Genomic DNA, 57381 nt, shown 5'->3' with positions numbered 1-57381 from the left:
GCAAGGATCGCGACGAACGCTTTCGGCAGCGCGAAGAACACCGTGACGATCGTGCCCGCGAAGAGGCCGCCGATCAGGTAGATCGCGCCGTTCGCGAGCCCCGCGACATAACGCCGGTCCGGATCCTCGTGCGCATCCTTGCCCGTGCACAACGCCGCGGTGATCGCCGCGACGACGATCGTGATTCCGCCGAAGCACGCGACGACGAGCGACATCACGCTGGTCGCCGTGATGATGGGCCGCGCATTCGTGTGATAACCGGACACGCGCAGGATCGTCATCCCCGGCAGGAACTGGCCGGTGAGGCTGACGACGACGAGCGGCAGCGCGAGGCTGAGCGTCGTGCCGAGGGTCCATTCGGGCGCGATGAAGATCGGCCGCGCGATGCTCGGCGATACGTTGCCGAGATGCGTCATCCCGAGCAGCGTCGCGAGCGCGGCGCCCGTCAGCAGCACGAGCACGATGCTGTAGCGCGGCAGCAGGCGCTTGAAGATCACGTAGGCCGCGATCATCCCGAACGCGAGCGCGGGCTGCTCGGACGCGGCGGCGAACGCATGCGTGCCGAACGGCAGCAGGATGCCGGCCATCATCCCGCACGCGATGCCGCGCGGAATGTGGCGCACGAGTCGGTCGAAATAACCGGTGACGCCGATCAGCAGGATGATCAGCGCGGCCGTGATGTACGTGCCGACGGCCTGGTTGAGCGTCAGTTGCGGAAACAGGCCGACGAGCAGCGCGGTGCCGGGCGCCGACCACGCGGTGATCACCGGCACCTTCAGCTTCCAGCTCGCGAACAGGCCCGACACGCCCGCGCCGATCGAGATCGCCCAGACCCACGACGACACCATCGCGTTGGACGCGTGAGCCGCCTGCGCGGCCTGGAAGAAGATCGCGAGCGGGCCCGCGTAGGAAATCAATACCGCGAGAAAACCCGCGGTGATCGCGGAAACGGACCAGTCGTTGCCGATCGCGCGGATCGCGCCGGGCGGGGTGTTCGGTTGCATCGTCGTCGGGGAATGCGGCGCGCGGCCGGGAGGCAGAGCCGGGGCGAATGATTGTTGGAAGCCCCGGATGAGCCGCCATTCTGGACATTGCCGGCGCAATTGGCAATTCTCCGGCGATGTCGGCTTTTCGTAAGAAATCGACGACAAGACGGGCAGGTCGACGACGAAGCGCGAGCCTGTCGAACGCTACGTGCTGATCTGCAGCACCTGGTCGACCACCGCCACTTTCACCCCGCTCCCCGTCGACAGCGACGCCGTGCCCTGGTCGAACGGATGCACGGGCGTATCGGTCGGCGTCCACGCATGGCGCGTCAGCAGTTCGCGATAGCCGCCGCGGATCACGAAGCCGCCGTTTTTTTCGGCATACGCGTCGCGCCGCATCCGGTACGCGCGCGGCAGGTCGTACCACGGCAGCTTCGGCAGGTCGTGATGGACGAGGTGGTAGTTGTTGTTCAGGTACAGCAGCCGCATCGCGAAACCGGCTTCGTTGATCGCGATGCGCGCTTTCGGGCGCCGCGCGGCGCGGTGCTCGTACAGCGAGCGGATCATCGCGAGCGACAGCGCGGGCCACGTGACCGCCAGCAGGTAGTACCACCATGGCACGCCGATCGCCCATTGCAGCCACGTGAGCAGCGCGACCACGCATGTCACGTGCGTCGCCCACATCGGCACATAACGGAAGTCGCCGCGCCGGAACGCGGCGAACGCGTCGGCGAACATCGCGGCGATGGCGAGCGGCGGCCCGACGACGATCCGTCCGGCAAAGGTCTTGCGCGCCACGGTCGCCACGCGGCGCCAGCGCGGCAGCCGCGCCCAGCGTTCGCGCGATACGTAGTTCGTTTCGGGATCGACGCCCGGCACGGTCAGGTCTTCGTCGCGATGATGGTCGAGATGGGTGTCGCGATACAGCGCGTACGGATACCAGACCGTCAGCGGCGGATAACCGAGCAGCTTGTTCACGAACGCGGAGCGCGTCGGATGGCCGTGCAGCAACTCGTGCTGCAGCGACAGGTGCCACGCGCCGAGCAGGATCAGCAGCGGCGTTGCGGTCATCAGCGACAGGCACTCGGCGCGCACGAGCAGCAGCACGGCGAGCCAGCCGCCGTAGATCGCGACGATCAGCAGCCAGGTCGGCCATTCGGTGCGGGCGGTGAAGCGGGCGTCGAGCGCGGCAATCGCGTGCGCGTGGTCGACGTCGAAGTATTCGGCCATGGTGCGGTGACGGAAGAGCGGGCCGGACGCGGTGCGCCGGCCGGGACAACAACGAGCGAAAACGGAAAACGGCGGCGAGCGCCGGTCAGTCGGGCGCGGGCCGCGCGGCGGCCGGCGCGAATGCGCGCCCGGCCTGGCCGAGCACGTCGTAGACCGCGACCGCGAGCAACGCGACGACGATCCCGCCCTGCAGCACGAACGCGGTATTCGACGTCTGCAGGCCCGCGATGATCACGTCGCCGAGCCCTTTCGCGGCGACCGTCGAACCGATCGTCGCGGTGCCGAGATTGATCACGACCGCGAGCCGGATGCCGTTCAGGATCACCGGGAACGCGAGCGGCAGCTCGACCGCGAACAGTTGCTGGCGCGCGCTCATGCCCATCCCGCGTGCGGCGTCGAGCGTCGCGGCGGGAATGTCGCGCAGCCCCGCGATGGTGCTCTCGAACACGGGCAGCAGCCCGTACAGCACGAGCGCGATCAGCACGGGCTTCACGCCGAAGCCGACGGCCGGCACCGCGAGCGCGAGCACCGCGACGGGCGGGAAGGTCTGGCCGATGTTGACGATGCTGCGCGCGATCGGCAGGAAGTCGGCGCCTGCCGGCCGCGTGACGAACACGCCGGCCGCCAGTGCCACGAGCGCACCGACCGCACTGGAAACCGCGACGATCGCGAGATGCGCCAGCGTCAGGTCGAGCAGGCTCGCACGGTCGTAAAGCGCCGGCGCGCCGTTGTCGGCGAACGGCGCGAACAGCGGCGCAAGCCATGCGCCGCGGAACAGCAGCACGATCAGCGCGGCCAGTACGGCGGCGCGTGCGGCGCCGGAAGCGAATGCGGCGGGCCTCATCGCGGCTGCCTCGCACGCGCGACGATCGCGGGCAGCGAGATCCGGCCGTGCACGCGGCCGTCCGCGCCGGCAACCGGCAGCGCATCGACGCCGCGCCACAGCAGCTCGGCGATCGCGTCGCGCAGCGACGCGGAACCGGGCAGCGGCGTGCCGTCGGCCTTACCGGGTTCGACCGCTTCGTCGACGCGGGTCAGCGCAAGCAGCCTGAGCGGCCGGTCGTCGCCGGCGACGAGCTGTTCGACGAAGCCGGGCGCGGGCCGCGCCAGGATATCGGCGGGCGGCGCGGCCTGCAGCACGCGTCCGCGATCCATCACGACGATCGTGTCACCGAGCTTCAACGCCTCCTCCATGTCGTGCGTGACGATCACGACCGTGATGCCGAGGCGGCGCTGCAGCGCGAGCAGGTCGTCCTGCGCCTTGCTCCGGATGATCGGGTCGAGCGCACCGAACGGCTCGTCCATCAGCAGGATGCGGGGCTCGGCCGCGAGCGCGCGCGCGACGCCGACGCGCTGCTGCTGGCCGCCCGACAGTTCGTGCGGCAGCTTGTCCGCGTGCACGGCCGGATCGAGTTCGAACAGCGCGAGCAGCTCGCGCACGCGCGCGTCGATCCGATCGGCGGGCCAGCCGAGCAGGCGCGGCACGGTCGAGATGTTGCGGGCGACGCTCCAGTGCGGAAACAGCCCGTGCCCCTGGATCGCATAGCCGATGCCGCGGCGAAACTGCTCGGGCGCGACGGTTGCGGTATCGACGCCGTCGACGCGGATCGTGCCGCTCGTCGGCGCGATCAACCGGTTGATCATCCGCAGCAGCGTCGACTTGCCGCTGCCCGACGCGCCGACGAGCGCGGCGATCGTGCCGCGGCGAATCGACAGCGTGACGTTGTCGACGGCAATCTGTTCGCCGAAGCGGCGGCTCACGTGTTCGATCTCGATCATGCCCGGCGTCCTTTCGCGAGTGCGGTGGCGGCGTCGAACACGACGGCGGCGGCGAGCGCCAGCGCGATCGTCGGGATCGCGCCGAGCAGCACGAGGTCGGTCGCCGACTGTCCGATGCCCTGGAAGATGAAGGTGCCGAAGCCGCCGCCGCCGATCAGCGCGGCGACCGCGGCGAGGCCGATGTTCTGCACGAGCACGATGCGCACGCCGCTCAGGATCACCGGCAGCGCCAGCGGCAGCTCGATCTGGAGCAGCCGCTGCGCGCGCGTCATGCCCATCGCGGCGGCGGCCTCGACCGCATGCGGCGGAATCTGCCGCAGTCCGACCACGACGCTCGACGCGATCGGCAGCAGCGAATACAGGAACAGCGCGAGCGCGGCGGGCGCGGCGCCGATGCCGCGGATGCCGAGCGCGGCCGCGAGCGGCACGTGCGCGGCGAGCAGCCCGAGCGGCACCATCAGCAGCCCGTACATCGCGATGCTCGGAATCGTCTGCACGATATTGAGCGCAGGCAGCAGCACGCCGCGCAGCGCGGCCGAGCGCGCGCATGCGACGCCGAGCGGCACGCCGGCCGCGATCGCCGCGGCAACCGAGCCGCCGACCAGCGCCGTGTGTCGACTGGCCTCCTGCCAGAACGTGTCGGCGCGCGCCGTGTATTCCTGCATGACGGAGAGACCGTCCCACCAGCCGGCGTGCAGCAGCGCGGCGAGCACGGTGCATGCGGCGGCCAGCGCGGCGAGGCGTCTGACCGGACCGAGCGCGAGCCGCGCGGACGCATCGACCACCAGCGCGGCGTACGCGAAGAACAGCAGCCATGCGCCGGTGGCCGGCGACACGCGCGCGAGCGGATTGTCGTCGGTGACGAGATGGGCCGGCACATGGCCGACGAGCGCGCCGAGGCCGAGCAGCAGCACCGCGCCCGCCGCGAAACGCGGTGCCGGGCGACTGCGCAGCAGCGCGAACAGCGCGCTTGCCGCGCCGGCCGCGTACAGCGTCACGGCTTGCCAGTGCGGGAAGATCTCCGCGAGCGCGAGATCGTGTCCGGCGACGATCCGGTTCGCGCGGAACGTGACGAACGGCGCGAACGCGAGCGCCGCCGCGATCGTGCCGGCGATCAGCACGCCGACGCGGTCGACGCGCGCCGTGCGCACGCGGGCGGCATCGGCGGTCGAACCGGCTTGCGCACGACCGGGGGCCGCTGCGTGCGCGCCGGCGATCATTTGACGAAACCCTTCGACTTCAGATAACCGGCGGCGACGGCCGACGCGGGTTCGCCGTTCAGCTGAATACGGCTGTTGAGCGTCTGCAGCGTCTTCAGGTCGAGGCTCGCAAACACCGGCTTCAGGTAGTCGGCGATCTGCGGATGCGCTTTCAGCACCGCTTCGCGGATCACCGGCGCCGGCGCATAGACGGGCTGTACGTGCTTCGCGTCGTCGAGCACGACGAGGCCGGACGAGGCGATGCCGCCGTCGGTGCCGTAGACCATCGCGGCGTTCACGCCATCGGTCTGGTTCGCCGCGGCCTTGATCGTCGCGGCCGTGTCGCCGCCGGACAGCACGAGCAGCTGATCCTGCTTCAGCTTGAAGCCGTACGCCTTCTCGAACGACGGCAGCGCGGACGCGCTGTTCACGAACTCGGCCGACGCCGCGAGCTTCACCTTGCCGCCGTTGCCGGCCCATTTGCCGAAGTCGTCGAAGGTCTTCAGCCCGTTCGCCTTCGCGACGGTGCCGAGCACGGCGACGCCCCACGTGTTGTTGGCCGGCGCGGGCGTGAGCCAGACGAGATGGTTCGCCGCGTAGTCGAGCTGCTTCGCGGTGTCATAGCCTTTTGCCGCGTCCTTCCACACCGGATCGTCGGCCTTGTTGAAGAAGAATGCGGCGTTGCCCGTGTATTCCGGATAGATGTCGATCTCGCCGGTCGTCAGCGCCTTGCGCACGATCGGCGTGGTGCCGAGCCCGATCTTGTCGGTGACGGCGATGCCGTGCGACTTCAGCACCTGGGAAATCAGGTTGCCGAGCAGGTTGCCTTCGGTGTCGATCTTCGACGAGACCGTGATCGACGGCGCGGCGCAGACGGCGGCGGAAGCGGTGGCGGCGACGGCGGCGATGCCGAGGCGGCGGATCGAGCGGATGAATGTCATGGGGGACCGGGGCTCCAGCGTGTTGTCGAGGCTTGCCGAATGCCGCGTCGCGTGGCGTGTCGTGCGCGCGGGCTTCGGGCGCCCGTCGCGTGGGTGACGCGACGGATGCAACCTGCGAAACGGCCGACCCGGTGTGCCGGCCGTTTTGCGACGTGCGGGCGAACCGCAGGCGGCTCGCGACGATTCGGAAGGAAAGCGAACTGTACCGAGCCGATGCCGGACGGCCAATCAATCGATTCGCATTTGCTTATCGCGATGGCTCACAAGCCCGCCGGGCGGTGTCTGACGGGGCGTGACCCGGAAAATTCTGGAATCGAATTCTCGATTCGTTCGTTGGCGCGCGCCGGTCGCGTCGATATAGTCCCGCATTCCCCGCAGACGGTTCGCATGTCTGAACAAATAAAACGGAACATCCCGATGAAGAAACTCCTGTTCGCGCTGCCGCTCGCCGCGGCCGCTACCGCCCACGCGCAAAGCAGCGTCACGCTGTACGGCATCGTCGAGGATGGCGTCGACTACGTATCGAACGTGCAAGGCAAGCATCTCGTGCAGCTCGCATCGGGCGTCACCGCCGGCAGCCGCTGGGGCGTGCGCGGCACCGAGGATCTCGGCGGGGGCCTGAGCGCGATCTTCCGGCTCGAAAGCGGCTTCGACATCAACTCCGGCCGCCTCGGCAGCGGGCTCGCGTTTTCGCGCAATGCCTACGTCGGCCTGAACGACACGAAGCTCGGCACGCTCACGCTCGGCCGCCAGTGGGATTCGATCGTCGACTACGTCGAGCCGTTCACGCTGAACGGCAACATCGGCGGTTACTACTTCGCGCACCCGAACGACATGGACAACACCGACAACGGCTTCCCGATCTCGAACGCGGTCAAGTACCGCAGCCCGACGATCGCAGGCTTCACGTTCGGCGGCCTCTATGCGTTCGGCGGGCAGCCGGGGCGCTTCTCCGACAACGCGACGTTCAGCGTCGGTGCGAACTACGCGGCGGGGCCGATCGGCGTCGGCATCGGTTATCTGCGGATCAACAACCCGGGCGTGTCGACGCAGGGTTATCAAAACTATCCGGGCTTCACGAACGCGATCTACGGCAACTACCTCGATGCGGCGCGCGCGCAGAAAGTGTTCGGCGTCGGCGCGTCGTACCAGGTCGTGCAGTGGCTGAAGCTGCTGGCCGATTTCACGAACACGAACTTCCAGCAGGGCAGCGCGGGGCACGACGCGACGTTCCAGAACTACGAGCTGTCGACGCTCATCACGCCGACGCCGGCGGTGACGGTCGGCGCGGGCTACACGTACACGACGGGCCGCGACCACGCGACGAACGCGGAGCCGAAGTATCACCAGTTCAACCTGAGCGTCGAATATGCGCTGTCCAAGCGCACGAGCGTGTATGTGATGGGCGCGTTCCAGAAGGCGGCGGGCGATGCGCCGGTCGCGCAGATCGCGGGTTTCAATCCGTCGAGCAACCAGAAGCAGGCAGTCGGTCGTGCCGGCATTCGCCACCTGTTCTGAGCCCAGACCGTAGAATGCGCGCATGAGCTCATGGATCGCCGGACTGCCGATGTACAACGTGACGCCGCGCCACGCCGCGCTGTGGCATGCGCTGCTGCGCGACGCGCTCGACACGTTCGCGAACGCGGGCGGGCCGGCCGGCGTCGAACTGCTCGACGAACCGTTCGGCGACCTGCACGCGCTGTGGCGGCGCGACGATCTGCTGCTGTCGCAGACGTGCGGTTATCCGTACCGGATGCTCGGCCTGCGCGATACCGTGCGATTGATCGCGACACCGGTTTTCAACGCGGACGGCTGCCACGGCGCGCGCTACAGCAGCGTGCTGGTCGTGTCGGCGCGCGTGCATGCGGGTGGTGCGACGACGCTTGCCGCCTGTCGCGGGCTGCGGGCCGCATTCAACGGCGAGGATTCGCACAGCGGGATGAACGCGTTACGGCATGCGGTCGCGCCGCATGCGCACGACGGCCGTTTCTTCGGATCGGTCACGGCGTTCGGCTCGCACCTGAACGTGCTGCGTGCGCTGGCTGCCGGCGATGCCGATTGCGCGGCGATCGACTGCGTGACGTTCGCGTATGTGAAGGACGCGTTGCCCGAGCTGCTGCACGATATCCGGATCATCGGAATGACGGCATCCGCGCCGGGGTTACCGTTGATCGCGTCGCGTGCGCTGGAGGAACCGCAGGTGGCCGCGTTGCGGGACGCGCTCGATCGCGCGGTGTCGGTGGATGCGGAGCGTGCGCGCGTGCTGCGGCTGAAGGGATTCGAGCGGCTCGCGCCCGATGCCTATGACGCGATCGAACGATTCGCGCGGGATGCGGCCGCGCACGGGTATCCGGCGCTGGCCTGATAGGCGGGCGGCGTGCCGGTGGCCCGGCGTCGCGCCGCCCGAGTCGTTTTACTCTTCGTCCATCAACCGGACCTTGACCCGCTTGCCCTTGATCTTCCCCGCATTGAGCTTGCGCAGCGCGTCGTGCGCGACGCCGCGCTCGATCGCGACATAGGTCGAGAACTCGGTCACGTTGATCTTGCCGATCTGCTTGCCGTCGAACCCTGCATCGCCGGTCAGCGCGCCGAGCACGTCGCCCGGACGGATCTTGTCCTTGCGTCCGCCGAGGATCTGCAGCGTTTCCATCGGCGGCAGCAGCGTGTCGTCGCCGGCCGGCTTCAGCTCGGCGAGCGGATGCCATTCGACGTCGCGCTTCTGCGCATGCTCGATCGCGCCGACGCGGCCCATCTCGTCCATGCTCGCGAGGCTCAGCGCCCAGCCGTCCTGATCGGCGCGGCCCGTGCGGCCGATGCGGTGCACGTGCACTTCCGGGTCCGGCGTCACGTCGACGTTGATCACCGCTTCGAGTTGCGCGATGTCGAGCCCGCGCGCGGCGACGTCGGTCGCCACCAGCACCGAGCAGCTGCGGTTCGCGAACTGGATCAGCACCTGGTCGCGTTCGCGCTGGTCGAGCTCGCCGTGCAGCGCGAGCGCGTGGAATCCCTGCGCATGCAGCACGTCGAGCAGGTCGCGGCACTGCTGCTTGGTGTTGCAGAACGCGATCGTGCTGACCGGCCGGTAGTGGTTCAGCAACTGGCCGACCGCATGCAGCCGCTCGTTCTCGGTCACTTCATAGAAGCGCTGGCGGATCTTGCTGTTGTCGTGACGCTCTTCGAGCTTCACTTCCTTCGGGTTGCGCAGGAACTGCTGGCTCAGCTTCACGATGCCGTCCGGATAGGTCGCGGAAAACAGCAGCGTCTGGCGCGTCGTCGGGCACATCCGCGCGACCTTCGCGATGTCGTCGAAGAAGCCCATGTCGAGCATCCGGTCGGCTTCGTCGAGCACCAGCGTGTTCAGCGCGTCGAGCTTCAGGTTGCCGCGATCGAGGTGATCCATGATGCGGCCCGGCGTGCCGACGACGATGTGCGCGCCGTGCTCGAGGCTCTGCGCCTGCGGGCGCATCGGTGTGCCGCCGCACAGCGTCAACACCTTCACGTTCTCCTCGGCGCGCGCGAGGCGGCGCACTTCCTGCGCGACCTGGTCGGCGAGTTCGCGCGTCGGGCACAGGATCATCGCCTGCACGTCGAAGCTGCGCGCGTCGAGGCGCGACAGCAGCGCGAGCGAGAATGCTGCGGTCTTGCCGCTGCCCGTCTTCGCCTGCGCGATCAGGTCCTGGCCGGCCAGCGCGATCGGCAGGCTCGCAGCCTGGATCGGCGTCATGTCGACGTAACCGAGCTGCGCGAGGTTGGCGAGCGTCGCGGGCGTCAGCGGCAGCGCGCTGAAGGGCGTGGCGGTCGGTTGGGTCATTCGAGGTCTCCGAGGTAAGGCTTGCCTTCCATCTGTTCGTAGACGACGGTGCCGTCGTCGCCCTCGAAGCGTTCGAGATAGTTGCGCGCGCCGCACAGCGGGCAGCGGAACAGCAGCCCCTGGCCCTCGTCCTTGATGACGACGTCGGACGTTTCCCACTGCGTGCCGCAGCTTTGGTTTCTGCAGGTAAACACGGTCTTTCTCCAGCTGAATTCGGTTGGTGGCGCGCCCGGGCGGGCGCGGCAACGGTGTGCGGCGCTCGCGCGGCTCGGGCGCGGGCCGCACCGTGCGTCGGTGCGGATGGTGGATCGGGCGGCGACACGGGGTCGCGCGTGCCGCAATTCTAGCGGAAGCGGGCGACCGGCTGGGCGACCGGCCGGGCAACCCGCCCGTCCGCATCATGAAAAACGGCCGCCCCGGAGGGCGGCCGTGTCGTGCGGCGCGGTTGCTGCGATGCTTACAGCGCCATGTCGGCCGATGCCTTCGCCGGGCGGGCCGGCGCGGTGCCGGTCGCCTGCGACGGCACGCTGACGTCGATCTTCGGCGGCGGCGAGAGCTGCAGCACGTCGCTGGTGTAGGTCCATTCCTCGACGACCTTCGCCGGGCTGTCGTTCAGCTTCGTGCCGTAGCTCGGCACGATCTGGCGGATCTTCTGCTGCCACTCGGGCGTCGCGACCTTGTCCTTGAATACCTTCTTCATCAGGTTCAGCATGATCGGCGCGGCCGTCGATGCGCCCGGCGACGCGCCGAGCAGGCCCGCGATGCTGCCGTCCTGCGAGCTGACGATCTCGGTGCCGAGCTTCAGCACGCCGCCCTTCACCGGGTCGCGCTTGATGATCTGCACGCGCTGGCCAGCCTGCCACAGGCGCCAGTCTTCCTTCTTCGCGTTCGGGAAGTATTCCTTCAGCGCGTTGAAGCGGTCGTCGTCAGACAGCATCAGCTGGCCGGCGAGGTACTGGACCAGCGGGAATTCGTCGACGCCCACGCGCATCATCGGTGCGACGTTGTGCGTGTTGGTGCTCTTGAGCAGGTCGAAATACGAGCCGTTCTTCAGGAACTTGGTCGAGAACGTCGCGAACGGTCCGAACAGGATGATCTTCTTGCCGTCGATGATCCGCGTGTCGAGGTGCGGCACCGACATCGGCGGCGAGCCGACCGACGCCTTGCCGTATGCCTTCGCGAGGTGCTGCTTCACGACGTCGGGGTTGTCGGTCACGAGGAACGAGCCGCCGACCGGGAACGCGCCGTAGTCCTTCGCCTCGGGGATGCCCGACGCCTGCAGCAGGTGCAGCGCGCCGCCGCCCGCGCCGATGAACACGAACTTCGCGTCGACCGATTGCGGCGGTTCATCCGAATGCAGCTTGACCCACGACACGTGCCACGTGCCGTCGGCGTTGCGCGTGATCTCGCGCACTTCGCTCGACAGCGACAGCGTGAAGTTCGGCTGGGTCTTCAGGTAGCCGACGAACTGGCGCGTGATCTCGCCGAAGTTCACGTCGGTGCCGATCGGCGTCCAGGTGGCGGCGACCTTCTGCTTGCGGTCGCGGCCTTCCATCATCAGCGGCACCCACTGCTTGATCTGGTCGTAGTCTTCCGAATACTGCATGCCGCGGAACAGCGGGCTCGCCTGCAGCGCTTCGTAGCGCTTCTTCAGGAAGCGGACGTTGTCGTCGCCCCACACGAAGCTCATGTGCGGCGTCGAGTTGATGAACGAATGCGGGTTCTTCAGCACCCCCTGCTTGACCTGCCACGCCCAGAACTGGCGCGAGATCTGGAACGACTCGTTGATCTCGATGGCCTTCGAGATGTCGATCTTGCCGTCCGCCTTCTCCGGCGTGTAGTTCAGTTCGGCGAGCGCCGAGTGGCCGGTGCCCGCGTTGTTCCAGCCGTTCGAGCTTTCCAGCGCGACGCCGTCGAGGCGCTCGACCATCGTCATCGACCAGTCAGGCTGAAGCTCGTGCAGCCAGACGCCGAGCGTAGAGCTCATGATGCCGCCGCCCACCAGCAGGACATCGACCTTCTTCGTATCGGCGGCATGCGCGGACGACGCGGCGACGCACAGCGCGAGCGCCGACAGTATTACCCGTAACGTTTTGATCACAGCAGATCCCTTTTTCAACTTGGATGCATCGGTTTGCCATGCCGCCCGTCGAGCGTTGCGATCGCGGCCGATACGCGGATCCGGAGATCCGGATCGCGAATCCGGAATTCCGGATCGACGCTGCTCGCCGTTGCATTTGCGCACGCAAAACCGTTGCGAAGGAGACCTTCGGATCGGCTCGCGACCGGCGCGCAATGGCCGGCGTCACGGGGCGCGTTTTGCGCCGAGGCCCTCGCGGCAAGCCTGAGCGGTTGGGGTTTCAGGCTGCGTCGAAAGGGGCCGCACGCGACGTTGTCGGCGGGGGCGGGGTGGCAAGGGGCGCGTAATATAACCGAACTCGGTTAACGTGTCGCACGCGAAAAATGTCCTTGTTTTTGTGGGGTTTTTCTCGTGTCCGGGTTTCCGGAATCGGGGTGCGCCGCGCCGGAAATCCGGCGGGAATTCGACGATGCGGCGCGCGCGACGGACGCGCCGCGTGCCGAGGGGAAAGGTCGGAATGTCGCATCGCGCGATGCGCCGATGCGATGCGCGAGCGATCGCGCAACGCGTCGCGCCGGCATGTCATTGCGTCGCGGCATCGCGCCGCGATTCGCTTACTTCGCCGCTGCGTTCCGGCAGAACTGCTCGTACGCCTGCGCCGAATTCGCGAAGCCCTTTTGCTTGGCGAGTTCCCACGGGCGTTCGCATTGCTGCGTCTGTTCGCACCATGCGTAGCCGGCCGAGCCGATGCAGCCGTGCGCATCGCGGTCGCCGCCGACCATCGGCGGTGCGGCCGGCGCCGACGAATCGGCCGGCGCGGACGATGGCGCCGCACAGGCGCTCAACGCGAACGCGCAAGCCAGCGCGGCGACAAGCGAGGCGGAGGAAGTGATTCGCTTCATCAGGTAGTGCTCCATGGGATAAGGATTGGGAACGGAATGACGGGCTGGCCCGTTCATCCTGCCGCTCACGCGTCCGGCATCGGCACGCGCGACGAGAACTTCACCTCGCGCAACGCGAGGCTCGACTGGATCGACGACACGCCGGCCTGCTTCCTCAGCACGCGCTCGACGAAATCCGCATATGCGTCGAGATCGGCCGCGACGACCTGCAGGATGTAGTCGGCCGCACCGGTGATCTTGTGGCACGACAGCACCTCGTCGTGGCGCCGCATCACGTCCTCGAAATGATCCGAATCCTGGCCCGAGTGCATGTTGAACGTCACCTGCACGAACGCGAACACGTTCATCCCGAGCGCGCGCCGGTCGAGGTTCGCCTGGTAGCCGGTGATCACGTGTTCGTCCTCGAGCCGCTTGCGGCGGCGCCAGCACGGCGTGACGCTCAACGACAGCTTTTCGCCGAGCGTCGCGTTCGACAGCGCGCCGTCTTCCTGCAGCAGGCGGAGCATCGCGCGGTCGACGCCGTCCAGTTCAACCGAAGCGCGATTTTTGCTCATATCCGTGATTCCGTAGACAGTTTTCTCAAAATTGTACGAAACGAAGAAGCGAAAAGCAAAGTTATTGCCGGTCGGCGTCAATAGACTGTTGCCACCCCCTCACTGCCATCACAGCAACGGTCAACCATGCTCACGGTCTACAGCAGCGATCACCACCTGCATCGCGGCGTCGAACTGAAGGACGGCGCGATCACCGAGTCGTTCGAAAACCCCCTTCGCGCCGAAACGGTGCTCGCGCAGGTCCGCGCGGCCGGCCTCGGCGACGTGATCGCGCCGCGCGCGTTCGACCGCGCGAGCTATGCCGGCGCGCACAGCGCGCGCTACGTCGATTTCCTCGCCGGCGCATGGGACGAATGGACCGCGACCGGCCGCACCTGCCAGGCGCTGCCGCTCGTATGGCCGGTGCGCGCGATGCCGGCGGCCGCGACGCTGCCCGGCTTCATCGACGGCAAGCTCGGCTTCTTCGCGATGGACGCCGGCGCGCCGATCAACGCGGGCACCTGGGACGCGGTGAGCGCGAGTGCGAACTCGGCGCTGACCGGCGCTGACCTGCTGTCGAACGGCGGCGCGCGCGCGGCCTTCGCGCTGTGCCGCCCGCCCGGCCACCATGCCGGCCGCGAGTACATGGGCGGTTACTGCTATCTGAACAACGCGGCGATCGCGGCGCAGCACGGCATCGCGAGCGGTGCCGCGCGCGTCGCGGTGCTCGACGTCGATTTCCATCACGGCAACGGTACGCAGGACATCTTCTACGAGCGCCCGGACGTGTTGTTCGCGTCGATTCACGGCGAGCCGGCCGTGTCGTATCCGTACTTCTCCGGTTATGTGGACGAACGCGGCACGGGCGCGGGCGAAGGCTTCAACCTGAACCTGCCGCTGCCGAAGGGCACGCAGTGGGACACCTATGCAACCGCGCTCGGCCATGCGGCGGCCGCGATCGTTGCGCATGCACCCGACCTGCTCGTCGTGTCGCTCGGCGTCGACACGTTCGAGCACGACCCGATCAGCCATTTCCGGCTGCGCTCGCCCGACTACCTGCGCATCGGCGAGGCGCTCGCGCGCCTGAACCTGCCGACGCTGTTCGTGATGGAAGGCGGCTACATGGTCGAGGAGATCGGCATCAACGCGGTGAACGTGCTGCTGGGATTCGAAGGGCGCGCATAAGCGCGTGGCACGGCCTTCAACGAACGACGTATCCGAACCCGAACGAAGAGCGACAACGAAGGAGACAAGCATGAATCGACATCACAAGACGGCACTCGCCGCCGCGGCCGCGCTGACCTGCGCACTGTCCACGTTCCCCGTGCACGCGGACGAAGTCGTGCGCATCGGTCACGTCGCGCCGCTGACCGGCGCGATCGCGCATCTCGGCAAGGACAGCGAGAACGGCGCGCGGCTCGCTGTTGAAGAAATCAACGCGAAGGGGCTCGTGATCGGCGGCAAGAAGATCACGCTGCAGCTCGACGCGCAGGACGACGCGGGCGATCCGCGCACCGCGACGCAGGTTGCGCAGCGGCTCGTCGACGACAAGGTCGTCGGTGTGGTCGGCCATCACAACTCGGGCACGTCGATCCCGGCGTCGCGCGTTTATCGCGACGGCGGCGTCGTGCAGATCTCGCAGGCCGCGACCAACCCGACGTACACGCAGCAGGGTTTCAAGACGACCTATCGCGTCGTCGCGACCGACGCGCAGCAGGGGCCGGCGCTCGCGATGTATGCGGCGAAGAACATGGGTATCAAGACGGTCGCCGTGGTCGACGATTCGACCGCGTACGGGCAGGGCCTCGCGACCGAGTTCGAGAAGGCGGCGAAATCGGCCGGGATGAAGGTCGTGTCGCGCGACGCGACCAACGACAAGGCGATCGACTTCCGCGCGATCCTCACGAAGATCAAGGGCGAGAACCCGGACGCGATCATGTACGGCGGGATGGATGCGACGGGCGGCCCGCTCGCGAAGCAGGCGCGGCAGCTCGGCATGCGCGCGAAGATCCTCGCCGGCGACGGCGTGTGCTCGACCGACCTGCCGAAGCTCGCGGGCCCGGCGTCGGACAACGTCGTGTGTTCCGAAGCCGGCATCGCGCTCGAGAAGATGCCGGGCGGCGCGGCGTTCGCGAAGCGCTACGAAGCGCGTTACCACCAGCCGATGCAGGTGTATGCGCCGTTCTCGTACGACGCCGTGTACATCATCGTCGACGCGATGAAGCGCGCGAACTCGACGGACCCGGCGAAGGTGCTGGCCGCGATGCCGGCCACCGACTATCGCGGCGTGATCGGCGAAACCAGCTTCACGCCGCAGGGCGACCTGAAGCACGGCGCGATCTCGGTGTTCACGTACAAGAGCGGCAAAAAGGCGCTGCTGGATATCGTGAAGATGTGATGCTGGAGCGGGCCTGGCAGCAGGCGTTTGCCCGCCCGCGCGTGCTTTGGTTCCGTCGCGGGACCGGGCTGGCGGCCCGGTCGATGCATACGGCCGTTACAGCGCCCGTGTGCGTGCGCTGTCCGCGCCGCGCGCAGTGTCGTGCACGATGTGCAGCTCGCGCGTGCGGATCGGCAGTGCGCAGTTCGCATCGGCGAGCGTCTTGCGCACCTGACGCGCGAGGCGCCAGCGCATCGCCCAGAACTTGTCGGTATGCGTCCAGACGCGCATGTTCGCAACCAACGTGCTGTCGTCGAAGCGCATCACCATCACGTCCGGCGCCGGATCCTGCAGCACGTCGGGATCGGCGATGGCCAGCGCACGCAGCGCACCGAGCGCGCGATCGATGTCGTCGTGCACGGACACTTCCACTTCGAGATCGAGACGGCGCGTCGGATTGCGCGTGTAGTTGCGGATCGAACTGCCCCACAGCGCGCTGTTCGGCACGTACTCGCAGATACCGTCCGGCTTCGTCAGCCGTGTCATGAACAGGCCGACTTCGTCGACGGTGCCCGCGACGCCGGTGCCGCCGTCGATATAGTCACCGACCTTGAACGGCCGCAGCAGCAGGAGCATGATGCCGGCCGCGATGTTCTGCATCGTGCCCTGCAGCGCGAACCCGATCGCGAGGCCGGCCGCGCCGAGCACCGCGACGATGCTCGCCGTTTCGATGCCGAGCTGCGACAGCGCGCCGACGCTCGCGACGATGCGGATGCCCCATACGGCGACGTCGCAGAGAATCGGCCGCAGCGTGTCGTCGACACGCTCCTTGTTCGAGAGCAGCCGGTTCAGCCAGTTGCCGATGCGTTTGGACAGCCACCAGCCCGCGACGAGCAGCGCCAGGCCCGCGCACAGCCTGATGGAAAGGGTGGACAGCGCGTTCCACAGGAACGTCCAGCGTTCCGGATGAAGTTGATCGAGAAACATGCGGGATTCCGGTTGAGTGACACGTTGCGCGATACACGAGGGTCCCGCCGCATTCGGGCAGGCACGGGTTCGCGCGCAGGGAGCGTTCGACTGCAAACGTCATGCGATGGTTCGCGCGAATGCATGCATGGGGTCGGAGTGCCATGCTGTCGAACGGCGCGATCCGCATTTCGTTCGAGTACTAAGCGCGGGCTCAGAAAAATAAGATTGGTCCTATTTAGCCGTTTCAGGCACACCGATACACTCGCTTTCAAGTTGCCGGATCGCGATGCTCGTTCCTCCGCGATACCCGGTCCGTTCCCGATTTTTCATTGATAGATAGCGAGTGACGACGTCATGCGGTTAGACCTGCGTTTCCGTCTCGCACGCGAACAAGGTCAAACCGCCCGACGCGGCGTCACGTGCTTGCCGATTCGCCGCGCGCTGCTGTGCGCTGCCATCGCGACGGGCGGCGTGGCCGGCGCACACGGTGCGGCAGCGCAAGCTGCACACGATGCTGTGCCCTTCGCTTACGCGGCGGCGGAAACGACCGACCTTGTCGACGTGCCTTTTTTCAGTCCCGAGCGGACGACGTGGGGCGGCTTGCGTGCATCGGCGGCCGCGTCGCTCGATGTCATATACGCATCGCATGCGTCGAACCCGACGACGGGTACCGATCGCAATGACCCCGTTGCGCGCTTCGGCGCATGCGTGGCCTATCGCGTGCTGTGCGACGCGGCGCGCGACGCGGTCGAACGCGGATATGCGTCGCGGTTCGATTACGGTCTTTCTTCGCCGTTGCCTGAGATGGGTACGCAAGCGGCATTCGAGCCGCGTGCGGTCGATCTGGCTTCCGCCGAACCGTTCATGCTCGCGGAGCCGGATCGCGGCACACGCGCCGTCGCAATTACCGGCACCCTGCAAGCGTCGCTGGCGCGCGCCGAATTGCCGGCCGGTGTCGCGGCGCAGATCACACGCATGCTCGCCGGGCGTATCGATCCGAAGCAGCGCGGCACGATCGGCGATACCTTCCGCGTCGCATACGAACCGGACGACAGCGCGACGCTGCCGCACGGCGTGCGTGTGACGGCGCTCGATATCCGCTTTCGCGGCCAGCACGTCTCGGGCGTATGGTTCGCACCCGATGCAGGTGCGCCGGGCGCGTACTACGACCTCGACGGCATGCCGCTTGCCGGTACGCGATTCGCAATGCCGGTCGCCGCGACGCGGATCAGCTCGCATTTTGGCGCGCGTGTGCATCCGGTGACCGGCGCGCGTCACGTGCATACCGGCGTCGATCTGGCTGCGCCGGCGGGCCGTGCGGTCCATGCATCGGAGCGCGGCACCGTGACGTTCATCGGCACCGAGCCGAGCGGCTACGGCAAGTATGTGGTGATTCGTCATGACGGCGGTTATGCGTCGTACTACGCGCACCTGTCGGCGTTCGAACCGACGCTGCGGACCGGCGCGCGTGTCGAGCGCGGCCAGCGTGTCGGTGCCGTCGGCAGTACGGGGACCGCGACCGGCCCGCATCTGCACTTCGAGGTCCGGCGCCATGAGCGTCTCGTCGATCCGGTCGAACTCGTGCAGGCCGCCAAAGCGGCGACGCTGAAGGGCGAGCGGCGGGTCGCGTTCAACCGTGTGGCCTTCGACGCGCGCACGCGCCTGGCGTCGGCTGCGTGGTCGACGCCGGTCGCGATGTCGGCGCCGGCAGCATCGCCCGCCGGCTGACCGAATGCCGGCCACCACGGCCGGCATCGTCGCAGGCGCGCATCAACGCGCCCGCCGGCCGCTTCGGTGGCCGGATATCGTGCGCAGCAGCATGACAGAATGGCCGGCAGCCCATGCATGATCAATTGATCGTCGAATGACGTCAGATTTTCCGGCTTGCCCGATTCGCATTCTTCAACGCTTTTGAGTCTTTCTTAAAAACCGGCAAATTCAACCGGTTTCTGCCCGGCATTCCCGCCACGCCTGTCACGCATGATTTGCCGCAACGCAACAGCGCGGCCATTCCCGTTATTTCCGAATGCGAAATTAATCCCGCGCTGATTTCCAATATCACGCGATCGGATCTTGCGATTATTTCAAGGCAGGTGATATAACCCGGTTCACGCACCGATTTGCAGCAATAACGTCACCAATAAAGGCGAGCCGAAAAATGAAAAGAAAGGCGCGGAACCTGGGTTTGGGTGGGATGGCGATCCTGACCGGCGCGATGCCGGTGGGTGCTTATGCGGCATGTTCGGCCACTGCGCCGGGCAGCGGCACGACGGTCACGTGTTCCGGCGCCAATGCGCCGTCGGTCGTGGCCGCGGCCGGCAGTACCAACGTGACGATCAACCTCGATTCGACCGTCACGGGCAGCTATGTGCTGGCGTCCACGCCGACGCCGTTTTCCGTCGATACGTCGAGTGCGATTACCAACAACGGCAACCTGTCGATGTCCGGCAACGGCACGGGCGTCGCGAACCGCGGCGCGGTGCTGCTCGGTGTGAACAACGGCAATACGCTCACCAATGCCGCAACCGGCGTGATTTCGACGTCGGGCCAGTACAACGACGGGATGGCCGCGAACGGCAACAACAACACGCTGGTCAACAACGGCACGATCACGACCACCGGCAACAACTCGTACGGGATGACGGCCGCGTGGGGGCAGAGCAATCCCGGCGCGGCGGGCAACCAGATCGTCAATACCGGCACCGTGACGACGTCCGGCAACAACGCGCGCGCGGCGTCGCTGCTCGGCGGCAACGGCACGATCACCAACAGCGGCACGCTGACGTCGAACGGCCGCGATGCGCCGGCCGTCTACATGCAGGGCAACAACGACACGCTCGTCAACAGCGGCACGATCCAGACCACGGGCACGGCGACGAGCGGCGGCAGCGTCGACGCGGTCGTGTCGAACACGCTCGGCAGTTCGTTTACCGCGACGATCACGAACCAGGCCGGCGGCAGGATCATCAGCAACAACGGCATCGGCGTGCGCTCGACCAACGGCGCGACGACGATCACCAACGCGGGGCTGATCCAGGGCGGTGGCGGCACCGCGATCCAGGGCGGCAACGGCAACGTGACGCTGATCCTGCAGACGGGCTCGCAGATCGTCGGCACCGCGAACGGCGGCGCGGGCACCAATACCGTGACGCTGCAGGGCACGGGCACCGCGTCGAACGCGTTCACGAACTTCCAGAGCCTGACGATGGCCGGCACGAACTGGACATGGGCCGGCACCGGCACGTTCTCGACCGCGCTGGTGCAGAGCGGCACGCTGAATCTCACCGGCACGCTCGGCACGACGACGGCGTCCGTCGTCGCGACCGTCAACGCGGGCGCGACGCTGCAGGCGAATGCGTCGAACCTGCCGCTGTCCGTCACCGACAACGGCCTCGTGCGTTTCCAGCAGGACAGTGCCGGCACGTACACGGGCACGATCGGCGGCGCGGGCGCGGTGGAGAAAACCGGCGCAGGCACGCTGACGGTCGCGCCTTCTGCCGCCGGCGGCAACACGTATTCGGGCGGCACGACGATCACGCAGGGCACGCTGTCGGTCGCGGCCGACAACGCGCTCGGCGCATCGTCAGGAAGCCTGACCTTCAACGGCGGCACGCTGCAGCTCGGCAGCGCATTCAATCTCGCGTCGGGCCGCGCGGTGTCGATCACGTCGAACAACGGCACGATCGATACGCAGGGCTTCAACTCGACGTTGACGCAGGGCATCACGGGTGCCGGCTCGCTGACGAAGCTCGGCAGCGGCACGCTGACGTTGAACGGCGCGAGCAGTTATGCGGGCGGTACGAACGTCAATGCGGGCACCGTGATCGTCGGCGACGGCACGAGCGCGTCGGCGGCGCTGGGCGGCGGCGGGCCGGTGACGGTGGCATCGGGCGCGACGCTCGGCGGCTACGGCAGCGTCACGGGCAACGTAACCAACAACGGCACGCTCTCGGTCGCGAACGCGCTGGCGAGCCTCGCGAGCGGCGCGACCGGCAATTTCCAGATCAACGGCAACCTGACGAACGCGGGGCTCGTGCAGCTCGGCGGCAGCGGCGTGGGCAACACGCTGACGGTGGCCGGCCACTACGTCGGCCAGAACGCGACGATCGCATTGAACACGACGCTCGCCGGCGACGGCGCGCCGTCGGACAAGCTGATCGTCAGCGGCGGCACGGCGAGCGGCTCGAGTACGCTGAAGGTGACGAACGTCGGCGGTGCGGGCGCGCAGACGACCGGCGACGGCATCCAGGTCGTGCAGGCGACCAACGGCGCGACGTCGAGCGCGGGCGCGTTCACGCTGTCGGGCGGCACGGTCAGCGCCGGCGCGTATTCGTACTTCCTCGCGAAAGGCGGCGCGGCGACCGGCACGGGCGATAGCTGGTACCTGCGCAATATGGTGCCGCCGAAGCCGGAGCCGCCGGTCGTCGAACCGGGACAGCCGACACCGCCGCCCGTGACGCCGGTCACGCCGGCCGAAGGCACGCCCGAATCGATCGTCGAAGCCGTCACCGATGCAGGCACCGGCGGCAATCCGGAACCGATCTACCGCCCCGAAGTGCCGCTGTACGCCGAAGCACCGGCCGTCGCGCGCCAGCTCGGGTTGCTGCAGATCGACACGTTCCACGACCGGCAGGGCGAACAGGGGCTGCTGAGCGAGAACGGCCCGATGCCCGCGTCGTGGGCGCGCGTGTGGGGCGGCAACAGCAACATCAAGCAGAAGGGCGACGTGACGCCGTCGTTCGACGGCACCGTGTGGGGGATGCAGGTCGGTCAGGATCTTTATGCCGACAACAGCCCGAGCGGCCATCGCAACCACTACGGCTTCTTCCTCGGTTTCTCGCGCGCGGTCGGCGACGTGAACGGCTTCGCGCTCGCGCAGCCCGATCTGGGTGTCGGCACGTTGCAGGTCAATGCGTACAACCTCGGCGGCTACTGGACGCATATCGGCCCGGGCGGCTGGTACACGGACGCCGTGCTGATGGGCAGCGCGCTGACCGTGCGCACGCATTCGAACGACAACGTGAACGGCTCGACGAACGGCAACGCGTTCACGGGTTCGGTCGAGGCGGGGTTGCCGATCGCGCTCGGCTACGGGCTGACGCTCGAACCGCAGGCGCAGCTCGTGTGGCAATGGCTGTCGCTCGATCGTTTCAACGACGGCGTGTCGAGCATCGCATGGAACAACGGCAATACCTTCCTCGGCCGGATCGGCGCGCGGCTGCAATACGCGTTCGATGCGAACGGCGTGAGCTGGAAGCCGTACCTGCGCGTGAACGTGCTGCGCTCGTTCGGTACCGACGACAAGACGACGTTCGGCGGCGCGACGACGATCGGCACGCAGGTCGGGCAGACGGCCGGGCAGGTCGGCGCGGGGCTCGTTGCGCAGCTGACGAAGCGCGGCAGCGTGTATGCAACGGTCAGCTACCTGACGAATCTCGGCGGTGAGCATCAGCGCACGATTACCGGGAATGCGGGCGTGCGCTGGGCGTGGTGATTTCGATGAGAGCGATGCATTGATCGATCGGCCGTGGCGAGCGACGTCGCGGCCGATCGGCGCTGGTCATGCGCTCACGTGCTCACGTGCTCACGCGGATTGTTCGACAGGCAACCAGATTTCAAGCACGCCGGTACCCGTCACCGGATCGTAGTCCTCGCTGTAGCGTTCGAACTCGGGCGCGTCCACCGCCTTGAATCCCGACGTCGGCAGCCAGCCGTTCCAGATGCTGTAGAAGGTCTGGTGTAGCGTCGAGATGTGCCCGCTGTGTTCGAAGACCGCATAACGTTGCGGTTCGAGCTCGACGCAGCGAAACGGCGCGGGCAACCGGTCGCGATGCTTGACCTCCACGCCGGCGATGTATTCGAAGCTGCCATCCGCATCCGGGTTGCAGCACACGCCATACGTTTCGCCGCCGACCTGCCCGGGGATGTGGTCGATGTACGGGATAAAGGCTTGCCAGAGCGCCGGAATCCCTTCGTTGGTTTCGAAGGTATAGCGGCTGCTCATGCCTGCGATCAGCTGCTTTTCGGTGACTTCGAAGCGTGATGGTGTCACGGCGATGATTTTCAGTTCTTTCATGCGAAACGGCTCCACAAGAGACAACCCGTCGAGAGTGCGCCGTGCCCGCACCGCTTCCGGCGTGATGCCGAAGAGATCGCGGAAGGCGCGCGTAAACGCCTCATGGGAGCCATATCCGGCATCGAGTGCCACGGGAAGGATGTCCGGCGTGCCTTGCGCCAAGGTTCGCGCAGCACGCGTCAGCCGTCTCGACCGGACATAGCGCATCACCGGCCAACCGGTATTCATCGAGAACAGGCGTGAAAAGCCGAAGCGCGTCATGTCGCAATCGGCCGAAATCCTGTCGAGTGTCAGTTCCCTGTCCAGTTCGGTTTCGATGAACCAGAGTGCTTTTCCAACCGGATCCATAGCGTGCCAATGAGAGTGTCGGGCGGACTATATGGTATCGGCGGCTGGGGCATTTGATCGTTCTTGCGGTGCGTGATGTGGCGCAACGGGGGCGCTGAAGCAAATCGCCACGCCGGGCGGCGTGGCGAGAGGTGGCGGGATTGTGCTGCTTAGCCGAGCGGCCAGTTCAGGATCGCGATGCCGTCGTTGTAGTCGCCGTCCGCGCCATCTTCAGACCCGACCAGCCCGAAGTAGGTCTTCTTGAAGATGTCGACCTGACGCGAGCCGATCTTCGACGGCTTGCCGTTCGCCGTCACGACCACGCGCACCTTCCCCTTGCCGGAGTTCACGATCTGCGTGTTCAGGTTTGCGTCCTGCGTGCCGGCGCCCTGGAACGTCGCGGCCGGTTTCGGATTGTCGTCGACGAAGACCTCGATCGTCTGTTGCGCGGACGAGTTGACGAGCGCCGTCACGCCGAACGCGATGTTCGGCGGCAGGTTGAAGAGGCCGTCGCGTTCGCCGCCGCCGCTTGTCGCAGGGTCGGGCTGCGCGGGTTGCGGCTGCGCCGTCGCCTTGGCGAAGTACGTGACTACGGCGCCGATGCCGAACTTCGCGGCGGCGCCGGGCAGCACGCCGGGCGCGCCGGCCCAGGTCACCGTGCAGGCGTCGACCTTCCCTGTTGCATCGGTCTTGACCTTGTTCATCCAGCTGCTGATGTCGAAGCTGTACGGCACCGTCGAGAGATGCACGAACACGTCGTATTGCGGCAGTTTTTCCACGAGTTGCGCGGTCATGAACTGGCGCATCCGGTCGAGCACGGCCTGGTCGCCGCCGGCCTGCACGACGAGCGCGTCGTTGCCGGCGAGTTGCAGAAGCGCGTACAGATCGTCATGGGTAAAGGGTTGTGTCATGTCGTCCTCGTCGTAATGGGATGTCTCGCGTGACGCGGCCGGTGAATCGGATTCGCCGTGCCGCGCGCGGAGCAAAGCGTGGGGCAGCCGTGACTGCCCGAACGAATCGCAATGGGTGGTCGGCCCGTCGCCATTGCGGTATCGATAACGGCGCGCAATGCATGCCGCGCCGTGACGCTGTGCTGGCGTCTGCCGCGGCTCAGCCCAGCGGCCAGTTCAGGAACACGATGCCGTCGTTGTAGTCGTCGTCCGTGCCGTCTTCCGATCCGACGATCCCGAAGTACGACTTCTTGAAGATGTCGACCTGACGCGAGCCGAGCCGCGACGGCTTGCCGTTCACCGTCACGATCACGCGCACGCGTCCCTTGCCCGAGTCGAGCACCTTCGTGCCGAGGTTCTCGTCGTGCGAGCCGGCGCCCTTGAACGTGGCGGCTGGTTTCGGGTTGTCGTCGATGTAGATGTCGATCGTCTGCTCGTTCGCCGCGTTCGCGAGCGCGGTGACGCCGAACTTGATGTTGGCCGGGAGGTTGAACGTGCCGTCGCGCTCGCCGCCGCCACCGCCGATGTTGCCGGCGCCGCCGGCTCCGGTGCTGCCGCCGCTGCCGGTTTCTGCGCCCTGATTACCGCCGCCCTGCGACGACGATTGCGCGGCCGTGTCACCGATCGCGGAAAGGCTCGCGAACGAATCGATATGCATCGTGCTGCCGCGCACGCTTTTCCACTGGCCTTTCACGAACGTGTGGCCGTCGGCGACGTCGATCGCGACGACGAGCGTGAACGGGATGCGGCTGGGATTCTCCGGCACCTTGGAGAAGTAGGAGAACGCGCCGTCCGCGACGATCCCCTTGTTGGTCGTAATGACGAAGTAGATGCCGGGGAAATTGTTGCCGGTGGCGTACGGCGTCGGTACGTTGAGCGTGACCAGCAGCTTGCCGTCGCGAATGTTTTCTTTCGCGAGGTCGAGATACAGGCCGGGGATGTCGACGTAAGTCTCGGACGTCACGACGGGCGCACTGGTGATCGAAGCCGAAAGGATGGGCATCGTGGTCTCCTGAAGGCGAAACGGGTTTCGATTGGGATGCTTCGCGATGTGATGCGGAACCGCCGGGCGGCCTTGCTGGCGGCTGCCCGGCGGTCGTCAGTCAATCGATGACGCGGTGACTTAGCCGATCGGCCACTGAAGCACGACGATGCCGTCGTTGTAGTCGCTGTCGTGACCATCTTCCGACACGACGATCCCGAAATTGACCGTGTACGGCGAGCCGTCCGACTTCTTGCCGTTGATCGGCGCGAGGCGCGCGTCGGTGGCCGACGGCTTGCCGTTCACCGTGACTTCGAAACGGATCTTGCCGTTGCCGGAATTCAGCGTGGCTTCGCGGGTGCCGTCGCGCGTCGTCAGCTTGTAATACGCGGCGGGTTCCTTGCTGTCGCCGACAAACAGCTTGATGTGCTGTTGTTCGGCGGCATTCGCGAAGAAAATCGCGCGGAAATCGGTATTCGGCGGAATCGAGAATTCACCGGCGCGATTGGATGACGTTTGAGAATCAGCCATGCTTCCTCCTGAAGAACAGTGGTAGGGCGTCTCGCCGCGTTGCGCAAACGATTTTTGTTTGAAACGCGGTTCGACAAGCATGTCGAAAAATAAATAAAAAAATATTCTCTTGGTAATGGTTATTGTTCAGTAAACAGAAAATCAACGTTAATCGATTTAATGAAATGTGGTTAATGGGTGGTATTTCGATATATTCGCGAAACTATATCGATTCGTGTATCGGTTTGATGAACGATGCGTGGTTGCGCAGGAGGATCGGGAGAGGCAGGGGCAATCGGGCTTCGGAGCGAGCGCTCGGTGTTCGCATATGGCAGCGTGTTGTTTCAACATCAGCATCTCTGTCATGGCCGCGCCCACCGGCCACCACCGAACGCCCACGCCGAAGCCCGATCGCAAAGGGAGGGCGTGCGGCGACCGGCGAAGATTGTTGACCGACTCACTCCGAACATGAATAGGACTTCACCGGCGCCGCACCCGTGAAGCATATCGACGGGGCAGGCCGCCGCCAATCGGACTGGACTGATTCTGCAGGCACCACCGCCGTGCGATGGGCCCCCGTCCGACGAGCAACCCGTTGACAGCCCCGGCCACCCTGTGATTTGATTCCGGCCATGCAAGCCGCCCAGCCCCTCTTCTCGCTACGACTACTAGCCCGTTTCTCCGGGCTGGGTCTGCGGCTGCGCGCTTTCCATCTGCTTCTTTCCTGAAGCGCCAGATTTCCCCCGTATCACCGACCTGGCCCCGGTTGTCGACCGGCGCCTGAGTTCGTCTTTTTTCCGCATCGCTCCGCTCCGTCCCGGTCGCTCAACCGTCAAGGCTGTCGTTCGCCGTACCGCTTTGCCGTTGTGCCGCTTTTTGCCGTTTCAACGCTGCGCGCGCAGCCGGCCTCCATGGCCGATGGCCGCCGCGCCGCGGTTTCCCGACAAACCGACCGAGGACCGAACATCATGATGCTGAAGAACCCCGCGACGAAGTACCGACCGTTTACGCCCGTCAACCTGCCGAACCGCACGTGGCCGACGCGCACCATCACGCACGCGCCGATCTGGATGAGCACCGACCTGCGCGACGGCAACCAGGCGCTGTTCGAGCCGATGGACGCGACGCGCAAGATGCGGATGTTCAAGACGCTGGTCGCGATCGGTTTCAAGGAAATCGAGGTGGCATTCCCGTCGGCGTCCGAAACCGACTTCAACTTCGTGCGCGAACTGATCGAAGGCGGCCACATCCCCGACGACGTGACGATCGAGGTGCTGACGCAGGCGCGCGACGACCTGATCGAGCGCACCTTCGAATCGCTGCGCGGCGCGAAGCGCGCGATCGTGCACCTGTACAACGCGACCGCGCCGGAATTCCGCAAGATCGTGTTCGGGCTCGACCGTGACGGCGTGAAGCAGCTCGCGGTGAACGCCGCGCGCACGATCAAGCGCTGTGCCGATGCCGCGACCGACACGCAGTTCACGCTGCAATACAGCCCCGAAACCTTCACGGCCACCGAGCTCGACTTCGCGAAGGAAGTCTGCGATGCCGTCTTCGACGTATGGCAGCCGACGCCCGAGCGCAAGGCGATCGTGAACCTGCCGGCCACCGTCGAAGTCGGCACGCCGAACTTCTACGCAGACCAGATCGAATGGATGCACCGCAACCTCGCTCGCCGCGATGCACTGATCCTGTCCGTGCATCCGCACAACGACCGCGGCACCGCGGTCGCGGCAGCCGAGCTGGCGGTGATGGCCGGCGCCGACCGCATCGAGGGCTGCCTGTTCGGCAACGGTGAGCGTACCGGCAACGTCGATCTCGTCACGCTCGCGCTGAACCTGTACACGCAGGGCGTCGATCCGGGCCTCGATTTCTCGCAGATCAACGAGGTCGCGCGCACGTCCGAGGAGTGCACGCAGTTGCCGATCCATCCGCGTCATCCGTACGTCGGCGACCTCGTGTTCACCGCGTTCTCCGGCTCGCACCAGGACGCGATCAAGAAGGGCTTCGCGGTACAGAAACCCGACGCCGTGTGGGAAATGCCGTATCTGCCGATCGATCCGAGCGACCTCGGCCGCACGTACGATTCGATCATTCGCGTGAACAGTCAGTCGGGCAAGGGCGGCATCGCGTACCTGCTCGAACAGGGTTATGGCGTCGCGCTGCCGCGTCGCCTGCAGGTCGACTTCAGTGCGGCCGTGCAGCGCCTGACCGACGACAGCGGGCACGAGGTGACGAGCGCGCAGATCTGGTCGCTGTTCCAGCAGGAATACGTCGAGGGCGACGCACCGCTGCACTATGTCGGCCATGAGCTGTCGGAACGCGACGGCCGCGAGACGATCGTGCTGACCGCCGACGTGCATGGCGAGCGCCGCGTGCTGCGCGGCGAAGGCAACGGCCCGCTCGATGCGCTGATGCATGCGCTGCGCACGCCGCTGCGGATCCAGCACTACGAGGAGCGCGCGTTGTCGCAGGGCGCCGATGCGAAGGCAATCGCGATCGCGGAGCTGGCCGGTTCGGGCGTGCGCGGCAGCGCGTTCGGCGTGGGCATCGACGCGAACCTGACGACCGCGTCGATCCGCGCGGTGATCAGCGGCATCAACCGCGCGTATGTGCGCGCGGACGAAGCGGCGCAGGCGACGTTCTTTGCCGCGCAGCCGGCGGTGAAGGCCGTCGCGTAAGCAGGGCGGTGATGACTACGCCGGCGTCGCCCGGCGTAGTCGCTGTGCCCCGACGAGGGGAAAGAACCGATCCGCTGGATCGCCGATGCGGTGGACAGTGCCGCACAGAAGTCGGGTTTCGATTTTCCGGTGCAGCAACTCCGGTTCACGGCGGATCCGGGCTGGATCAAGCTTCAGCGCGTGTCGGGGCGCGTGATGGTGTTGTCGCGGCCTTGAGCCGTGTGTCAGGCTTTCCCCGCTCGGCCAGGTCAGATTGAACGGGTGTGGCGCCGAAGCCGCTTCGCCTGTTGCCGCCACACCTTCCTTTCTGTCCGCTTCGCGGGCCGTCAGCAGGCCACCATGATGCCTGCCGGGCGCGAGCCACTCGCAGGCCGCACCACGATCTCCACACGCTGGCCAAACGAGACCGGCGCCCGTATCAGCAGATCCCGCGAAACCTTGCGGAGTCCGTCGCGCTACTCGGTGGTGACGACCGGCCGGGCCATCTCCGCAAGCGCAGCCGCATCGCCGGTCGTTTCGATGCCAGCGAGCTTGTAGACGTTCTCGCGGGACGCAATAAGGCAGCGAGTAACGCTGACGATTCCATTGATGGCCAACGTGCGTATTGCTCGGCGCACTTGAATGGTCGTCAGGCCGAGCGGTTGTCTCAGTTTCTTGACAGTCCACTCACCCCCGTCCGACATCAGGGTAATAATGCGCGCTCCCACCGGAAGCGTTTCGTCAATCTTCAGCATCGCAGTACCTCCTCTCATCTGCTATCGGCTCGGCTGCAGACCCACGCGCCTGTCCAAAAATGCACGGATGGGTCGAAGTGATGGTCCTGACGATGTCCGTCGAGGCGATGCCCGATTGGATCGGCAGCAGGTCACAGCTGCGTGATCTCCACGCGGGCAGTACCTGTTCTCTGGATACCGAGCGCTGATGCGGCGGCGTACGACAGGTCGATGATTCGATGAAAGTTGAACGGGCCACGATCGTTAATACGGACGATGACGGATTTTCCGGTGCTGGCCAGTGTGACGCGGACATACGAACCCAGAGGCAACGTTCTATGTGCTGCCGTCATGGCCTTCATGTTGAGCCGCTCACCGCTTGCAGTGCGATGCCCGATGAATGCCTTTCCATACCATGACGCAATCCCCTGCTGATGGAGGGCAGTCGACGCCGTGGGCTTACCTTGTTCACCGTCTGAAGGGCGACGTCCGTCGGATATCTTTTCGTACTGCGACGTAATTCCCTGTTGATGGAATGCCGGGGACACTGTCGATTTAACCGGTTGCGGCTCCGACGCGCTCGGACTCGAACCAACAATCTCGGGTTGATTCTCGCTCGATTGAGTTTTGGATAATGGGGATGTAATGGAGTGCTGATCTACCGGGACACAATGACAACCTGACAGCGTGGCTGTGGCGATGTATATGATCAGTAAAAGATTAGGATAGCGAAAATTAAAAATCATGAGTTGATGCGTAGAGGTGGAATCGATATCAGATGGCGCCAGACGCAACCGCATTGGCGTGGAAAGACCGGAGCGGATGAACGGTGAGCCGGCGGACTCGCCGTCATCATCCATGACTGCCCAGACATCGGCATCAGCAAGCGGCGCAACAGGTGCGGAAGTCGGTGCTGTTGCCGGGCTAGGTGCGCGTGAGCGGGATTGGCCCTCACCCCTCCAATGCTATTCGGAAAGTGTACGCAGTGGTATCAAGCGGGCTGAACAATTGTCAAATAGACGATCAGGCGCTAGCGCAATCGCTTGAAGGACATTGTCAGCCGAGGCGTTCAGATCGATAGCGATCAGCGTGAACGGCCGTCGCGCGTGGAAATGCGGCGGCCACCCTCGGCCACGACCGAGTATTCTGGAAGCGCATGCGTGTCCTTGTCATGCAACACGCATATCCACCGGCACACATCCCGACCTTCATGAAACGCCAAGCGCAGCTTATCAACCAATAGTTCACAAACTGTGACATTAGATCGCACGGAACTCGATATCATCGGTGGTGTGACGCTGAGATGTTGTGCTTGATCGCCAGCAGACGGGCGATGGGTGGTAATCAGCGGGCAATTTCATTCATTCAGTAAATTAGGATTACTACTAATTTGTTGGATCGTATGAGCGATGTGACTTGCGGCGATGACATTTATCGTGACAGGAGGTGCGGATCGCGACTGCGAGATGCGCTTAAATTTGTGTTCTTGAGATAGCGCTATCTTTCAACGGTGACGGCTTCCGTGAACGAAACGGTATCTGGGGTAGTTGTGGGTGTTGCCGCGGAATTTGCCGACCGCCGCCGAATCCCGGACGTTCGCTGCCAACGCGGCATCGCCGCGTTCCGACATCACCCGTCTAGGGGGCGAAGTGGTTGGACGATCTCGCCCCTGGCGACATTCGCTTGGTCGCATGAGATAGCAGGTATCTCTGCAGTCTTATCACCGCATCCACTCAGAGGGACAGCGGGCACTACAACAATGGAGACACTATGCATAACGTAGCAGGCAGCGCTCATCTGCTGATCGACGCGCTGATCGCGATCGTCGGACTGATTCTATTGATCACCCGCTTCAGGATTCACCCGTTCGTCGCGCTGACACTCGCGTCCGGATTCCTTGGCCTGATTTCCGGGATGCCGGTCGCAAAGATCGTGCAGTCCTTCCAGGATGGCTTTGGGGGCGTGCTGGGCTTCGTGGGCATCGTTCTCGGACTCGGCACCATGCTCGGCAAGATGATGGCCGAATCAGGCGGAGCAGATCGCATCGCCCGTACCCTGATCAATGCGTTCGGCAAGGAGCGGGTGCAGTGGGCCATGATGTGTGCCGCGTTTCTAGTCGGCATCCCGCTCTTTTTCGAGATTGGGTTCGTCCTGCTGATTCCGCTCGTTTTCATCGTTGCGCGACGCACCGGCGTGCCGCTGATCAAGGTCGGCATCCCGCTGCTCGCAGGTCTGTCGGTCGTCCACGGCCTCGTGCCGCCTCACCCCGGTCCCCTGCTTGCGATCGGCCTGTTCGGCGCCGACATCGGCAAGACCATCTTTTACGGGCTGATCGTCGGCTTGCCGACGGCAATCATAGCGGGTCCGCTTTACGGTTCGTTCGTCGCGAGATACGTTCAGGGCTCGGCGTCTCGAGAATTGCTTGAGCAACTTGCTAAGGAATCCGAATCGAAAAACCTGCCTGGGTTTGCGGTGACGATCTTCACCGCATTGCTGCCGGTATTGCTGATGCTGATCAAGACATTCGCAGATATCAGCCTCCATGCAGATAGCGGTTTGCGTGCCTGGATGGACATGATCGGCCATCCGATTACTGCGTTGCTGCTGGCATTGCTGGTATCTCTGTACACGTTCGGCATCGCACGTGGCTTCGATTCCAGGCAGATTCTGAAGTTCGTCGACTCCAGTCTCGGGCCCGTGGCGGCCATCATTCTGATCATCGGCGCTGGCGGCGGATTCAAACAAATGCTTGTCGCAAGCGGCGTCGGCGACGCGATTGGCCAGATGGCGGTGCAGGCACATATGTCTCCCATTCTGCTCGCATGGTTTGTTGCGGCCATGATTCGAATTGCGACGGGGTCCGCGACGGTGGCGACGATCACTGGCGCTGGTATTGTCGCGCCCGTTGTTGCAATGGTCCCCGGTGTGAATCGTGAACTTCTGGTGCTGGCGACCGGTGCCGGTTCGCTGATCCTGTCGCACGTGAACGACGCGGGATTCTGGCTTGTCAAGCAGTACTTCAATATGAGCGTTGTCGAGACCTTCAAGACCTGGACGGTGATGGAGACCATCGTCTCGGTTGTTGCGATCGTTCTCGTTATGGTCCTCTCAACGCTTGTATAACCTATTCCGCCCTTCTCTTGAGGGGCGTGAACGCAGTTCCAGTCCATCGGTAGCAGTGAATCAAATCGGAGGAAATCCAATGAGAGGAGATAAAATGAAAGCTAAATCATTCGGTATGCGAAATAATTTCAATGGTCGCATGAAAACATCGGATGCCGCCGGCAAGCTTTCGCCCTTGCAATGGGCTGGCCGCGCAGCTGGGGCGTCGCTCTTCGTGCTGGCAAGTGCCGGAGTCAACGTCGCGCAGGCTCAGAGCAGCGTCACGATTTATGGGATCGTCGATAGCGGTTTTACCTACACGAGCAATCAGGGCGGAAAAAGTCTCGTGCAGGCCACTGCGGGAAATCAGCAGGGGTCGCGTTTGGGATTCAAGGGAACCGAAGACCTCGGTGGCGGCCTGAGCGCCATTTTCCGCCTGGAGAATGGCTTCGACACGGATAGCGGAGCCTTGAAGCAGGGTGGCAGACTGTTTGGGCGCGGTGCATGGGTCGGTCTCAACAGCGACAGATGGGGCAGTGTCACGGCGGGGCGTCAATTCAATCCGGTTCAAGACTATTTGTCCAACGACGGGGTCGGTGCGTACACCCAGTACGGAAACATCCTCTACGACAACGACGACCTGAACAACACGTTCCGATCCGACAATTCGATCAAATACACTTCACCGCGCATCAATGGGTTGCAAGCCGAAGCCCTGTACGCCTTTTCGAACAGCCCCGGCGCGGCGGACAACCGCAGCTGGAGCGTCGGTGCGCAATATCTGAATGGTCCGTTGCGCATTGACGCAGCCTATGCACTGCTCAACAAGCCCGCGCTGAACACGACTGGGGCGATCCCGTCCGACAATTACTTCCCGACTTCGGTTGTTTCGAACGTGCAGCGCCAGCAGATCTGGGGCGTCGGCGGTGCCTACACGGTCGGTGCCTTGAGCGTCGCATTGTTGCACACGCAATCGAATTTCTCGCTCGTTGGCAACAGTCTGGACTTCTCGAACTACGAGGCGAGCGCGCAATACTGGGCGACGCCGGTCTGGCAGCTTGGCGTGGGTTACGACTTCACGACCGTGCACCAGTCGGTCGGCGGCAATGCGAAATATCATCAGATTGGCGGTAATGTGAGCTACTACCTCTCCAAGCGCACGGATCTGTATCTGAACGTTATCTACATGCACGGTAGCGGCGGGGCGGCATGGATCAATGGTTTGTCGAATCCTTCTTCGACGGGCGTTCAGACCACCGCGATCGCGGGCATCTTGCACAAGTTCTAATGCACCCGTCGTCGATATTCAAGGAGACATCCAGCGTGAAAAATGAACGAACCGTACCAAAAGGAAATCCATTCAAGCCTAGGGCGATTGCCGTTCTCGCTTTCGCTTTTTGTGCATCCGTGGCTCATGCTTCGTCGTCTGCGAGCGTCGATACCGGCGCAACTCCCGATCAGCGGGCCGATGCGTTGATCGCGAAGATGTCGCGGGACGATATGATTCAACTGGTGCACGGGCTCTATGGGCGCTTCGCAAAGAGCCCGCTACTGCCGTCCGGCATCATCGCAGGGATCCCGCACCTCGGGATTCCGGATCAGGTCGAGTCCGATGCAGGCCTCGGCATCCGGTCGTTGCTCGACAAGACTACCGGGCTACCGGTCCGTGGTGTCGACACGGGCGCGGCGACGCCGATGCCTTCGGGGCTGACGACGGCGGCGACGTGGAATCCGCAACGTGCGTTCGATGGCGGGGCGATGATTGGCGAGGAAGCGCACCGGGTGGGTTCGAACGTATTGCTTGGCGGCGGGACGAATCTCGCGCGCGATCCGCGCAATGGCCGCAATTTCGAATATGCAGGCGAAGACCCGCTGCTGGCCGGTACGATATCCGGTGCGGCGATTGCCGGCACCCAGAGTCGGCACGTGATCGCGACGGTCAAACATTTCGCGCTGAACGACCAGGAAGCCAATCGGTTCAAGGTAAGCTCGAACATCGACTGGGCGGCCGCGCGCGAATCGGATCTGCTCGCGTTCCAGCTTGCCGTTGAAAAGGGCGACCCGGGTTCCGTGATGTGCTCGTATAACAAGATCAATACCGTCTGGGCGTGTTCAAGCGACATGTTGCTGAACGGGATCCTGAAAGGCGACTGGCACTTCAAGGGTTACGTGATGTCGGACTGGGGAGCAGTGCACGACGTCAAGGATGCGGTGAGCGGGCTCGATCAGGAATCGGGTGAATCGTTCGACAAGGACAACGGTGGTCCGTTTTTTGGTGAAACGCTGAAGCAGGCGCTGAGCGCAGGCATCGTGCCGGAAAGCCGACTGAAGGACATGGTCCATCGAATCTTGCGCACGATGTTCGCAAAGGGGGTGATGGAAAATCCGCCGGTTCTGCGCCCGCTCGACGTGGCGGCCGATGCAGCGATCGCACAGGCTGATGCGGAGGAGGGTATCGTTCTGCTGAAAAATACCGCAAAGCAGCTGCCGCTAGCCGGCAGTCAGTCGATCGCGGTAATCGGTTCACATGCAGATGCCGGCGTGCTTTCGGGGGGCGGGTCCTCGCAGGTGTGGCCGGTCGGAGGCCCGGCCGCGGCACTGGGCGGCTTCAGCTTTCCGAATCCAGTGATCTATGATCCTTCGTCACCGCTCAAGGCGATCCACGCAAAAGTGCAGGGCGAGGGCCGCGTGACCTACGACGACGGCGCTGATCCCGCAAAGGCGGCGGAACTCGCGAAGCATGCCGACGTCGCGATCGTATTTGCACACCAGTGGAGTGCCGAATCCATCGATAACGCAAGTGATCTTCTTCTGCCCGACGCCCAGAATGAATTGATCGAGCAGGTGGCGGCCGCAAATCACCACACGATTGTTGTGCTGGAGACCGGCAACCCGGTTCTTATGCCATGGCTGTCGAAGGTAAGTGCCGTGCTCGAGGCGTGGTATCCCGGCGCGAGAGGTGGCGAAGCGATTGCGAACGTATTGTATGGAGACGTCAACCCGTCCGGCCGCTTGCCGATAACCTTCCCTGCCAGCGTTGCGCAATTGCCTCGACCGAAAATCGCACCGGATGCTGCGGTCGATTACAACATCGAAGGCGCTTCGATTGGCTACAAGTGGTATGAGAAGACTCGTCAGGTACCGCTCTTCCCGTTTGGTTTTGGTTTGTCTTATACGACATTCGCGTATTCGAACGCGAACGTGCGAGAAAACACCACCGGACTGACCGTAACCTTCGATCTGGCAAACACGGGTAGCCGTAACGGAAAGGAAGTGGCCCAGGTTTATATCGGACTGCCTTCCGCCGCGAACGAACCCAGGCGACTCGGCGGATTCAAGAAGGTCGATCTGAAGGCCGGGGAAACGACGAAGATTTCAATCGATGTCGATCCGCGTTTGCTTGCGAAGTTCGACAATCAGAGCCATATGTGGCGTATCCCGGAGGGCACGTACTCGATTTACGTAGGTACGTCCGCCGGCGACTCGAAGTTGATCCGCTCCATCAAGTTGAACGCTCGTAGCCTTGCTTCTTGAACATGGGTATCTGAGTCGCATGCTTCCTCGCACTTGAGATTCGGGAAACATCCGGATCATCTGGCCGCCCTGGTGCAGGGCGGCCAGCTTTTTCTGAACATGTATCAGAAGCTCTACAGCGAGTTCGGCTGCCGCCGCGGCAACTGTGGCGATAGCGAGCCGATCGATCAATTTGGGGTTGACTCAAGAGTGAACTGATCTATCATCGTTACCGCGCTACAACACATGCGAGGCCAAGCGCGCCATCGACGAGTAAATCGAAACGTTCGATAACCAGCGGCAAACTGATGTACCTGTCGCGGCTGCCTCTCGGCAGCGCCTCGATCCTGGCCTAACGCGCTTGCATCCACTGAATCCGACCGACTTCAGCGAATCAAGATCAGTGACGCACGGACGGAATACGAGATATTTCTGAAAATATGACCGACCGGAAAACACGAGGCACCGGCCGTCCGACGCTGGAGGAGGTGGCGCGCCGAGCCGGTGTAAGCACGATCACTGCGTCCCGCGCACTTCGCGACGTCAAGACCGTCGGGTTGGACCTGGCGCAGCGCGTCCGTGACGCAGCGAAGGAACTCGGCTATGCGACCAATACTGCCGCCCGGGCACTCGCTTCCGCGCGTAGCGAGGCCGTCGCGGTGCTTGTTCCATCCTTGTCCAATCTTGTGTTCGTCGACGTACTGGAGTCGATCCATACGATACTCAGGCCCGAAGGCTTCGAGATCCTGATCGGCAACACGCACTATGCGTGCGATGCCGAGGAAGATTTGATCAGGCGCTACCTCGCCTCTGCCCCGAGCGGAATGATCTTGACCGGTTCGGAGCGCACGGAAGTCGCTAGACGCCTGATCGACACGAGCGGCGTGCCGTATGTTCACATGATGGAAATCTCGCACGGTCCCGGCGTACATTGCGTCGGTTTTGCACAGACGGGTGCTGGCCAGATTGCGGCAGAGCATCTGATTGGACGTGGCCGTCGTCGAAACGCGTTCGTGGCTGCTCAGCTCGATCCACGGATCATGCAGCGAGGCGAAGGTTTTCGTCGCGCGCTGCAAAAAGCTGGCATGTATGACGCCAAGCTGGAATTCCTGTCGCCGACTCCCTCGTCGATCGGCCTTGGCTGCGAGATGTTTGCGCAGATCATGGAGCGACACCCTGATGTCGACGGCATCTTTTTCGGCAACGACGATTTGGCGCATGGCGCGCTTCTCGAAGCATTGCGTCGCGGCGTGCCGGTGCCACAGAAAGTCGCGATGGTCGGTTTCAACGATCTGCCGGGATCCGCGTATACGGTCCCGCGCCTCACCACGATTCGCACACCTCGCGCCGAAATAGGCCGTCGTGCTGCACTCATGCTACTTGCGATGATTCGGGGAGAACGGGTGGTTGAGCCGATAGTCGATACTGGTTTTGAACTGATTGTCCGAGAAAGCTCCTGAGCCGTGCCATGGGGATGCTTCTTGTCACGACTGTCAGGGATATCGCGCGTACGATCGGGAAGAGCGCCCACCGATAAGCAGCATGCGCACACGTCGAGACTGCCGTACCAGTGTGCATTGACAACATTTGTCACGCGGATGTTTTGCGTCAACGACCGTTGGCGACGAATCGTTGATTGATCAGACGCACGTTCGTGTCTAATCGATCAACCCCGCGGGAGAGTTTTGCCATGAAACTGCTGAAAATGACCGTCATTGCTGCTGTGGCCTTCGCATTTGCCGGCGCTGCGAGTGCGGCAAATTTGCATCATCACCATCGTCATCACCACCATCACGCGGCGGACCGCCACTAAGCATATACACCGCGCTCGAGGGGCGCGGCTAGTGTTTCGACCTACGGATTGTTGTGTACATGCGAGCAGCCAGTGCGTCATCGTACGCTGAGGCACGCGTCGCTCGGCACGATGTCGATTCAGGTGCCGCCGGAGGAAGCGCGGATGCGTCGTGAGGCAGCGAAATATCACGCGCGGCTGAGTCGCGACGCCTGAGACCGCGGGCGAGGACCTCATGTCAGCCGAAGTGCGATGGCATCACATATGTTCACAATGCCCCGCTCGCCCGGCTATAACATTGCTTTGCAGTCCGGGCTATCGTTTGCCACGCAAGCGATAGGGACTCCCTCGGGTCTCACCGGATTGTGTGGTCTTGAAGCCTGTTGCCGCGCCCGACGCCTCCTCGGGCGCGGTTTTTTTTGGTTCTTCGCGGATTTTCGTGCGCGAAATGCGTGCCCGTCCCCGTCCATATCCCCGCCCCCTGCCCGCTTCGGCGCGATATGGAACGTGACGTGAACTGGGACCGTACCCGCTGGATTCGAATCGGCGGGACGAGTTTTCGATCACGCTTTTCGGTTAGTCCCGCCCTGATGCGGTGGGCGGTGCGCTGGCCGGCATCGGCAGCCGCAGAAAGGTATCGGCTCCGCAGTACTGCCGACCGAGCTCCGCCGTTGCGTAGATCGACGTGGTGTCGATCTGGTCGATCTCTCCCCACTGCTGATCGCCAACGCCTTGCGCCGCATCGACATCGCTTTGGCCTGCGGGCACCGGAGAGATAACGGCGAAAGTCGGCCAACGTCGCTCGCGCCTGACCTGTCGCAATGGCGCTCGCGAGCTACAGGCTTTTTGACTCGTCCTCGATCGCCTCGGCCGACACATGACCCGACGCGGTGCGCGCTACCGGGTCGCTGCGGCAAGGCGGTCCTCGCAGCCACCTGACCAGATGCGTACTGATGCGCTGCGTCACCGGGTTTGACGTCGCGAGCCATGACGAACGCGGAACGCTCCCGAGCAGGGAAAGATCGTCGCCTTTTGCGCGAGTAGCTCGAGCTAGGGAAAACGTTAGCTACGCAGCTCATTTCGCCAGCAAATCCCTGTCCCATCTACGAATCAAGTCATCTACCGCACCCCAGGCGCCCCTCGCTTTTTACTTTCGCTGTTGACAGGCCAATTTCGCCTCGGTACAAATGTCGTCAGCTGATATATCAGATGACGACACGAAGGATGTGGAAGATGAAAAAAGCTGGAGTCGATGTCCGGTCCGTTGCCGATCTTCAATGCGACGTCCTTGTAACAGGCGGAGGTGCCGCTGGAGTCGCGACCGCCATCACCGCGAGTCGGCAAGGGCTCAAGGTGATCCTCCTGGAGCGCTATGGCTTTTGCGGTGGTGGGGCGGTTGCAGGGCTGTCGGGTACGGTGTGTGGCTTGTACCTTGCGACTGACCGCACCGGGGCGAAACCGGAAGCGATCGTCACCGGCTTCGCGCAGGAGTTTTGCGACGCACTGGAGCAGCGCGGCGGTCTTGCCGCACCAGTACGCTATGGGAAAACCTGGACGCGCGTTCACGATCCGCTGGTGTGGCGTGATACGGCCGACAGCCTGCTGGAAGAAGCGGGCGTCAAGGTGATTTATCACACGGTTGCGACCGGCGTGCTGTTGGACGGCAACGAGCGCGTTGAGGGCGTGACGGCATGGACCAAGCAGGGGCCGTTGACAATTCGCTCGCGTGTCACCGTCGACGCCAGCGGCGACGCCGATCTCGTCGCGATGGCCGGCTTCGACAGTTTCATGGGTGACGGCACGCGTGTGCAGAACCCGACGATGATCTTCAGGCTGCAGGGTGTCGACGTCGAACGGTTTACCGACGCTTACGGCGATGACACGATCATGGGCGAGGCCATTTCCGCGCTGTTGCGCGAACGGCAACTCGCCGGCGATAACCTGCCGCGCTCGAAAATATGGCTCTTCCCGACCACGCGTCCCGGCGAACTGCTATGCAACTGCACGCGAATTACGGGCTCCGACGGCCGAGAGCTCAACCCGCTTCTCTACGATGATTTCACGGAAGGCGAGCTGAACGGTAGAAAGCAGGTTCATTCTTATGCGCGATTCCTTAAGGACTACGTAGTTGGATGCGAAAGCGCTTACGTCAACGATACGGGTGTTCAGGTGGGTGTGCGCCAGACTCGCCAGGTCGAAGGCGTGACAAAGCTGATGAACGCCGATGTGGTCGGCGCGAGGAAGTTTTCCGACGGTATTGCACGTTCGCCTTGGCCGATTGAATTGCACTCGGGCTCGAAGCCGAAGGTGGAGTGGGTGCTCGACGACTATTACGAAGTGCCCTATGGCTGCTTCGTGCCGTCGCGCGGCGAGGGGCTGCTGGTAGCGGGACGGTGTCTTTCCGCGGAGCACGAGGCGGTAGCGTCTGCCCGTGTCACGGCGCAGTGCTTTTCATACGGCCATGCGATTGGCCATGCCGCTGCCTTGGCCGTGCGTCAGGGCGTTGAGCCGCGCAAGGTCGATTCGCAGGCGATACGTATTGCGCTTGGGCGAGACGGTGCTCATCTGTAACGGTGAGATTGGTATTGAGAAGGTCTACTTGGAGGGTGTGCAAGTGATTAGCGTGAACATGGGTGATATCTGTCACTTGACGTTGAACCGGCCCGAACGACGCAATGCGCTCGACGGCGAATCGATAGCGGATCTGGCGCGGGCATTGCGGCAAGCCGACCGCGACCCGGAGGTGCGTGCGATCGTGATCTCTGGGGCTCCACCTGCATTCTGTTCGGGTAGCGACCTGAAGGAGCTCGCGACGATGTCGATTCAGGAGATGTGCGATTCCGAGTCGGACACGGCGCGCGTCGCTCGCTCCATCGCGAGTCTGTCGAAGCCGGTCATTGCCGCGGTGGAAGGCTTCGCGCTGGGCGGCGGCTTCGTCCTGGCGATCTCGTGCGACATCGTTGTGAGCGCATCGAATGTGCGCTGGCATCTTCCCGAGGTGCCAAATGGCTGGCTGCCGCCGTGGGGGCTGCAGGCACTGCTCACGCGAGTGGGTCCGGTGCGTGCTCGGTTGCTGACGTGGGCCGCGGACGTGATGGATGGCGTCGAAGCGCACCGTCTTGGCATTGCGGACTATTTGAGCGAACCGGGTGCTGCCGACCAGCAAGCGCTCGCACTCGCTAAACGGCTTGCCGCGCTGCCGCCCGCCGCGGTCACTTCCACGAAGCGCTTCTTCGAGCCTTTCGTTTCGCTTGACGGCGAACGGCTCGACAATCTGGCTTCCCGGCATTTCGCGAGCAATTGCGAAGGGGGAGCAGCCAAGGCAATTTTTTCGAAGTTCAAGGTGAAGTCATGACGAAAATCATGTCCGCGGCACAGGCTGTCGCTTCGATTCAGGATGGGCAAACGGTCGCATCCGTAGGCGTTATCGGCTGGACCGTACCCGATGCCACACTCGCGGCGATCGGCAAGCGTTTCAGCGAAACGGGTGCGCCGCGCAATCTCACGTTCTACTTCCCATGCGGGACGGGTGACGCGGTCGGCATTCGCGGGATGGATCATGTTGCGCAGGAGGGGCTGATGAAGCGCATCGTCTCCGGCTCCTACATCAACCCGGTCAATCCGCACACCGGAGAACGTCCCGCGCTGATGCGGCTCATCCAGGAGAACCGGATTGAAGCATACTCGTGGCCGATTGGTGCGTCGATGCACTGGTTGCGCGAGGTCGCGCGCAGGAGCCCGGGCTATATGACGCGCGTCGGCGTCGGCACGTATGCAGACCCGCAGCACGGTGGTGGCAAGTTCACGAGCCGCTGCGACGATGATCTCATTCAGAAAATCCGTCTGAACGGCGAAGACTTGCTGTTTTATCCAAGCTGGCCGATCGATGTCGCCATTATCCGCGCCAGCAGTGCTGACGAGTTCGGCAACCTTTCATTCGAAGACGAGCCGCTGGTTTCCGCAAGCCTCGCGCTCGCGCTGGCGGCGAAGGCCAGCGGCGGGCGTGTGATCGCGCAGGTTCGCCGTATCGTACCCGGCGGTGAGCGCGCGGCGACGTCGGTGCGCCTGCCGGGCATGTTTGTCGACTCGCTCGTGGTCGATCCGCACATGATGATGAGCACCGATACACCATACGACGAGGCTTATCTGCGGCCGTCCGCCGTGGATGCGCGTTTACCCGCAATTCCGTTTGGTCCCGACAAGGTGATCGCGCGTCGTGCGGCGCTTGAAGTAAGAAAGCATGAGTTGTCGATTTTTGGCTTCGGTGCGGCGGCTGACGTGCCGCTCGTCATGGCGGAGCAGGGTCTCATTGATCTGGAGAATCGCCCGAACGACTACTGGTTCACGACGGAACACGGTTCCTATGGCGGTATCGTGATGAACGGCTGGCAGTTTTCGGCGAATCTGCGGCCGCAGGCCCTGCTCGACGGCGTCACACAGTTCGACGTGATCGACGGAGGGTTGTGCCGATTCGCAGCGCTTGCTTTCGCCGAGTACGATTCACATGGTACGGTCAACGTCAGCAAGTTCGGCAAGGTCAACCCTGGAGCGGGTGGTTTCATTGACATAGCGATGAATGCGCAGCGGCTTGTGTTTACGGGGTCGTTCACGACTGGCGGGCTTGATATCGCCTACGACGCGGGCCGCATGCGGATCGTGAAAGAGGGCAAGGTCAGCAAGTTCGTCGATACGGTGCAGAGCCGAACCTATCCGGTCGCGGATGGCGTGGCGGCCGGGCAGAGCGCACTGATCGTGACCGAACGCGCAGTGTTCGAACAGACCCCAAGTGGTCTCGTACTGACCGAGGTTGCGCCAGGCGTGGACGTGCGCCGGGACGTGCTCGATCTGATGGCATTTCGGCCCGCTCATATTCTCGACCCGTTGCCGCTTATGCCTGAATCGCTGTTCACCGACAGCGTCGGCCACCAGGCCGATGCTGTAGTTGATAGCTAATACGAACAGCGATGACGCGGCCACTCTGGTTACCTCTGGCAGTTGCCATCGACCAGACGCCGTGTCGGTTCCGACAATGCAGTTACATAGCACTGCGTATTGATGCGGTGCCGATTACAGCCAAACCATCCCGATCATCAATTGAGATCTGGAGGAGACGATCATGAAGTACCGCTGGTTCATCGTTTTCATGTTGTTTCTCGCGTGCGCAATCAGCTATCTCGACCGAGCCGCACTCTCGGTTGCCGCGCCGCTCATCGCCAAGGATCTCCAGCTCGATGCCGCACATCTCGGCATCGTCTTCAGCGCGTTCTTTGTCGGCTACGCGATATTCTGCTTTGTCGGCGGCTATGCGGCGGACCGCTTCGGCGCGAAGCGGGTGCTGATCGTCGCGATCGGCCTCTGGTCGATTTTCTGTGGACTGACCGCAGCGGCATCGACGCTAGTGGCCCTGCTCGTGATTCGTGTGATATTCGGCGCGGGGGAAGGACCGCTGGCGACGTGCACGAACAAAATCATCAGCAACTGGTTCGAGCGCAAGGAGCAGACCACCGCCGTCGGTTTCGCGAATTCGGGCCTGCAACTGGGCGCAGCGCTCGCCGGGCCCATTGTCGGGCTGATGGCGCTGCATTGGGGCTGGCGCATTCCGTTTATCGTGATCGGTATTGTGGGTATTCTGTGGGTGCTGATGTGGTCGATCTTTTCGACAGATCGGCCCGAGCATAACCGTTGGGTGCGCGGTGCAATCTCACCGTTGGCACGGGCTGCAGCCGATCGTCCGGAATCCGGATCGATTCCGAATATGTCGCTGGTCCACTATCTGAAGAGCCCGACGATCTGGGCCACGTCTCTCGCCTACTTCGGTTACGCGTACATCCTGTACTTTTTCCTGTCCTGGTTCCCGAGCTATCTGATGATGGAGCGGCATTTGAGTCTGTCGTCGATGAGTATTGTCAACGTCATTCCGTGGTTGCTCGGCTTCGCGGGGATCGCACTCGGCGGGCTCACGTCCGATCTGATTTTCCGCTGGACTGGCAATGCGTTGAAATCTCGCAAGATCGTGATCGTCGGCGGCCTGCTGGTTGCGGCAGTCTGCGTTGCACTCGCCGGCACGGCAACCACCGTTGTCTCGGCCGTTGCACTGATGGGCACGACGGTGTTCTTCATGAACCTTACCCTCAGCGTGTACTGGGCGATCATTCTTGATACGGTCGAACCCGCACGGATGGGCGGCGTCGGTGGTTTCATGCATCTGCTCGCAAACACGGCGGGGATTCTCGCACCGATCCTCACGGGCCTCCTCGTGCAATGGACGCATGTATTCAAGAGCGCGTTTCTGTTGAGCGGGGGCGTGGCACTGGCAGGAGCAGTCGCAGTGGCGGTATTTGTGAGTGCACCGCGTGTGGATGTTGAAATGCCGACAAATGGCGCAGAAGTTCGGTAATGGTAGCTTTGGTGATGCCGGTCGACTTGTCGATAATAACGTTCAGTGCGGGCTGCGGTATTCATCAATAAAACTGAGGAGCGTCGCCCGCGCTTCTCTGCGTCGTCAGTCAGGGGCGGCGTCCGGTCTACAAGCGTCCCAATAGCGTGACAACGGAATCGGCTCACCCCTTGCGGGTGGCGCCGAATCCATTGGATCGGCGTTTCGACGGCTGGAGGCCCAATGAACCCAGGTGAGCGACCTCATCTTCATGAGGACCTGTGAGGGCTGGTTGTATATTGCCGCTGTACTCCAATTGCGGCAGCCAACGCGCATTCAGCCGGTCGTCGCAACATGCGGCTAGAAGCTCGATTTAGACATCGCATACAATGTTCCGCTGCAGTTTTCCACCCAAGAGCCTTGCGAGATCGATGTTCAGTGCGGCCGCGACTGCATGCAGTGCCTCGTTTCCGTAGCGAGACTAGCAGGCTCCCGAACGCGTTCGCAGGCGAAAGTACGCCAATGCGACCCTCATCGGGGCATAATCCTCGAGGTCATTGTTCCGCTCTCCTCCATGAAGAAAACAGGCCCCGCCAAAAACGTCTCCCGACACAAACCATCGAGCCCGCCCGATCAACTGCTGGCCGACGTGGCGTTTGCGCAGATCGAGGAAATGATCATTACGCGCAAGCTACCGCCCGGTTCGATGATCTCTGAAAGCCAGCTTGCCGTCGAAATGGAAATGGGACGCACGCCGGTACGCGAAGCGCTTCAGCGGCTACGGCAGATCGGCTTCGTGGAAACATTGCCACGCCGCGGCACGCTCGTTGCAGGCGTCGATATTCGCCAGCAACTGGAACTGCTCGAGGTCAGGCGCCCGCTTGAGGAATTGGTGGCACAAGTAGCCGGGGTACGCGCGACCCCCGAAGAGCGAACGCATTTGCTCAAACTCGCGAAAGAGATGATGACGGCAGCCGAACGCGGAGACACGAAATCCTGGATCAGGATCGGTGGAGAGATACATCACGCCGAAGTTTACGCCACGCACAACAGCATGCTGATCACAAGCATGCTGCCGATTCATGCGCAGTCACGGCGCTTCTGGTATCACCATATCGTGCAGAACCGTGCATACGTCGAAGGCGCGCAGTTGCATTCCAACGTGCTAAAGGCGATTGCCGCGGGTGACGGCAAACGGGCAACTGCCGCAGTTCAAGGATTGATGCAGTTCATCGAGCGATTTACCCGCTCCGCACTCGACACATTCTGATCGACCGCAGAAGACTTGCGGGCTGCCTTCCACGGGGCTGAGGGCGCGCGCTTATGCGTCGCCTTTTGTGTGTGATCCATAGGCATCGTTTCAACTGAAATGTGTCGATGGATCGGGAGATCCTCACACGAATACGACGGGTACGCGTACCACGAGACCGACAACGCCGACCCCGTGTGTGCGAGGTGCGACATATCCCGACCAACACTTCGCAAATCGCTGCGTTGCTGTCAGGAGACCGGTGAAGCAGGTCTCCAGTCCCAAAGCCGACATCCACTCCACAGCTCGAACCGGAAGGTCTTCGAGGCTGACCGGGCAACGATCCTTCGATTGCGTATCGCACACACAGGCGTGCGGCGAATCCCGCATGAACTGCGACGGCACGAGCAATGAGAACTGCCCCTCGCGACCATTCACAAGATCTTGAGCGAGGCGTGTGTAATGACCGTCCTGACGTTCCCGCGCCAAGGAGGCTTCTCATTCTTCCATATTTCGACTATTATCGAAATATGGAAACGAACGAAACCATCGCCGCGCTTGCGGCACTCGCGCACGAATCCCGGCTCGCCGTCTTCCGCGCGCTGGTGCAGGCGGGGCCGCAGGGTCTGCCGGCCGGGCAGATCGCCACGCTGCTCGATGTGCCCCCTTCATCGCTGTCCTTTCATCTGAAGGAACTGGCCCATGCACAGCTCGTCACGAGCCGGCAGGAAGGCCGCTTCGTCATCTATTGCGCGAACTTCGCGACGATGAACGGGCTGCTGGCCTATCTCACGGAGAACTGCTGCGGCGGTAATCCTTGTTCGCCGGCAGCCGCGTGTTTGCCGTCCGGTACATGTCAATCCTGAAGCGCATCCGCGTCACTCGCCCATGACCACGAACGTCCTGATCCTCTGCACCCACAATTCCGCGCGCAGCGTGCTGGCCGAAGGCATGCTCAATCATTGGGCCGCGAAGTTCGGCAAGGATGTGCGCGCGTACAGCGCCGGCAGTGCGCCGAGCGGCCGGTTGAATCCGTTTGCGCTGGAAGCGCTGACGGGCGCCGGTGTCGACGTCGGCGGATATCGCAGCAAGAGCTGGGACGCGTTCGTCGGCGACGGTGCGCCGGAAATGCGCGTCGTCATCACCGTGTGCGACACCGCGGCCGCCGAGACGTGTCCGTACTGGCCCGGCAGCCCCGTCAAAGTGCATTGGGGCTACGCAGATCCGTCGAATGCGTTGGGTGGCGACGACGGCAAGCGCGTCGCGTTCGAACTCACACGCGAGGCCATCGGCTATCGGATGCTGCAGTTGCTGGCGCTGCCGCTCGATCGGATGAGCAACGCCGAACTCCAGACGGCCTTGACCGACATTTCACGAAACTGAGCAGTCGCACGGCGGCGAGCCCGAGTGAGGGTGCCGCCTGCGTCTGCAAGACCGGCCCCGTCCCATGAACACGTCCAACGTCATCCCGTCTCGCAAGGCTGTTGCCAGGCCGTCCATCAACTTCTTCGAACGCTATCTGACGGTCTGGGTCGCGCTGTGCATCGTCGCCGGCATCGGGCTCGGTCAGATGCTGCCCGGCCTGTTCCAGCAGATTGGCCGGATGGAATACGCGCAGGTCAATCTGCCGGTCGGCCTTCTCATCTGGGTGATGATCATCCCGATGCTCGTCAAGGTCGACTTCGGCGCGCTGCACGAAGTGCGTCAGCACGTGAAGGGCATCGGCGTCACGCTCGTCGTGAACTGGCTCGTCAAGCCGTTCTCGATGGCGTTCCTCGGCTGGTTGTTCATCCGCCATCTGTTCGCACCGATGCTGCCGGCGGAACAACTCGACAGCTACATTGCCGGCCTGATCCTGCTGGCCGCCGCGCCGTGCACGGCGATGGTGTTCGTATGGAGCCGGCTGACGGGCGGCGATCCGCTGTTCACGCTGTCGCAGGTCGCGCTGAACGACAGCATCATGGTGATTGCGTTCGCGCCGCTGGTCGGCCTGTTGCTGGGGATGTCCGCGATTTCCGTGCCGTGGGCGACGCTGCTCACATCGGTGGTGCTCTATATCGTCATCCCGGTGATTCTCGCGCAGCTCTGGCGCAAGCGGCTGCTCGCGAACGGACAGGCGGCGTTCGATGCCGCGATGGCGAAGATCGGCCCGTGGTCGATCGCGGCATTGCTGGCCACGCTCGTGTTGCTGTTCGCGTTCCAGGGAGCGGCGATCCTGAAGCAGCCACTGGTGATCGCGCTGCTCGCGGTGCCGATCCTGATCCAGGTGTTTTTCAACTCGGCGCTCGCGTACTGGCTCAATCGCGCCGTGGGCGAGAAGCACAACATCGCGTGCCCGTCGGCGCTGATCGGCGCGTCCAACTTCTTCGAGCTGGCCGTTGCGGCCGCAATCAGCCTGTTCGGTTTTCATTCGGGCGCGGCGCTGGCTACCGTCGTGGGCGTGCTGATCGAAGTGCCGGTCATGCTGCTGGTGGTGCGCATCGTCAACCGGTCGAAGGGCTGGTACGAACGCGCTTGAGCAAACAGAGGAATCCATCTGCATGAATTACGTCACGATTCACTGCGATTGCGCGGAGGGTAAGCATGTCTGACCATCTGGACGAACTGCCGCAACTCGACATCGATTCTTTCCGCGTGCCGGATGCGGGCCAGTTGCGGCCGGCGTCGCCGTCGATGCATCCGCCCCGGCTCCTGCTGCTGTACGGCTCGCTGCGCGAGCGTTCGTTCAGCCGGCTGCTGGTCGGGGAAGCCGCGCGCCTGCTCACGGCGATGGGCGCCGACGTGCGCGTGTTCAATCCGAGCGGCCTGCCGCTGCCGGACGATGCACCCGAGAGTCACCCGAAGGTCGTCGAGCTTCGCGATCTGGTGACGTGGTCGGAAGGCATGGTGTGGTGCTCGCCGGAACGGCATGGCGCGATGACCGGGATCATGAAAGCGCAGATCGACTGGATTCCGCTGTCGATGGGTGCCGTTCGGCCGACGCAGGGCAAGACGCTTGCCGTCATGCAGGTCAGCGGCGGCTCGCAATCGTTCAATGCGGTGAACCAGATGCGCGTGCTCGGGCGCTGGATGCGCATGCTGACCATCCCGAACCAGTCGTCGGTGGCGAAGGCGTTCGCGGAATTCGACGAGGCCGGGCGGATGAAGCCGTCGGCCTATTTCGATCGCGTGGTCGATGTACTGGAAGAACTGGTCAAGTTCACGTTGCTGACGCGGGACGTCGGGCCTTATCTGGTCGATCGGTATAGCGAGCGGAAGGAGAGCGCGGAGGAATTGTCGAAGCGGGTGAATCAGCGGAGTATCTGAACGACGCAGCGGAGGCTGGCGGCGCGCCGTGTGACCGCCCGCGCGCGATTGCCCGTCACTCGTAGATCGGCAGCGCCAGAAACAGCTTGATCACGAGTGCGTTCGCGATGTCGATGAAGAACGCGCTGACCATCGGCACGATCAGGAACGCCATATGCGACGGGCCGAAGCGTGCGGTAACGGCCTGCATGTTCGCGATCGCCGTCGGCGTCGCGCCGAGCCCGAAGCCGCAATGGCCGGCGGCGAGCACGGCCGCGTCGTAGTTGCGGCCCATCAGCCGGTACGTGACGAACACCGCGTAGCCGACCATCAGCGCCGTCTGCGCGACGAGCAGCACGAGGATCGGCAGCGCGAGCGATGCGAGATCCCACAGGCGCAGCGTCATCAGCGCCATCGCGAGGAACAGCGACAGGCTCACGTTGCCGAGCAGCGATACCGCATGCTCGGACGGTCGCCAGCCGAACAGCGACAGCCCGTTGCTGACCACCACACCGACGAACAGCACGCACACGAAGGTCGGCAACTCGAACGCGGTGCCGCGGATCAGCGATTCGATCGCCGTGCCGCCCGACAGCGCGATCGCGAACAGCGCGAGCGTGTTGATGAACGCCGACGGCGTCAGCGGTTGCTGTTCCTTCGGATGTTCGAAGCCGTTCGTGTCGCCGGCGATGCCCTGCGGCGCATGCGGTTCGGCGAGGCCGGGTGTCTTGATGTTGCGGGTCAGGAAGCGCGCGATCGGGCCGCCGAGCAACCCGCCGAGCACCAGCCCGAAGGTTGCGCACGCGATCGCGGCTTCGGTCGCCGATTCGAGCCCGTGACGCTCCGCGAACACCTTGCTCCATGCGGCGCCCGTGCCGTGTCCGCCCGACAGCGTGATCGACCCGGCCAGCAGGCCGAGCAGCGGATCGAGGCCGATCGCTTTCGCGAGACCGATGCCGATCGCATCCTGCAGGATCAGCAGGCCGAGCACGACGAGCAGGAAACGCACGAGCATCGGGCCGCCGGCCTTCAGGCTCGACAGCTTCGCGTTCAGGCCGATCGATGCGAAGAACGCGAGCATCAGCGGCGCCTGCATCGACGTGTCGAAGCGGATCTCGGTGCCTGCGAAACCGCGCAGCGCGGTGAGCGCCAGCGCGACGACGAGGCCGCCCGCGACAGGCTCGGGGATCGTGTACGCGCGCAGCACGCCGATGCGGGAAACCAGAAGCTGACCGAGCAGCAGAACGAGCGATGCCGCGACGAGTGTGCCGAAGGTGTCGATTTGCATGGAGCAGATCCTTTCGCTGGTGTGAACGCATTATCCTCGAACGCATGCGGATGGGAATAGCGCATTGAAGTTGTTCTGAAAAACGAATTCAAATGACGACAGGCAACCGGTGCGATTGTTTCCGCTTTGGATCACGGCGGGTGACTGTTGATCCGGATGCGTATGTGCTGCGTCGCGGCAGCTTTCAGGACGGCACGAAAGCCGCTTGCCTCGCACGCATGTTGCGTCGCAACGCAGGAATCGACGCACGCAAAACATGCTGGATTTCATCGGGCTTTCGGCCTGAATTTCCGCGAATGCGGGATGAATTCATCGATGAAATCCCCGATCGAACCGGCTGCGCCGACATTCCTGATCCGGTCTCAAAAAAATAGTTCGCTTTCAATAATCCCGCCTAATATGGGTAAAGGCCCGATTCCGGCGGCCGTGTCTGCGTCTTCTTCTCATTCGATCAGGAGTCCACGCAATGAATCTATCTCATCGACTGGCAGCGGAAATGTTCGGCACGTTCTGGCTGGTGCTCGGCGGGTGCGGCGGCGCCGTGCTGGCCGCCGCCTTTCCGGGTCTCGGCATCGGCTTTGTCGGTGTCGCGCTCGCGTTCGGCCTCACCGTGCTGACGATGGCATTCGCGATCGGGCACATTTCGGGCTGCCACCTGAATCCGGCGGTGAGCGTCGGCCTGACGGTTGCCGGCCGCTTCCCGGCACGCGATCTCGGGCCGTACATCGTCGCGCAGGTGATCGGTGGCGTAATCGGCGCGGGCGTGCTGTACCTGATCGCAGTCGGCAAGCCCGGCTTCGACGTCGTCGCCAGCGGCTTCGCGACGAACGGCTTCGGCGAACGCTCACCCGGCCACTACGCGCTCGGCTCTGCGTTCATCTGCGAAGTCGTGATGACGGCCTTCTTCCTGTTCGTGATCCTCGGCGCGACCGACAAGCGCGCGCCGGCCGGCTTCGCACCGATCGCGATCGGCCTGTGTCTGACGCTGATTCACCTGATCTCGATTCCGGTCACCAACACGTCGGTGAACCCGGCCCGCTCGACCGGCCCCGCGCTGTTCGTCGGCGGCGAAGCGATTGGCCAGCTGTGGCTGTTCTGGGTCGCGCCGATCATCGGCGCGGCGATTGCCGGGGTCATCTATCCGCTGGTGGCCGGGCGCGATTCGGCCGATCGGCTGACGCCGGCGCACGCGCAAGACTAGCGCGGGACGAAGCGGCGTCGGCGCCGAGTCGTTCGACGCCGCGCGATCAGCGTCAGCGTGATGCGCCGATACTGCGATTCGGGCAACTGACGACAGCGTATCGGCGGGTGCCGCGATGACCAATCGGACCAGTCTGATTATGGGTGTTCGCAAGCTCCAGCATTGATGGCCGGCGCTCGTTGACGCGTCGCTGCGCGGCGCAGTTCATGGGGGTGCGCCACGAAGTCGCATGCCCGCGCGCTTGGCTTGTCTCGATATTTTCATTAGGATGATCGCGCGCGTGACCCGGCGCAAGCGATCCGCTGTGTTGCACAGTCACCCGTCTGCTTCGTTTATAAGACTGGTCCGATTGGACGCGACCCGGCGATCGCGATACCCTTCGGTCGCCTGATCAGAACGGGCGGCCCGTCTTTCACCCGTCTGCCATTCGCGTTCGCGACAATGCGGTCTCGTTGCCGAGATCATCGTCGCGCAGCCCATCGTGTTTCACTCGGCGCCAGCCGCGAGCCATCGCGTGCCGGATCGTCACTGCACTGGATACCGACATGCCCCACACCGTCGAACTCGCCGGCGCGATCATCTTCGGTCTCGCGCTGCTGCACACCTTTCTCGCGAAGCGCTTCGAAGTGCTCGCGCATCGTCATCCGCGCCACGCGGGCCTGTTCCACTTTCTCGGCGAGGTCGAGGTCGTGTTCGGCTTCTGGACGCTCGTGCTGCTCGTCGCGATGACGGCGCTCGCGGGCCCGAAGGTCGCGCTCGACTACGCCGAATCGCGCGTGTTCACCGAACCGATGTTCGTGTTCACGATCATGGTGATCGCCGCGAGCAAGCCGATCCTTGACGCGGTCACGGGCATCGTGCTGCGTATCGCGCGCGTGCTGCCGGTCAACACCGAGGTGGCGGTCGTGTGGTTGTCGCTCGCGCTGATTCCGCTGCTCGGCTCGTTCATCACCGAGCCGGCCGCGATGACGCTCGCCGCGCTGATCCTGCGCGACCGGCTGTTCGGTGCGCCGATCAAGGAGCATTGGAAGTACCTCGCGCTCGGCGTGCTGTTCGTCAACGTGTCGGTCGGCGGCACGCTCACCGCGTATGCGGCGCCGCCCGTGCTGATGGTCGCGTCCGCGTGGGGCTGGGACAGCGCGTTCATGGCCGCGCAGTTCGGCTGGAAAGCGCTCGTCGCGGTGCTGATCAATGCGACCGTGCTGACCGCGCTGATGCGCGGCGAGCTTGCCGCCGCGCCCGCGCCGGCTGCGCAACCGGACGCCGTGCGTGTGCCGGTCGGCGTCACGTTGATTCATGTCGGCTTCCTGGTCGGCGTCGTGCTGACCGCGCATCATCCGGTGATCTTCGTCGGCTTGCTGCTGTTCTTCCTCGGCTTCACGCATGCATACGAGCGTTACCAGTCGCCGCTGATGCTGCGCGAGAGCCTGCTGGTCGCGTTCTTTCTTGGCGGCCTCGTCGTGCTCGGCGGGCTGCAGCAATGGTGGTTGCAGCCGATCGTCGAATCGATGGATGCGTATGCGCTGTATGCGGGCGCACTCGGCCTCACCGCGATCATGGACAACGCAGCGATCACCTATCTCGGCTCGCTGATCGCCGGCATTCCGGACGAAGCGAAGTACATGCTCGTCGCGGGGGCGGTCGCGGGTGGCGGTCTGACCGTGATCGCCAACGCGCCGAACCCGGCCGGGCTCGCGATCGTGCGCAAGGGCTTTCATGACGAATCGGTGAGTGTTGGCGGGCTGCTCGCCGCTGCGCTGGTGCCGACGCTCGTTGCGAGCGCGGCGTTGTTGTTCCTTTGAGTTTCCGCATCAAGCAGCGCCGCCGCCGACAGGCGAGCACCTGATCACGACCGGGCGATCAGCGCGTCGCACGCGATGCCCTCAGCGGCCGAACTGCGTATTGACCGCGTCCTTGAGCCGCGCTGCGGTGATCTCGCCCATGTGCGACTCGACCAGCTTGCCCTTTGCATCGAAGAACAGCGTCGTCGGCAGCCCGCGCGATCCGTAGGTCCGCATCGCGCCGAGCGGGCGGTCGAGCAGCACGTGGTCGAAGCGCAGTCCTTTGCTTTCGAGAAACGCGCGCACGGTCTGCGCGTCCTCGCCCTGGTTGATCATCAGGAAATTGATGTCCGGGTAATCGTGCTGCGCCTGCGCCAGGATCGGCATTTCGCGCTGGCACGGCGGACACCAGGTTGCCCACAGGTTCACGACGACCGGCTTGCCAACATAGCTGTCCGGTACGACGGGCGTCGCATCGAGCGTTTCCACGCGCAGCGCGGACAACGGCGCCGCCGCGCGGTCGAACGTCGCGAGCACGCCCTGCGCCGCACCCCATGCGAGCATGCCGGCAGCGATGCCGGCGAGCGCGGGCCGGGCCAGCCCCGGCAGGCGGCGCGAGCGCCAGCCGATATACGCGAGCGCGACCGGCAAGCCGATCCACCAGGTAAAGCCGCCGTCGCCGAGCGCGACGATGGATTTCGGCGCGGCGAAGTAGTCGGGCCACCAGCGTGCGATATAACCGACGCGCGCGGCGATCAGCCCGATCAGCAGCGCGTCGAGCAGCAGGCTGGCCGAGGTCCGGTGCTGGCCCTCGGGACGGTTGCGCTGCGCGAAGCGCGCGACGATCCACGCGATCAGCGCGGCGATGGCGACGGCTACGACCCTGACGGAAAAGGGGCCGATGCTCAGCATGAGAAAGCGTTCATTGTCATTAATCGGATGAGGAATGCGTTGATGATTGACGCCCGGGCGCGCGAAGCGTTCCCGACGCGACGGCATCATCGCGTTTCGATGCGCATGTGCCGCAACGCGGACAGACCGTCGTACCCGCGTTGCCGGATGCGGCGCGGCTGCGCACGTCCGAGTTCGAGCGCGGACGCGACGAGTTCGGCACTCATGATACCGGTCGGCAACACGATGATGCAGGAGCCGCATGCAACCGCACGTAATTCAGACCCGTCCAATTCCCAGATGCGACGTGCTCGTCAACAATAGGTCTACCGGACGGTGTGGTAGCCGGACGGCGTCTCCGTTTGCACGGAAGACCTCTCCTTTACGGCCGCTTCAACGCGGCCGTTTTTTTGCTCGTTCAACCCGGCGGCAACGCTGGTGACGAGCGACCGCCGATACAACAACGACACGGAGGAGTTCATGTCGAATCAGGACGCAGCGATCGACGCCGCCATGCGCGGCGAAACGGTCGCGTCGGCCGCGGGTTGATCGAAGCGTTGCTCGCGACCGTGTCGCTGAAGCTGTGGATGCACCCGATCGGCGGCGGCTTCGTCGGCGATCGCTTCGGCACGCTGAACGTGCTCGGTGCGGCGCTGTTCTGCGCGGCGCTCACATTCGTTGCGTTGATCGTGTTTCCGTCGTTCAACCCGCTTGCGCTGCTCGCGTGCGTGGTGATCGTGATCGGCTTGCCGACCTACGCGGTGCGCGGGCCTGTACTGGAGCGTGCTCGAACGCTGCGATGTGCCGGCGCGTATCACGGGGCTCGCGATCGGGATCATCTCGCTGCTGGGCTATTCGCGCGACGTGTTCCTGCCGCTGTTGAACGGCTGGCTGACGACCGCGTATCCCGGCATGTACGGTTATCAGCTTTATTTCGGCTATGTCGCGGGCGCCAGCGCGGTGGGCGGCGGCGCGTGCTTGTGGCTGAAGGGTATGCTCGAACGTGCAGCGGCCCGATGAAGGTTATTGCGCTCGCAACCTGCGTCGTAGCCGGTGGGTGAGCGCGGCGGTTGCCGCCCGATGGGCAGTGAATCCGAACGACGAGAAGCAGCGGTGCAGGCGCTGGAGATCGGCATCCGCTTCGCTGACTATGGGCGTGCGATCACTAGCCCTTGCCGGCCGCCGCACTGCCGAGCCGGTAGGCCGTGAAGAATTCGTACCACGGCGAGCCCTCCGCAACCGGCACATCGAGCGCCGATGTCCGTCGCTTCAACGCACCGAACACGTCGTTGATGCGAGCCGTCTGCCCAGCGTCGTTGAACGGATAAGGCCGGGATCTTCCCGCCGCGAACGCGCCATACGCGATGGCGAGCAGGCGTGCGCCGTCGTCGGTCGCGGCGATCGATTCGTTGATCGCTTCGGCGAAGCGCGGCCGGTCTTCGGTGCGCGACCCGGACAGGCACAGGAACACGATTGCCGACAGTTCATGCAGATCGTTCCCCTGCAGCAGGCCCGGCAATCGCGCGACGATTCGCTCCACCGGCTCGTCACGCAGCGCATCGCCGAAGTCGAGCACGGCGGTCATCGGATTCCTGTCTGCTTTCAGGCGATCGAGCGCGGGCAGTGTTGCGGACGCGCCGTCCGGCAACGACGGCGAAGCGGATCTCAACGCGTCGGCTACTTGCTGCTTCCATTCCGGAAAGATCATCCGCACGTTGCCGAACTGCTCACCGCCTTCCGCCGCCGGATTCCATCGATAGACGATCGTCCCGCCGCGAATGAACGGCGAATACAGATGCTCGGGCGTTTGCGGCAGCGGCCGCCGGTTGATCGGCAGCCATGCAAGCGTCAACCAGTCGTAGTGTCCCGTCGCGGGCACCGACGGGCTCGAACTCGCGACGACCTGCCACGTGCCGCGGTTCGCATAGCGCCGGCGCGCATCGGGCACCGGGACGGTCTTCCCTTTCGCGGTGTCGAAATACGACGTACCCGTCACGGCTGCGCCGCTGTCCTTGGCGGGCGTGATATCGGCGATGACCCACGACTGGCCGTCGGCCGAGCGATAGTCGGACGGCTTCAGCGTCGCGACGTCGTGCACCATGCGCGTTTCCGCCGCGACGGGGCTCGGGGGCAGATCGGGCGAAACGATGGGGACGGGCGGCATGACGGTTCCTCGGGATCGGGCGTGCGCTGTCGAACGAAGACGGCTCGCCGCGGCGCTTGTGCCAACTCGTATTACTGTATGCCGTCGCTTCGGGAAACGGAACCCGCTCACGCGTTCCGCCGCGTCGGCTTACCATGCGCAACCCGAGCCACGGATGACGAACCCCGATCAGGAGCGCCCATGACCGACACGAAACCGATCATCGCCCACTGGACGCAGGTGGCCGCCCAATGGATCGACTGGGCCGGCACGCCCGGCCACGATGCGTTCTGGAAATACCGCGTGGGCCTTGCGGCCTACATCGGCCGCGACACCGGCCGCGCGCTGGAGATCGGCTGCGGCGAAGGCCGCGTGAGCCGCGAACTGAAGACGCTCGGTTACGACGTGACCGCGAGCGACGCGGTGCCCGCGATGCTCGACGCCGCGCGCCACGCGGATTCCGCGCATCGCTACGAACTGGCCGACGCGGCGTCGCTGCCGTTCGACGCGGCCAGCTTCGATCTCGTGATGGCGTACAACGTGCTGATGGACCTCGACGATATGCAATGCGCGTTGAACGAGGCACGCCGCGTGCTGAAGCCGGGCGGGCTGCTGTTCATTTCGGTCGTGCACCCGTTCCGCGATCGCGGTGGCTTCGCGGGGCCGCAACCCGATGCGCCGTTCGTGCTGAAGGGCAGCTATTACGGGCGTGAGCACTTCGATGGCGTGGAGACGCGCGACGGGTTGTCGATGCACTTTGCGGGCTGGTCGCTGCCGCTGCAGGCGTACATGGAGGCGCTGGAAGCGGCCGGGTTCGCGATCGTGTCCCTGCGCGAACCGCCGCCGGACCATGCCGATACGGACCAGTTGAAGCAGTGGGCGCGCGTGCCGCTGTTTCTGTGGATCAAGGCGCGGCCGGTGGGTTAGCACTGGGGCTGCTCCAACTGGCGTGTTGTACACGGGGGCTGGAAGCCAATACACATTGACGCGTTGAAGTTGTAGCCTCAGGGATACAAAAACCGATGAAAAGGAAGATTTTGTATCCCTCGGGCTACCAGGGCCCGCCGACGCCAGTCATGTTGGCGCAAGACCGGTCGCCATTTCGATACCCATTTACACCCATTAATCCGCTTCGAGAGAATTTCGCGGATTGATCGCGGCCGCTCAGTCGACCACTCACCGCGCTCACCGCGTCAGCTCCTTCCTGTAAACCACGCCCCCCGTTTTTCCCGCGACGGTGTCGTACAGCCGCATCGCCGTGTGATTCGTCTCGTGCGTCTGCCAGTACACGCGTTCGGCGCGATGCCGGCGTGCGGCGTCGTACACGGCCTCGATCAGCGCGCGGCCGACGCCCTTGCCGCGCTCGCTGTCGAGCGTGAACAGATCCTGCAGATAGCAGGTCGGCCCGGCATGCGTCGTGCTGCGGTGATACAGGAAATGCACGAGCCCGACGAGCCTGCTTTCACGTTCTGCGACGAAAGCATGCACGGGTTCGTAGCCGTCGAAGAAGCGCGACCACGTGAGCTTTGTCACTTGCAGCGGCAGCGCGGTATCGTCGAAGCGGCCGTAGAAGCGGTTATAACCGTCCCACAGCGGCAGCCAGTTGTCGTAATCGTCTTCCCGGACCGCGCGTACGGTCAGGCCGGCGTCGGTAGCGTTCATGTGCGCGAACCTTTCGATGAGGGTTGGACGTGTTGCCGGCTCGGCCGGCAAC

At 64.1% G+C, this 57381-nt stretch carries 50 protein-coding genes and 2 pseudogenes (1 of these 52 running past the window's edge); 28 read left to right on the top strand and 24 right to left on the bottom strand.

What is annotated here, in order from left to right:
- The 6 genes from ACTRWB_RS04535 to osmF all read right to left on the bottom strand — a co-directional run.
- Positions 1-1004, bottom strand: the 5' portion of a protein-coding gene (locus ACTRWB_RS04535) for a benzoate/H(+) symporter BenE family transporter (RefSeq protein ID WP_446901086.1). It extends 199 nt beyond the left edge of the window; only the first 1004 of its 1203 coding nucleotides appear in the window; it begins with the start codon at positions 1002-1004; its stop codon lies beyond the left edge, outside the window.
- A 186-nt stretch (positions 1005-1190) separates the two neighbouring features.
- Positions 1191-2216: a fatty acid desaturase gene (locus ACTRWB_RS04530; RefSeq protein ID WP_446901085.1), complete on the bottom strand. Its 1026-nt coding sequence runs from the start codon at positions 2214-2216 to the stop codon at positions 1191-1193.
- 85 nt (positions 2217-2301) lie between these two features.
- Positions 2302-3060, bottom strand: coding sequence for an ABC transporter permease (locus ACTRWB_RS04525; RefSeq protein WP_446901084.1), 759 nt, complete (start codon positions 3058-3060; stop codon positions 2302-2304).
- A complete protein-coding gene (locus tag ACTRWB_RS04520; protein ID WP_446901083.1) occupies positions 3057-3995 on the bottom strand; it encodes an ABC transporter ATP-binding protein in 939 nt (312 codons plus the stop codon). The genes ACTRWB_RS04525 and ACTRWB_RS04520 overlap by 4 nt, the downstream gene beginning before the upstream one ends.
- Positions 3992-5215 carry an ABC transporter permease gene (locus tag ACTRWB_RS04515; protein ID WP_419688121.1) on the bottom strand — a complete coding sequence of 408 codons (1224 nt, stop codon included), beginning with the start codon at positions 5213-5215 and terminating at the stop codon, positions 3992-3994. Before ACTRWB_RS04515 ends, ACTRWB_RS04520 begins: the two co-directional genes overlap by 4 nt.
- Positions 5212-6135, bottom strand: coding sequence for a glycine betaine ABC transporter substrate-binding protein OsmF (gene osmF, locus ACTRWB_RS04510; RefSeq protein WP_129516263.1), 924 nt, complete (start codon positions 6133-6135; stop codon positions 5212-5214). Before osmF ends, ACTRWB_RS04515 begins: the two co-directional genes overlap by 4 nt.
- A 417-nt stretch (positions 6136-6552) precedes the next feature.
- Between osmF and ACTRWB_RS04505 the strand changes: the two genes are divergently transcribed.
- Both ACTRWB_RS04505 and ACTRWB_RS04500 read left to right on the top strand, forming a co-directional pair.
- Positions 6553-7653, top strand: a complete 1101-nt coding sequence (locus ACTRWB_RS04505; protein WP_419688118.1) for a porin — start codon at positions 6553-6555, stop codon at positions 7651-7653.
- A gap of 22 nt (positions 7654-7675) precedes the next feature.
- Positions 7676-8500 carry a phosphate/phosphite/phosphonate ABC transporter substrate-binding protein gene (locus tag ACTRWB_RS04500; protein ID WP_446901082.1) on the top strand — a complete coding sequence of 275 codons (825 nt, stop codon included), beginning with the start codon at positions 7676-7678 and terminating at the stop codon, positions 8498-8500.
- A gap of 48 nt (positions 8501-8548) precedes the next feature.
- Here the strand turns inward: ACTRWB_RS04500 and dbpA are convergent, their stop codons facing one another.
- The 5 genes from dbpA to ACTRWB_RS04475 all read right to left on the bottom strand — a co-directional run bounded on the left by dbpA (position 8549) and on the right by ACTRWB_RS04475 (position 13482).
- Positions 8549-9946, bottom strand: a complete 1398-nt coding sequence (dbpA, locus tag ACTRWB_RS04495) for an ATP-dependent RNA helicase DbpA (RefSeq protein ID WP_343491023.1) — start codon at positions 9944-9946, stop codon at positions 8549-8551.
- Positions 9943-10140 carry a hypothetical protein gene (locus ACTRWB_RS04490; RefSeq protein ID WP_048243036.1) on the bottom strand — a complete coding sequence of 66 codons (198 nt, stop codon included), beginning with the start codon at positions 10138-10140 and terminating at the stop codon, positions 9943-9945. Before ACTRWB_RS04490 ends, dbpA begins: the two co-directional genes overlap by 4 nt.
- A gap of 263 nt (positions 10141-10403) precedes the next feature.
- Positions 10404-12065: a malate dehydrogenase (quinone) gene (gene mqo, locus ACTRWB_RS04485; RefSeq protein ID WP_446901081.1), complete on the bottom strand. Its 1662-nt coding sequence runs from the start codon at positions 12063-12065 to the stop codon at positions 10404-10406.
- Between the two features lie 575 nt (positions 12066-12640).
- The gene (locus tag ACTRWB_RS04480; RefSeq protein ID WP_343491021.1) at positions 12641-12928 is read right to left on the bottom strand and encodes a hypothetical protein; all 288 of its coding nucleotides are present in this window, start codon (positions 12926-12928) and stop codon (positions 12641-12643) included.
- Positions 12929-12993: 65 nt separating this feature from the next.
- The gene (locus ACTRWB_RS04475) at positions 12994-13482 is read right to left on the bottom strand and encodes an Lrp/AsnC family transcriptional regulator (protein ID WP_446901080.1); all 489 of its coding nucleotides are present in this window, start codon (positions 13480-13482) and stop codon (positions 12994-12996) included.
- Between the two features lie 126 nt (positions 13483-13608).
- Between ACTRWB_RS04475 and ACTRWB_RS04470 the strand changes: the two genes are divergently transcribed.
- Together ACTRWB_RS04470 and ACTRWB_RS04465 are read left to right on the top strand one after the other, a co-directional pair.
- Positions 13609-14646, top strand: a complete 1038-nt coding sequence (locus ACTRWB_RS04470) for a histone deacetylase family protein (protein WP_446901079.1) — start codon at positions 13609-13611, stop codon at positions 14644-14646.
- Between the two features lie 70 nt (positions 14647-14716).
- Positions 14717-15859 carry a branched-chain amino acid ABC transporter substrate-binding protein gene (locus ACTRWB_RS04465; protein ID WP_446901078.1) on the top strand — a complete coding sequence of 381 codons (1143 nt, stop codon included), beginning with the start codon at positions 14717-14719 and terminating at the stop codon, positions 15857-15859.
- A 96-nt stretch (positions 15860-15955) separates the two neighbouring features.
- On the opposite strand, the gene ACTRWB_RS04460 is transcribed toward ACTRWB_RS04465, so the two are convergent.
- Complete coding sequence (locus ACTRWB_RS04460; RefSeq protein ID WP_446901077.1) at positions 15956-16825, bottom strand: mechanosensitive ion channel family protein; 870 nt, start codon at positions 16823-16825, stop codon at positions 15956-15958.
- Between the two features lie 336 nt (positions 16826-17161).
- Between ACTRWB_RS04460 and ACTRWB_RS04455 the strand changes: the two genes are divergently transcribed.
- Entirely contained in the window at positions 17162-18535 is a 1374-nt protein-coding gene (locus ACTRWB_RS04455) for a M23 family metallopeptidase (RefSeq protein ID WP_446901076.1), read from the top strand.
- A 142-nt stretch (positions 18536-18677) separates the two neighbouring features.
- On the opposite strand, the gene ACTRWB_RS04450 is transcribed toward ACTRWB_RS04455, so the two are convergent.
- The gene (locus tag ACTRWB_RS04450; protein ID WP_446901075.1) at positions 18678-18818 is read right to left on the bottom strand and encodes a hypothetical protein; all 141 of its coding nucleotides are present in this window, start codon (positions 18816-18818) and stop codon (positions 18678-18680) included.
- A gap of 183 nt (positions 18819-19001) precedes the next feature.
- On the opposite strand from ACTRWB_RS04450, the gene ACTRWB_RS04445 reads away from it, so the two are divergent.
- On the top strand, positions 19002-22301 hold the full coding sequence (locus ACTRWB_RS04445; RefSeq protein WP_446901411.1) for an autotransporter outer membrane beta-barrel domain-containing protein: 3300 nt from the start codon (positions 19002-19004) through the stop codon (positions 22299-22301).
- Positions 22302-22391: 90 nt separating this feature from the next.
- On the opposite strand, the gene ACTRWB_RS04440 is transcribed toward ACTRWB_RS04445, so the two are convergent.
- From ACTRWB_RS04440 to ACTRWB_RS04425, 4 genes are all read right to left on the bottom strand, one after another.
- Positions 22392-23231 carry an AraC family transcriptional regulator gene (locus ACTRWB_RS04440; RefSeq protein ID WP_446901074.1) on the bottom strand — a complete coding sequence of 280 codons (840 nt, stop codon included), beginning with the start codon at positions 23229-23231 and terminating at the stop codon, positions 22392-22394.
- Positions 23232-23380: 149 nt separating this feature from the next.
- Positions 23381-24121, bottom strand: coding sequence for a fucose-binding lectin II (locus ACTRWB_RS04435; RefSeq protein WP_446901073.1), 741 nt, complete (start codon positions 24119-24121; stop codon positions 23381-23383).
- Positions 24122-24320: 199 nt separating this feature from the next.
- On the bottom strand, positions 24321-25163 hold the full coding sequence (locus ACTRWB_RS04430) for a fucose-binding lectin II (protein ID WP_446901072.1): 843 nt from the start codon (positions 25161-25163) through the stop codon (positions 24321-24323).
- A 120-nt stretch (positions 25164-25283) separates the two neighbouring features.
- The gene (locus ACTRWB_RS04425; protein WP_129516282.1) at positions 25284-25673 is read right to left on the bottom strand and encodes a fucose-binding lectin II; all 390 of its coding nucleotides are present in this window, start codon (positions 25671-25673) and stop codon (positions 25284-25286) included.
- Between the two features lie 950 nt (positions 25674-26623).
- Between ACTRWB_RS04425 and leuA the strand changes: the two genes are divergently transcribed.
- Complete coding sequence (leuA, locus tag ACTRWB_RS04420) at positions 26624-28333, top strand: 2-isopropylmalate synthase (protein WP_446901410.1); 1710 nt, start codon at positions 26624-26626, stop codon at positions 28331-28333.
- Positions 28334-28788: 455 nt separating this feature from the next.
- Here the strand turns inward: leuA and ACTRWB_RS04415 are convergent, their stop codons facing one another.
- Together ACTRWB_RS04415 and ACTRWB_RS04410 are read right to left on the bottom strand one after the other, a co-directional pair.
- Positions 28789-29067 carry a hypothetical protein gene (locus tag ACTRWB_RS04415; protein ID WP_446901071.1) on the bottom strand — a complete coding sequence of 93 codons (279 nt, stop codon included), beginning with the start codon at positions 29065-29067 and terminating at the stop codon, positions 28789-28791.
- Between the two features lie 131 nt (positions 29068-29198).
- Positions 29199-29906 (bottom strand): septal ring lytic transglycosylase RlpA family protein, encoded by a 708-nt coding sequence (locus ACTRWB_RS04410; RefSeq protein ID WP_446901070.1) that lies wholly within the window; start codon positions 29904-29906, stop codon positions 29199-29201.
- Positions 29907-30816: 910 nt separating this feature from the next.
- Between ACTRWB_RS04410 and ACTRWB_RS04405 the strand changes: the two genes are divergently transcribed.
- From ACTRWB_RS04405 to arsH, 16 genes and pseudogenes are all read left to right on the top strand, one after another.
- Positions 30817-32169, top strand: a complete 1353-nt coding sequence (locus tag ACTRWB_RS04405) for a GntP family permease (RefSeq protein ID WP_446901069.1) — start codon at positions 30817-30819, stop codon at positions 32167-32169.
- 94 nt (positions 32170-32263) lie between these two features.
- A complete protein-coding gene (locus ACTRWB_RS04400; protein WP_240674477.1) occupies positions 32264-33436 on the top strand; it encodes a porin in 1173 nt (390 codons plus the stop codon).
- Positions 33358-35682 carry a beta-glucosidase gene (locus ACTRWB_RS04395; RefSeq protein ID WP_446901068.1) on the top strand — a complete coding sequence of 775 codons (2325 nt, stop codon included), beginning with the start codon at positions 33358-33360 and terminating at the stop codon, positions 35680-35682. The genes ACTRWB_RS04400 and ACTRWB_RS04395 overlap by 79 nt, the downstream gene beginning before the upstream one ends.
- 419 nt (positions 35683-36101) lie before the next feature.
- Positions 36102-37121, top strand: coding sequence for an HTH-type transcriptional regulator GntR (locus tag ACTRWB_RS04390; protein ID WP_193101730.1), 1020 nt, complete (start codon positions 36102-36104; stop codon positions 37119-37121).
- Between the two features lie 230 nt (positions 37122-37351).
- The gene (locus ACTRWB_RS04385) at positions 37352-37474 is read left to right on the top strand and encodes a hypothetical protein (RefSeq protein ID WP_264299680.1); all 123 of its coding nucleotides are present in this window, start codon (positions 37352-37354) and stop codon (positions 37472-37474) included.
- 1203 nt (positions 37475-38677) lie between these two features.
- A complete protein-coding gene (locus tag ACTRWB_RS04380; protein WP_446901067.1) occupies positions 38678-40024 on the top strand; it encodes an FAD-dependent oxidoreductase in 1347 nt (448 codons plus the stop codon).
- Positions 39999-40808, top strand: a complete 810-nt coding sequence (locus tag ACTRWB_RS04375; RefSeq protein WP_446901066.1) for an enoyl-CoA hydratase/isomerase family protein — start codon at positions 39999-40001, stop codon at positions 40806-40808. The genes ACTRWB_RS04380 and ACTRWB_RS04375 overlap by 26 nt, the downstream gene beginning before the upstream one ends.
- Positions 40805-42406 carry a CoA-transferase gene (locus tag ACTRWB_RS04370; protein WP_446901065.1) on the top strand — a complete coding sequence of 534 codons (1602 nt, stop codon included), beginning with the start codon at positions 40805-40807 and terminating at the stop codon, positions 42404-42406. The genes ACTRWB_RS04375 and ACTRWB_RS04370 overlap by 4 nt, the downstream gene beginning before the upstream one ends.
- Positions 42407-42569: 163 nt before the next feature.
- Positions 42570-43850, top strand: a complete 1281-nt coding sequence (locus tag ACTRWB_RS04365) for an MFS transporter (RefSeq protein ID WP_193101725.1) — start codon at positions 42570-42572, stop codon at positions 43848-43850.
- 110 nt (positions 43851-43960) lie between these two features.
- Positions 43961-44148: pseudogene (locus ACTRWB_RS04360) on the top strand (IS3-like element ISBvi3 family transposase); the annotation flags it as partial.
- A gap of 255 nt (positions 44149-44403) precedes the next feature.
- Positions 44404-45099: a GntR family transcriptional regulator gene (locus tag ACTRWB_RS04355; RefSeq protein ID WP_129516288.1), complete on the top strand. Its 696-nt coding sequence runs from the start codon at positions 44404-44406 to the stop codon at positions 45097-45099.
- Positions 45100-45198: 99 nt separating this feature from the next.
- Positions 45199-45489, top strand: a pseudogene (locus ACTRWB_RS04350) (hypothetical protein); the annotation flags it as partial.
- A gap of 119 nt (positions 45490-45608) precedes the next feature.
- On the top strand, positions 45609-45944 hold the full coding sequence (locus tag ACTRWB_RS04345) for an ArsR/SmtB family transcription factor (protein ID WP_446901064.1): 336 nt from the start codon (positions 45609-45611) through the stop codon (positions 45942-45944).
- Between the two features lie 22 nt (positions 45945-45966).
- Positions 45967-46461: an arsenate reductase ArsC gene (locus tag ACTRWB_RS04340; RefSeq protein ID WP_446901063.1), complete on the top strand. Its 495-nt coding sequence runs from the start codon at positions 45967-45969 to the stop codon at positions 46459-46461.
- Positions 46462-46525: 64 nt separating this feature from the next.
- Complete coding sequence (arsB, locus tag ACTRWB_RS04335) at positions 46526-47596, top strand: ACR3 family arsenite efflux transporter (protein WP_446901062.1); 1071 nt, start codon at positions 46526-46528, stop codon at positions 47594-47596.
- Positions 47597-47661: 65 nt separating this feature from the next.
- The gene (arsH, locus tag ACTRWB_RS04330; RefSeq protein WP_446901061.1) at positions 47662-48384 is read left to right on the top strand and encodes an arsenical resistance protein ArsH; all 723 of its coding nucleotides are present in this window, start codon (positions 47662-47664) and stop codon (positions 48382-48384) included.
- A gap of 55 nt (positions 48385-48439) precedes the next feature.
- On the opposite strand, the gene gltS is transcribed toward arsH, so the two are convergent.
- Entirely contained in the window at positions 48440-49651 is a 1212-nt protein-coding gene (gltS, locus tag ACTRWB_RS04325) for a sodium/glutamate symporter (protein WP_446901060.1), read from the bottom strand.
- Positions 49652-49743: 92 nt separating this feature from the next.
- On the opposite strand from gltS, the gene ACTRWB_RS04320 reads away from it, so the two are divergent.
- The 3 genes from ACTRWB_RS04320 to ACTRWB_RS04310 all read left to right on the top strand — a co-directional run bounded on the left by ACTRWB_RS04320 (position 49744) and on the right by ACTRWB_RS04310 (position 52654).
- A complete protein-coding gene (locus tag ACTRWB_RS04320; RefSeq protein ID WP_446901059.1) occupies positions 49744-50025 on the top strand; it encodes a hypothetical protein in 282 nt (93 codons plus the stop codon).
- Positions 50026-50117: 92 nt separating this feature from the next.
- Positions 50118-50852, top strand: coding sequence for an aquaporin Z (gene aqpZ / locus ACTRWB_RS04315; RefSeq protein ID WP_446901058.1), 735 nt, complete (start codon positions 50118-50120; stop codon positions 50850-50852).
- A gap of 545 nt (positions 50853-51397) precedes the next feature.
- Entirely contained in the window at positions 51398-52654 is a 1257-nt protein-coding gene (locus tag ACTRWB_RS04310) for a putative Na+/H+ antiporter (protein ID WP_446901057.1), read from the top strand.
- A gap of 81 nt (positions 52655-52735) precedes the next feature.
- On the opposite strand, the gene ACTRWB_RS04305 is transcribed toward ACTRWB_RS04310, so the two are convergent.
- Complete coding sequence (locus ACTRWB_RS04305) at positions 52736-53545, bottom strand: TlpA family protein disulfide reductase (protein ID WP_446901056.1); 810 nt, start codon at positions 53543-53545, stop codon at positions 52736-52738.
- Positions 53546-54012: 467 nt separating this feature from the next.
- Positions 54013-54342, bottom strand: a complete 330-nt coding sequence (locus ACTRWB_RS04300; protein ID WP_446901055.1) for a hypothetical protein — start codon at positions 54340-54342, stop codon at positions 54013-54015.
- On the opposite strand from ACTRWB_RS04300, the gene ACTRWB_RS04295 reads away from it, so the two are divergent.
- A complete protein-coding gene (locus ACTRWB_RS04295; protein ID WP_419688094.1) occupies positions 54326-54544 on the top strand; it encodes a hypothetical protein in 219 nt (72 codons plus the stop codon). The genes ACTRWB_RS04300 and ACTRWB_RS04295 overlap by 17 nt on opposite strands.
- A 145-nt stretch (positions 54545-54689) precedes the next feature.
- On the opposite strand, the gene ACTRWB_RS04290 is transcribed toward ACTRWB_RS04295, so the two are convergent.
- Positions 54690-55625, bottom strand: a complete 936-nt coding sequence (locus ACTRWB_RS04290; RefSeq protein WP_446901409.1) for a hypothetical protein — start codon at positions 55623-55625, stop codon at positions 54690-54692.
- A gap of 243 nt (positions 55626-55868) precedes the next feature.
- On the opposite strand from ACTRWB_RS04290, the gene ACTRWB_RS04285 reads away from it, so the two are divergent.
- A complete protein-coding gene (locus ACTRWB_RS04285) occupies positions 55869-56594 on the top strand; it encodes a methyltransferase domain-containing protein (RefSeq protein WP_446901054.1) in 726 nt (241 codons plus the stop codon).
- A 258-nt stretch (positions 56595-56852) separates the two neighbouring features.
- On the opposite strand, the gene ACTRWB_RS04280 is transcribed toward ACTRWB_RS04285, so the two are convergent.
- A complete protein-coding gene (locus ACTRWB_RS04280) occupies positions 56853-57329 on the bottom strand; it encodes an N-acetyltransferase family protein (protein WP_446901053.1) in 477 nt (158 codons plus the stop codon).
- Between the last annotated feature and the right edge of the window lie 52 nt (positions 57330-57381).

This window comes from Burkholderia sp. YIM B11467, assembly GCF_052952715.1.
Note: the sequence above shows the minus strand (reverse complement) of the source record. Positions and strands in the feature narration are given on the sequence as shown.

What these genes read in the sequence shown, in the direction of transcription:
- ACTRWB_RS04430 (WP_446901072.1), bottom strand. Translation starts at nt 25,163, where the DNA reads ATGCCCATCCTTTCGGCTTCGATCACCAGTGCGCCCGTCGTGACGTCC.
- ACTRWB_RS04340 (WP_446901063.1), top strand. Translation starts at nt 45,967, where the DNA reads ATGACCACGAACGTCCTGATCCTCTGCACCCACAATTCCGCGCGCAGC.
- ACTRWB_RS04435 (WP_446901073.1), bottom strand. Translation starts at nt 24,121, where the DNA reads ATGACACAACCCTTTACCCATGACGATCTGTACGCGCTTCTGCAACTC.
- ACTRWB_RS04450 (WP_446901075.1), bottom strand. Translation starts at nt 18,818, where the DNA reads ATGGCCGCGCTGTTGCGTTGCGGCAAATCATGCGTGACAGGCGTGGCG.
- ACTRWB_RS04460 (WP_446901077.1), bottom strand. Translation starts at nt 16,825, where the DNA reads ATGTTTCTCGATCAACTTCATCCGGAACGCTGGACGTTCCTGTGGAAC.
- ACTRWB_RS04345 (WP_446901064.1), top strand. Translation starts at nt 45,609, where the DNA reads ATGGAAACGAACGAAACCATCGCCGCGCTTGCGGCACTCGCGCACGAA.
- ACTRWB_RS04405 (WP_446901069.1), top strand. Translation starts at nt 30,817, where the DNA reads ATGCATAACGTAGCAGGCAGCGCTCATCTGCTGATCGACGCGCTGATC.
- ACTRWB_RS04520 (WP_446901083.1), bottom strand. Translation starts at nt 3,995, where the DNA reads ATGATCGAGATCGAACACGTGAGCCGCCGCTTCGGCGAACAGATTGCC.
- ACTRWB_RS04505 (WP_419688118.1), top strand. Translation starts at nt 6,553, where the DNA reads ATGAAGAAACTCCTGTTCGCGCTGCCGCTCGCCGCGGCCGCTACCGCC.
- aqpZ (WP_446901058.1), top strand. Translation starts at nt 50,118, where the DNA reads ATGAATCTATCTCATCGACTGGCAGCGGAAATGTTCGGCACGTTCTGG.
- arsH (WP_446901061.1), top strand. Translation starts at nt 47,662, where the DNA reads ATGTCTGACCATCTGGACGAACTGCCGCAACTCGACATCGATTCTTTC.
- ACTRWB_RS04290 (WP_446901409.1), bottom strand. Translation starts at nt 55,625, where the DNA reads ATGGTGCACGACGTCGCGACGCTGAAGCCGTCCGACTATCGCTCGGCC.
- ACTRWB_RS04320 (WP_446901059.1), top strand. Translation starts at nt 49,744, where the DNA reads ATGACGACAGGCAACCGGTGCGATTGTTTCCGCTTTGGATCACGGCGG.
- ACTRWB_RS04530 (WP_446901085.1), bottom strand. Translation starts at nt 2,216, where the DNA reads ATGGCCGAATACTTCGACGTCGACCACGCGCACGCGATTGCCGCGCTC.
- ACTRWB_RS04305 (WP_446901056.1), bottom strand. Translation starts at nt 53,545, where the DNA reads ATGCTGAGCATCGGCCCCTTTTCCGTCAGGGTCGTAGCCGTCGCCATC.
- ACTRWB_RS04515 (WP_419688121.1), bottom strand. Translation starts at nt 5,215, where the DNA reads ATGATCGCCGGCGCGCACGCAGCGGCCCCCGGTCGTGCGCAAGCCGGT.
- ACTRWB_RS04400 (WP_240674477.1), top strand. Translation starts at nt 32,264, where the DNA reads ATGAAAGCTAAATCATTCGGTATGCGAAATAATTTCAATGGTCGCATG.
- ACTRWB_RS04455 (WP_446901076.1), top strand. Translation starts at nt 17,162, where the DNA reads ATGCGGTTAGACCTGCGTTTCCGTCTCGCACGCGAACAAGGTCAAACC.
- arsB (WP_446901062.1), top strand. Translation starts at nt 46,526, where the DNA reads ATGAACACGTCCAACGTCATCCCGTCTCGCAAGGCTGTTGCCAGGCCG.
- gltS (WP_446901060.1), bottom strand. Translation starts at nt 49,651, where the DNA reads ATGCAAATCGACACCTTCGGCACACTCGTCGCGGCATCGCTCGTTCTG.
- osmF (WP_129516263.1), bottom strand. Translation starts at nt 6,135, where the DNA reads ATGACATTCATCCGCTCGATCCGCCGCCTCGGCATCGCCGCCGTCGCC.
- ACTRWB_RS04395 (WP_446901068.1), top strand. Translation starts at nt 33,358, where the DNA reads ATGGATCAATGGTTTGTCGAATCCTTCTTCGACGGGCGTTCAGACCAC.
- ACTRWB_RS04525 (WP_446901084.1), bottom strand. Translation starts at nt 3,060, where the DNA reads ATGAGGCCCGCCGCATTCGCTTCCGGCGCCGCACGCGCCGCCGTACTG.
- ACTRWB_RS04390 (WP_193101730.1), top strand. Translation starts at nt 36,102, where the DNA reads ATGACCGACCGGAAAACACGAGGCACCGGCCGTCCGACGCTGGAGGAG.
- ACTRWB_RS04475 (WP_446901080.1), bottom strand. Translation starts at nt 13,482, where the DNA reads ATGAGCAAAAATCGCGCTTCGGTTGAACTGGACGGCGTCGACCGCGCG.
- ACTRWB_RS04410 (WP_446901070.1), bottom strand. Translation starts at nt 29,906, where the DNA reads ATGGATGATGACGGCGAGTCCGCCGGCTCACCGTTCATCCGCTCCGGT.
- dbpA (WP_343491023.1), bottom strand. Translation starts at nt 9,946, where the DNA reads ATGACCCAACCGACCGCCACGCCCTTCAGCGCGCTGCCGCTGACGCCC.
- ACTRWB_RS04465 (WP_446901078.1), top strand. Translation starts at nt 14,717, where the DNA reads ATGAATCGACATCACAAGACGGCACTCGCCGCCGCGGCCGCGCTGACC.
- ACTRWB_RS04440 (WP_446901074.1), bottom strand. Translation starts at nt 23,231, where the DNA reads ATGGATCCGGTTGGAAAAGCACTCTGGTTCATCGAAACCGAACTGGAC.
- ACTRWB_RS04355 (WP_129516288.1), top strand. Translation starts at nt 44,404, where the DNA reads ATGAAGAAAACAGGCCCCGCCAAAAACGTCTCCCGACACAAACCATCG.
- ACTRWB_RS04280 (WP_446901053.1), bottom strand. Translation starts at nt 57,329, where the DNA reads ATGAACGCTACCGACGCCGGCCTGACCGTACGCGCGGTCCGGGAAGAC.
- ACTRWB_RS04385 (WP_264299680.1), top strand. Translation starts at nt 37,352, where the DNA reads ATGAAACTGCTGAAAATGACCGTCATTGCTGCTGTGGCCTTCGCATTT.
- ACTRWB_RS04365 (WP_193101725.1), top strand. Translation starts at nt 42,570, where the DNA reads ATGAAGTACCGCTGGTTCATCGTTTTCATGTTGTTTCTCGCGTGCGCA.
- ACTRWB_RS04500 (WP_446901082.1), top strand. Translation starts at nt 7,676, where the DNA reads ATGAGCTCATGGATCGCCGGACTGCCGATGTACAACGTGACGCCGCGC.
- leuA (WP_446901410.1), top strand. Translation starts at nt 26,624, where the DNA reads ATGCTGAAGAACCCCGCGACGAAGTACCGACCGTTTACGCCCGTCAAC.
- ACTRWB_RS04285 (WP_446901054.1), top strand. Translation starts at nt 55,869, where the DNA reads ATGACCGACACGAAACCGATCATCGCCCACTGGACGCAGGTGGCCGCC.
- ACTRWB_RS04310 (WP_446901057.1), top strand. Translation starts at nt 51,398, where the DNA reads ATGCCCCACACCGTCGAACTCGCCGGCGCGATCATCTTCGGTCTCGCG.
- ACTRWB_RS04470 (WP_446901079.1), top strand. Translation starts at nt 13,609, where the DNA reads ATGCTCACGGTCTACAGCAGCGATCACCACCTGCATCGCGGCGTCGAA.
- ACTRWB_RS04425 (WP_129516282.1), bottom strand. Translation starts at nt 25,673, where the DNA reads ATGGCTGATTCTCAAACGTCATCCAATCGCGCCGGTGAATTCTCGATT.
- ACTRWB_RS04480 (WP_343491021.1), bottom strand. Translation starts at nt 12,928, where the DNA reads ATGAAGCGAATCACTTCCTCCGCCTCGCTTGTCGCCGCGCTGGCTTGC.
- ACTRWB_RS04370 (WP_446901065.1), top strand. Translation starts at nt 40,805, where the DNA reads ATGACGAAAATCATGTCCGCGGCACAGGCTGTCGCTTCGATTCAGGAT.
- ACTRWB_RS04445 (WP_446901411.1), top strand. Translation starts at nt 19,002, where the DNA reads ATGGCGATCCTGACCGGCGCGATGCCGGTGGGTGCTTATGCGGCATGT.
- ACTRWB_RS04380 (WP_446901067.1), top strand. Translation starts at nt 38,678, where the DNA reads ATGTGGAAGATGAAAAAAGCTGGAGTCGATGTCCGGTCCGTTGCCGAT.
- ACTRWB_RS04415 (WP_446901071.1), bottom strand. Translation starts at nt 29,067, where the DNA reads ATGCTGAAGATTGACGAAACGCTTCCGGTGGGAGCGCGCATTATTACC.